Annotated in this window: 40 protein-coding genes (1 of these 40 cut by a window edge); 23 read left to right on the forward strand and 17 right to left on the reverse strand. The window is 44.3% G+C overall.

Translation table 11 applies throughout. The annotated features are described in order from the left end of the window. Positions 1–325 precede the first annotated feature (325 nt). The 3 genes from AV939_RS07240 to AV939_RS07250 all read left to right on the forward strand — a co-directional run bounded on the left by AV939_RS07240 (position 326) and on the right by AV939_RS07250 (position 6,611). Complete coding sequence (locus AV939_RS07240) at positions 326–3,031, forward strand: TonB-dependent receptor (RefSeq protein ID WP_061997424.1); 2,706 nt, start codon at positions 326–328, stop codon at positions 3,029–3,031. A gap of 144 nt (positions 3,032–3,175) precedes the next feature. Then, the gene (locus AV939_RS07245; protein WP_061997425.1) at positions 3,176–4,162 is read left to right on the forward strand and encodes a metallophosphoesterase; all 987 of its coding nucleotides are present in this window, start codon (positions 3,176–3,178) and stop codon (positions 4,160–4,162) included. Continuing rightward, positions 4,155–6,611: a phytase gene (locus AV939_RS07250; protein ID WP_061997426.1), complete on the forward strand. Its 2,457-nt coding sequence runs from the start codon at positions 4,155–4,157 to the stop codon at positions 6,609–6,611. Before AV939_RS07245 ends, AV939_RS07250 begins: the two co-directional genes overlap by 8 nt. A 165-nt stretch (positions 6,612–6,776) precedes the next feature. On the opposite strand, the gene AV939_RS07255 is transcribed toward AV939_RS07250, so the two are convergent. Further along, positions 6,777–7,196, reverse strand: coding sequence for a CBS domain-containing protein (locus AV939_RS07255; RefSeq protein ID WP_057792448.1), 420 nt, complete (start codon positions 7,194–7,196; stop codon positions 6,777–6,779). A 251-nt stretch (positions 7,197–7,447) separates the two neighbouring features. Continuing rightward, the gene (locus AV939_RS07260) at positions 7,448–11,125 is read right to left on the reverse strand and encodes an ATP-binding protein (protein ID WP_061997427.1); all 3,678 of its coding nucleotides are present in this window, start codon (positions 11,123–11,125) and stop codon (positions 7,448–7,450) included. 154 nt (positions 11,126–11,279) lie between these two features. On the opposite strand from AV939_RS07260, the gene sbcB reads away from it, so the two are divergent. Both sbcB and AV939_RS07270 read left to right on the forward strand, forming a co-directional pair. Continuing rightward, on the forward strand, positions 11,280–12,713 hold the full coding sequence (gene sbcB, locus AV939_RS07265; protein WP_061997428.1) for an exodeoxyribonuclease I: 1,434 nt from the start codon (positions 11,280–11,282) through the stop codon (positions 12,711–12,713). A 148-nt stretch (positions 12,714–12,861) separates the two neighbouring features. Beyond that, positions 12,862–14,517, forward strand: a complete 1,656-nt coding sequence (locus AV939_RS07270) for a FapA family protein (RefSeq protein ID WP_061997429.1) — start codon at positions 12,862–12,864, stop codon at positions 14,515–14,517. 107 nt (positions 14,518–14,624) lie between these two features. Here AV939_RS07270 and AV939_RS07275 read toward each other — a convergent pair whose 3' ends face one another. Together AV939_RS07275 and AV939_RS07280 are read right to left on the reverse strand one after the other, a co-directional pair. Further along, positions 14,625–16,085, reverse strand: a complete 1,461-nt coding sequence (locus AV939_RS07275; protein WP_082746039.1) for a diguanylate cyclase — start codon at positions 16,083–16,085, stop codon at positions 14,625–14,627. A gap of 327 nt (positions 16,086–16,412) precedes the next feature. Further along, a complete protein-coding gene (locus AV939_RS07280; protein WP_057792455.1) occupies positions 16,413–17,588 on the reverse strand; it encodes a thiolase family protein in 1,176 nt (391 codons plus the stop codon). Positions 17,589–17,856: 268 nt separating this feature from the next. Between AV939_RS07280 and AV939_RS07285 the strand changes: the two genes are divergently transcribed. From AV939_RS07285 to AV939_RS07315, 7 genes are all read left to right on the forward strand, one after another. Continuing rightward, complete coding sequence (locus tag AV939_RS07285) at positions 17,857–18,264, forward strand: MerR family transcriptional regulator (protein ID WP_057792458.1); 408 nt, start codon at positions 17,857–17,859, stop codon at positions 18,262–18,264. Then, positions 18,261–19,430 (forward strand): isovaleryl-CoA dehydrogenase, encoded by a 1,170-nt coding sequence (locus tag AV939_RS07290; RefSeq protein WP_057792460.1) that lies wholly within the window; start codon positions 18,261–18,263, stop codon positions 19,428–19,430. Before AV939_RS07285 ends, AV939_RS07290 begins: the two co-directional genes overlap by 4 nt. Before the next feature lie 75 nt (positions 19,431–19,505). Next, positions 19,506–21,113: a carboxyl transferase domain-containing protein gene (locus tag AV939_RS07295; protein ID WP_061997430.1), complete on the forward strand. Its 1,608-nt coding sequence runs from the start codon at positions 19,506–19,508 to the stop codon at positions 21,111–21,113. A 16-nt stretch (positions 21,114–21,129) separates the two neighbouring features. Beyond that, complete coding sequence (locus AV939_RS07300; protein ID WP_061997431.1) at positions 21,130–21,924, forward strand: enoyl-CoA hydratase/isomerase family protein; 795 nt, start codon at positions 21,130–21,132, stop codon at positions 21,922–21,924. Then, the gene (locus AV939_RS07305; protein ID WP_061997432.1) at positions 21,921–24,014 is read left to right on the forward strand and encodes an acetyl/propionyl/methylcrotonyl-CoA carboxylase subunit alpha; all 2,094 of its coding nucleotides are present in this window, start codon (positions 21,921–21,923) and stop codon (positions 24,012–24,014) included. Before AV939_RS07300 ends, AV939_RS07305 begins: the two co-directional genes overlap by 4 nt. A 14-nt stretch (positions 24,015–24,028) precedes the next feature. Next, on the forward strand, positions 24,029–24,973 hold the full coding sequence (locus AV939_RS07310; protein ID WP_061998178.1) for a hydroxymethylglutaryl-CoA lyase: 945 nt from the start codon (positions 24,029–24,031) through the stop codon (positions 24,971–24,973). A 277-nt stretch (positions 24,974–25,250) separates the two neighbouring features. Next, on the forward strand, positions 25,251–26,231 hold the full coding sequence (locus tag AV939_RS07315; protein WP_061997433.1) for a hypothetical protein: 981 nt from the start codon (positions 25,251–25,253) through the stop codon (positions 26,229–26,231). 539 nt (positions 26,232–26,770) lie between these two features. Here the strand turns inward: AV939_RS07315 and AV939_RS07320 are convergent. From AV939_RS07320 to AV939_RS07335, 4 genes are all read right to left on the reverse strand, one after another. After that, positions 26,771–29,404, reverse strand: coding sequence for an EAL domain-containing protein (locus tag AV939_RS07320; RefSeq protein WP_061997434.1), 2,634 nt, complete (start codon positions 29,402–29,404; stop codon positions 26,771–26,773). A 115-nt stretch (positions 29,405–29,519) separates the two neighbouring features. Continuing rightward, positions 29,520–30,680, reverse strand: a complete 1,161-nt coding sequence (locus tag AV939_RS07325) for an MFS transporter (protein WP_061997435.1) — start codon at positions 30,678–30,680, stop codon at positions 29,520–29,522. 641 nt (positions 30,681–31,321) lie between these two features. Continuing rightward, complete coding sequence (locus tag AV939_RS07330) at positions 31,322–31,855, reverse strand: SRPBCC family protein (RefSeq protein WP_061997436.1); 534 nt, start codon at positions 31,853–31,855, stop codon at positions 31,322–31,324. A 44-nt stretch (positions 31,856–31,899) separates the two neighbouring features. Then, positions 31,900–32,871, reverse strand: coding sequence for a nucleoside hydrolase (locus tag AV939_RS07335; RefSeq protein WP_061997437.1), 972 nt, complete (start codon positions 32,869–32,871; stop codon positions 31,900–31,902). 220 nt (positions 32,872–33,091) lie between these two features. Between AV939_RS07335 and glgC the strand changes: the two genes are divergently transcribed. Next, a complete protein-coding gene (glgC, locus tag AV939_RS07340) occupies positions 33,092–34,366 on the forward strand; it encodes a glucose-1-phosphate adenylyltransferase (protein ID WP_061997438.1) in 1,275 nt (424 codons plus the stop codon). Here glgC and AV939_RS07345 read toward each other — a convergent pair. Further along, positions 34,363–35,172, reverse strand: a complete 810-nt coding sequence (locus tag AV939_RS07345; RefSeq protein ID WP_061997439.1) for an alpha/beta fold hydrolase — start codon at positions 35,170–35,172, stop codon at positions 34,363–34,365. The two genes, glgC and AV939_RS07345, sit on opposite strands and share 4 nt — an antisense overlap. Before the next feature lie 122 nt (positions 35,173–35,294). Then, a complete protein-coding gene (locus AV939_RS07350; RefSeq protein ID WP_057792480.1) occupies positions 35,295–36,614 on the reverse strand; it encodes a spinster family MFS transporter in 1,320 nt (439 codons plus the stop codon). A gap of 170 nt (positions 36,615–36,784) precedes the next feature. On the opposite strand from AV939_RS07350, the gene AV939_RS07355 reads away from it, so the two are divergent. Further along, positions 36,785–37,600, forward strand: coding sequence for an acyl-CoA thioesterase (locus AV939_RS07355; RefSeq protein WP_061997440.1), 816 nt, complete (start codon positions 36,785–36,787; stop codon positions 37,598–37,600). A gap of 200 nt (positions 37,601–37,800) precedes the next feature. Here AV939_RS07355 and AV939_RS07360 read toward each other — a convergent pair whose 3' ends face one another. Next, positions 37,801–38,646, reverse strand: a complete 846-nt coding sequence (locus AV939_RS07360; protein WP_057792484.1) for an HDOD domain-containing protein — start codon at positions 38,644–38,646, stop codon at positions 37,801–37,803. 350 nt (positions 38,647–38,996) lie between these two features. Here AV939_RS07360 and AV939_RS07365 point away from each other — a divergent pair, with 350 nt between their 5' ends. Next, positions 38,997–40,298, forward strand: coding sequence for a glycosyltransferase (locus tag AV939_RS07365; protein ID WP_061998179.1), 1,302 nt, complete (start codon positions 38,997–38,999; stop codon positions 40,296–40,298). Here AV939_RS07365 and AV939_RS07370 read toward each other — a convergent pair. Both AV939_RS07370 and AV939_RS07375 read right to left on the reverse strand, forming a co-directional pair. Continuing rightward, positions 40,293–40,658: a SufE family protein gene (locus AV939_RS07370; RefSeq protein WP_231751177.1), complete on the reverse strand. Its 366-nt coding sequence runs from the start codon at positions 40,656–40,658 to the stop codon at positions 40,293–40,295. The genes AV939_RS07365 and AV939_RS07370 overlap by 6 nt on opposite strands. 97 nt (positions 40,659–40,755) lie before the next feature. Further along, positions 40,756–41,160: a DUF2750 domain-containing protein gene (locus tag AV939_RS07375; RefSeq protein WP_057792488.1), complete on the reverse strand. Its 405-nt coding sequence runs from the start codon at positions 41,158–41,160 to the stop codon at positions 40,756–40,758. Between the two features lie 267 nt (positions 41,161–41,427). On the opposite strand from AV939_RS07375, the gene AV939_RS07380 reads away from it, so the two are divergent. The 3 genes from AV939_RS07380 to AV939_RS07390 are packed head-to-tail and all read left to right on the forward strand — an operon-like array spanning position 41,428 to position 43,674. Further along, positions 41,428–42,141, forward strand: coding sequence for a hypothetical protein (locus AV939_RS07380; protein ID WP_061997442.1), 714 nt, complete (start codon positions 41,428–41,430; stop codon positions 42,139–42,141). A gap of 49 nt (positions 42,142–42,190) precedes the next feature. Next, a complete protein-coding gene (xthA, locus tag AV939_RS07385; protein ID WP_061997443.1) occupies positions 42,191–43,000 on the forward strand; it encodes an exodeoxyribonuclease III in 810 nt (269 codons plus the stop codon). A 32-nt stretch (positions 43,001–43,032) separates the two neighbouring features. Continuing rightward, entirely contained in the window at positions 43,033–43,674 is a 642-nt protein-coding gene (locus tag AV939_RS07390; protein WP_057792493.1) for an energy-coupling factor ABC transporter permease, read from the forward strand. A 746-nt stretch (positions 43,675–44,420) separates the two neighbouring features. On the opposite strand, the gene AV939_RS07395 is transcribed toward AV939_RS07390, so the two are convergent. After that, positions 44,421–44,987 carry a phosphoribosyltransferase gene (locus tag AV939_RS07395; protein ID WP_057792497.1) on the reverse strand — a complete coding sequence of 189 codons (567 nt, stop codon included), beginning with the start codon at positions 44,985–44,987 and terminating at the stop codon, positions 44,421–44,423. Positions 44,988–45,063: 76 nt separating this feature from the next. Then, entirely contained in the window at positions 45,064–46,278 is a 1,215-nt protein-coding gene (locus AV939_RS07400; protein WP_061997444.1) for a lipoprotein-releasing ABC transporter permease subunit, read from the reverse strand. Positions 46,279–46,385: 107 nt separating this feature from the next. Here AV939_RS07400 and AV939_RS07405 point away from each other — a divergent pair, with 107 nt between their 5' ends. The 4 genes from AV939_RS07405 to AV939_RS07420 all read left to right on the forward strand — a co-directional run bounded on the left by AV939_RS07405 (position 46,386) and on the right by AV939_RS07420 (position 52,737). Next, positions 46,386–46,985 carry a PilZ domain-containing protein gene (locus AV939_RS07405; RefSeq protein ID WP_061997445.1) on the forward strand — a complete coding sequence of 200 codons (600 nt, stop codon included), beginning with the start codon at positions 46,386–46,388 and terminating at the stop codon, positions 46,983–46,985. Positions 46,986–47,066: 81 nt separating this feature from the next. Further along, positions 47,067–50,573: a transcription-repair coupling factor gene (mfd, locus tag AV939_RS07410; RefSeq protein WP_061997446.1), complete on the forward strand. Its 3,507-nt coding sequence runs from the start codon at positions 47,067–47,069 to the stop codon at positions 50,571–50,573. Between the two features lies 1 nt (position 50,574). Next, complete coding sequence (locus tag AV939_RS07415) at positions 50,575–52,125, forward strand: CsiV family protein (RefSeq protein ID WP_061997447.1); 1,551 nt, start codon at positions 50,575–50,577, stop codon at positions 52,123–52,125. Positions 52,126–52,221: 96 nt separating this feature from the next. Beyond that, a complete protein-coding gene (locus AV939_RS07420; protein WP_057792506.1) occupies positions 52,222–52,737 on the forward strand; it encodes a cob(I)yrinic acid a,c-diamide adenosyltransferase in 516 nt (171 codons plus the stop codon). 100 nt (positions 52,738–52,837) lie between these two features. On the opposite strand, the gene AV939_RS07425 is transcribed toward AV939_RS07420, so the two are convergent. Both AV939_RS07425 and nagZ read right to left on the reverse strand, forming a co-directional pair. Next, positions 52,838–54,229, reverse strand: a complete 1,392-nt coding sequence (locus AV939_RS07425; RefSeq protein ID WP_061997448.1) for an SLC13 family permease — start codon at positions 54,227–54,229, stop codon at positions 52,838–52,840. After that, positions 54,216–55,274 carry a beta-N-acetylhexosaminidase gene (gene nagZ, locus AV939_RS07430; RefSeq protein ID WP_061998180.1) on the reverse strand — a complete coding sequence of 353 codons (1,059 nt, stop codon included), beginning with the start codon at positions 55,272–55,274 and terminating at the stop codon, positions 54,216–54,218. Before nagZ ends, AV939_RS07425 begins: the two co-directional genes overlap by 14 nt. A 98-nt stretch (positions 55,275–55,372) precedes the next feature. Here nagZ and AV939_RS07435 point away from each other — a divergent pair, with 98 nt between their 5' ends. Next, positions 55,373–57,671: the 5' portion of a penicillin acylase family protein gene (locus AV939_RS07435; RefSeq protein ID WP_061997449.1), read on the forward strand. 176 nt of this gene lie beyond the right edge of the window; 2,299 of the gene's 2,475 nt are visible here — the first part of the coding sequence; it begins with the start codon at positions 55,373–55,375; its stop codon lies beyond the right edge, outside the window.

The following is a 57,671-nucleotide window of genomic DNA, read 5'->3' on the forward strand; positions in this document are numbered from 1 at the left end:
AGACTCAGGAAATACCCCATTTTTAACCTGATTGTCGAGGGTCAGTTTGGCTCACCAATGTGACAAATTGGTGGCAGTGCGGCTTTGAATTTAAAAATAACAATAAAATAATTAAACTTATTAGTAAGTTACTAGCGGGTCAATTTAGCTCACCTTTCTTTGAATCTGTTCATATTCGCCATTTCTGCCGGCGTTGATAGTGTTCTCGTCATGTAACTGTCATATCCAATTTTTACCTTACATTCTTGCCGTACGTTTTGCCGTATTTTTTACCATTTTTGGGCATCACACATTGTTCACTGCACACACTACTCATGGATTAAGAATGAAAATTAAAACCCGTTATTCTACGTTACGCATTGCCTGCATTGCTGCGCTTGGCCTTTCACTGTCTCATCAAGCTTTAGCCGCTAATGGCGCCATTACGGGTACGCTCAACGACGCCGCTGAAGCGCGCGTATACGTAGGCGCTAAAGTTCGACTGGTAGAGCTGAACCTAATCACTGAATCTCGTCGCGACGGTAGCTTTCGCTTCTCGGGTGTACCAGCAGGCACCTATACCTTAGAGGTTTCTTATTTAGGTGAAGAAACGGTAACGCAGAAAGTCACAGTAAAGGATGATGCCACCGTACGCACTGCAATTGAGGTGGGTGAAGGTGACGAACTTGAAGAATTACTAGTATTAGGGCAACGCAGTAGCCAAGCCAGCGCCATAAACCAACAGCGGGTATCTAATCGCATATCTAATGTGGTCTCTGCCGATGCCATAGGCCAATTTCCCGATCAAAACGCCGCTGAGTCATTGCAACGTTTACCAGGCTTGTCGATAGAGCGAGACCAAGGCGAAGGCCGATTTGTAGGTATTCGCGGTATCGATCCAAACTTAAACAACGTGACGATTAACGGCCTTAACATTCCTTCGCCTGAATCTGGTGTACGCTCGGTGGCTTTAGATGTTATACCTTCCGAACTAATTCAAACTCTTGAAGTATCGAAGTCGGTCACCCCTGACATGGACGGTGATGCTATTGGTGGATCTGTTGAAGTAACCAGTGTTAGCGCCTTCGACAAACAACAAGACACAGCTAGTATTACCGTACAAGGTAGCCAAAACGATTTGCGTGATGAAGTTAGCCCTAAGGTTTCAGGTACCATTACGCAAAAGCTATCACCAGATTGGGGCGTAGCAGCAGCCTTGTCTTACTTTGACCGAGACTTTGGCTCAGATAACGTAGAAAGCAACGGCGATGATGAAGTAGAACAACGCCAATACACCATTACCCGTGAACGTTTAGGGGCAGCGGTTAACCTTGATTACCGCCCAGATTTTAATAACCAGTATTACCTTCGCACGCTTTACAGTGAATTTTCAGACGAAGAATACCGGTTAAGCAACACCTTCACGCTAGACGGTGAAGACTCAAAAATTGAGCGTGGCAGTAAAGACAGAAAAGAAACCCAAAGTATTTTTACGGTTGCCCTTGGCGGTGAACATCAATTACAAACTTGGAAAGCCGACTGGCAATTAGGTTTTGCCAAATCTGACGAAGATGAACCAGACGCGCTCTACTATAACTTTGTGACAGAAAACGACAGTATTGATGCCAACTTAAACACTATTCGCCCTGCCATAACACAAGATGCTGATGCAGTAGATTTATCAACCTATGAGCTTGATGAAATTGCATTTGAAGACAATTACACCAAAGACACTGAAACCAGCTTTAAACTCGATTTCGCTCGCCCAGTCAACTTTGGCAGTTATATAGGTGAGTTAAAATTAGGGACTAAGTACCGTAGCCGTGAAAAAGACAGAGACAGCAGTATCTTCATTTACGATGGTGATTTCGACAACATAGACCCGTCAGATTTTGGTGATAGCTCACCAGACTATTCATTGGGTGATTTTGGCCCAGGGTTGTCTCGTTCAACTATGCGTGATTATTTTGACACCAACCGGACGGCACTAGAATTGGCTGAACTTGATTCGGAAATTGAATCTAACGGTGCCACCTACGTTAACGAAGAAGACATCTTTGCCGCTTATATTATGGGTAGTGTTGATATTGATAAGCTTCATATTGTGGCTGGTGTACGCTACGAGCGCACTGATTTCAGTACCTCAGGTATGCGTGTTGAGCTTATTGAAAATGAAGAAACCGATGTGGAAGATGTGGTAAACACGGTTTGGGAAGCTGAGCGTGATTACGATCATTGGTTACCTAGCATCAATGCGCGCTACGCTTTTTCAGATAAGCTTCAACTTCGCGCCGCTTATACCCAAACTATTTCACGGCCTAAATTTGAAGATGTAGCAGCGTTTCAAATTATCGAAAGCAAAACCGAAGAAGATGACGGCGTTTTTGTTACCGAGCGTGAAGCAGAAGTGGGCAACCCAGAGCTTCAACCTTACGAAGCACAAAACCTTGATGTGTCTTTAGAGTATTACCCTGGTGATATTGGCGTACTGTCAGCCGGTTATTTCTACAAAGATATTGATAACTTTGTAGTGTATGCCGATGTAGCAGGCACCGAAGGTTGGGAAGACTACGATGAAGCTATTCAAGCAATTAACGGTGAGAGCGCCAGCTTACACGGGCTAGAATTGTCGTGGGTTAAAGCATTCAATAACGGCTTTTTAGTGGCAGCAAACGCAACCTTCACAGATTCAGACGCTACCACCATTTTAGATGGTGAAAAGTTTGAAACCCAATTACCAAATCAGTCTGACACCATTGGAAACCTAACCTTTGGTTACGAAGCCAATGACTTTAGTCTGCGTTTAGCCATGACGTATAAAAGTGAAAACTTTGAAGAGATTGACGGTGACATGCTGCGCTTTGAAGATGAACATGCCCAGTTAGACTTTACTGCTAAGTATTTCATTAACGATGATATGCAGGTGTATTTCAACGCTATCAATATTAATAACGAACCATTTTATAATTACTTCGACTCGCGCACTAACAACGCACAATTTGAAGAATATGGCCGCACCTTTGAACTAGGTTTTACATGGCAAATGCGCTAATTAGCGCATTGTTTAATCCGTATTGTAAAACGATGTTCACGTTAAACCATAACGGTTGAACAATAACGTTAAACCCTAAAACGTCATACACCAGCGTTTAAAAAATGGGCGCGCTACAAGCGCGCCCTTATTAGAGATAAATTCATGCGCGTACTACTGCTTCTTTTTGCCTTTTTGTCACTTACATGCGAAGGGCAAACCACATCATACGATTACTACCAACAACACCACATTAATAATCTTGAAGTTCAAGATAATGCGTTTAACTTTTTAGTGGTGGGCGACTGGGGCCGCAACGGCCATTTTTATCAACGAGACGTAGCCAAATGGATGGACATTGCCAGCTACCAGCTTGATGCTGAATTCATCGCCACCACAGGCGATAATTTTTATGATAACGGAGTTGCTTCAGTAGAAGATCCCTATTGGCGAACATCTTATGAAGATATTTACCACCAGCCCCACTTATTCGTTGATTGGCACCCCGTGCTAGGCAACCATGATTATCGCGGCAATTGGCAAGCGCAAATAGACTACAGCAAAGTGAGTCGACGCTGGGAAATGCCAGCGCAGTATTATAGCAAAACCGTAAAGTTAGAAGATGATACTACTGCGCTTATTCTGTTTATTGATACTAACCCGCTTAACCCAGATTACGCTACCGAGGCGAAATACCACCAAGCATTTGCTCAAGGCTCAACAAAGCAATTAGCTTGGATAAACACCATGCTTTCAAACAGTAATGCTAAATGGAACATTGTGATTGGTCATCATCCACTGTACTCAAGTGGAAAGCGTTATGGCACTACCAGTGCTATTAAAAATGTACTAGAGCCCATATTGCACCAGCACGACGTAGACGCCTACATCGCAGGGCACGAACACGATTTGCAGCACAACCAGTTACCTGACGATGCTTTAGTACACATTGTATCTGGCGGAGGCTCAGAAGTGCGCCCCGTAGGAAATTATGCCTTCACCCGTTTTGCAAAGTCCACAGGTGGTTTTGTGGCAGTCAGTTTAACCGGTCGCGAGCTTGGTTTTACCTTTATTGACCATAACGGGGAGGTCATCTATCAACATAATGTACAAAAGCCTAACGCTGTAACAAAAGGAACTGGCAATGAATAAAGTGAAGAACAAACTTACTAAAGTTGCCATAAAAACAAGTCAATTAGGCTTTTGCTTGGCGGTTATGGCAGGCGCTAATGCAATTGCATCAAGCTCAGCTGACCTCACACTAGCAAATACAGGCGCTGGTATTACTACTGAGTCAGAAACGACATACGAACTAAACGGCAGAACAATAAGCGTAACAATTAGTGAAACTAATGGCTTAACAGTATCTGATAGCAAGAATATGCTAGCGTCGCAAAAAGGCCACTTTGTTACAGCTGGAAGTTACCTTGTTTCTAACGAATCAGTAGGTGAATCAAGCGCCGAGGTGGCAAGTACCACTAGTGCCTATATTCAAACCTTAGTGTTTGAAATTAACAGCCAACAAATACGTAGCTACACAATAGGCATTAAAAACGCCCCAAACCACGCCATCAGCATTACCCAAACATCAGCGACTGACGTGAAAGATTCCGAAGCCTTGTGTAGCGCCAAGATAGACGGCAAGTTACAGTTCATCAATATAGATGCGTTGGGTATGCTCACCCAATATTTGGCAATACCGGATAAAAGCGGTAGCGCGCTCACGGTACATCCTTTACGTACATTGGCGATTGGCCCAGGTATAAAAAGCTGTGCGCTTGGGGTGAGCTACCACGCGTCTAATTACACAGCTTCGGACTACACCGCTTTTGACTACAGTGTATCTGTTGAAGGAACTTCTCACGCAAGAACAAAACATGTTAAGCAAACTATTTATTTAGCTGACGAATACGCCGGTGTTTGGGCCATGCCTGCAGATGAAGAAGCTGAGGTCGAGCGCACGCTCATTTTCAACCAGCCTGACACGCCGGTAGAAGGTGTTGCCACCCTTAATGGGTTCGAGGCACACAAGGAGGTTCCCGCCGGCTCAGGTATAAATAGCCCAATTACAAACAGCTCGGCTGCAAATAGCACACCTACAACAATTCTAGGTACACAAGGCACGGTTACCGCTTGGGTAAGCCCAGAACACAGTGGCCTGTGGCTTCACAATACGTGCGCCACGAGCTTCTTTGATTTTGATCAAGACATTGCTCCAGAAGATATCTCGCTGTTGGTAACAGGCGATACGGTTCACGCCAACATCTACGATGACCACTCAGGCAGCACACTCACCACCAACATCACCCACGCCATTGCAACAATAAACAGCTGCCACACAAACCAGGAATCTCTTATCAAGACACCCTCGTCTTTTAACGAAAGGTCTTTTAACGAGACACCCATGTTAAAAGACACAGACCTCACTACAGAGACACCCACCGAAAATGGTGATGTATCCACTAACATCACTAACGAGACACCCATCTTTTCTGCTATAGAACTGCAGCCCATTTATGAAACCGATGTAGTAGAAAATTATGGCGATGCAGCAGATGATCCTGCTATTTGGATAAACAAAAACGACCCAGCTAAAAGCGTGGTGATTGGCACTAACAAAAAAGGCAGCTTAAATACCTATAATTTACAAGGTGAGTTAGTTGCATCCCACAAGGTAGGGCGAGTAAATAATGTGGGCGTGGCATACGATTGGGCGCCACAACACGATATCGCCGTGGCGAGTAACCGAAGCAGTAATAGCATGTCAGTCTTTTTTATCGATAAGAAAACGGGCGAGCTAACCTTTAATACCAACATCCCTACCCCGCTAAACGATATATATGGGTTGTGCGTATTTTCAGTAAATAATCACACCCAAGTATTAGTGAATAGCACAGATGGCCGATACTTACGCTATTTGTTGAACTCGCCAACTGATGTAAATAATAACGCCATCGCGAAAACTAACTCCCATACCAACCCTGTGAGCAGTGCTGAAAAAGCAGATCCTTCTCAGATTTCTGCCACCTTAATTCACGACTTTGAATTACCCTCCCAACCGGAAGGGTGCGTTGTGGACACTACCGCGCAAATAGCCTACTTGGGAGAAGAAGGTGCTGGCATATGGGCGTTGGATGTTTCTGAAATAAAAACAATGCCTTCATCAACGCTCGCTAAAGCTGCAAACAAGCATGCTTCAATCAAGTTAGATAACAAGACACCCATGTTTATTATTCCGATTGAATCACCAGTTACCGCTGATATTGAAGGTTTGTCGTTATTTGATGTAGACGGTGTACGCTATTTAATTGCTTCTAGCCAAGGCAATAATCAATACGCTGTGTATGAAAGCGAGGCACCCTATAAATTGGTGGGTATGATAAGCATTGGTCCAAATTATGATAAAGGCATTGATGGCGTGTCGGAAACTGATGGGCTTGAAACCACGAACGCCAATCTGGGCGGACCATTTAAAAATGGGCTATTAGTGGTGCAAGATGGAAGAAATGTTATGCCTAGCCAAAGGCAGAACTTTAAGTTAGTGACAGGAGATGACTTAGCTGATGCAATTCGCACTCATGTGAGCAATCGTCATCGGTAAGCGCCTGTTCTTGAACATTACAATGTAAACATTTTTCATAGCCAATTGCCTATTACTACATTAGAAAAATGGCATGGAAAGAAGAATTTGAGTTGTAAAAAAAAAAGGGTAAGCGGATTGGCTTACCCTTTTTACTTTTGAAATACTTAAACAACACTTCAAACGCTAGCTAGCGTGCTGATAGCCCGATCGAAGTTGTACGTCTATTGCTCGAAGCACTGCCGTTCGGTTAATACTTCCAACCAATACCCCATCGTCATCAACCACAGGGTAAACGCGAGGCTTATCTTTAATAAGTAATTGTGCCAGTTCTATTACCGACAGATACGGTTTAATAACCACAACCGGTGCTTTCATTATTTCAGCTACACGGCAAATCTGCTCTCGGTAGTAACTTGACGCTATCATTTGAGCAATGCAATCTTGCTCAGACAAAAAACCAATCACCTTACCCTTAATATCAATTACTGGGCCTCCACTTTGCCCGCAAGCCAACAAAGCCTCAACGGCTTCGGCCACTGTCATATCCCCATTTAGTTTCACGGGGTGAGTATTCATATAATCACTGACTAGCAACGATTCCATATTTCTCTCCCAGCCGCGGCGTCTTTTATAGTTTTATACAGCGTGAAGACGAAACGGCACTGCTTGTTATAGTAATGATGTAACGCAATGTTATTTTTTTGTAATCAAATTATTTTGTTACGCTTTAAGCCTAGTAGACTATGGCTATGACAGCTACTTTTTCTATTCGATTTTACTCACTAAAACTGGATTTTAAGCAGCTGTTTAAAGCAAATTGCGCACTTACCACAAATGTCACATAGCACACTGAATTAGGCTGCCTTTAACTCATTCAAAAATACGGCTATCTCGTTAATGGCATCTGGCAATACATTGTCTATTTCTAGCAACTTTTCATCCTTGGCGAGTCGCTCAATATCACTAAAACGACGTTGCACCATCACAGCGCCAATATCACCCGCCATTCCTTTAATGGTATGAGACACCAGTTTAATTTTAGAGACATCTTTGTCGTTTACAGCAGCTTTAATTTCGTCACATTTGCTAGGCACGCTTTCAATAAACATTTCACATATTTTATCGAATAAAACCTGGTTATTCGCCAACCGTGACAAGGCGCGTGACTTTTCCCAAACGGGTGTATCACTTCCTTCTGACGAAGAGGGTGTCATATGTGAGATAGATATCACAGGTGTTGATGGTGTTGATGGTGTTGATGGTGTCGATACTGAGGAAGGCGACGAAGATAAACAAGGTGGAGAAACTGGAGAAGACTCCGTAAAGCCCGATGACGCCGCCAAAGCGGGACGCTCACTTGCATATTCGCCATGCGCTGCTTGTGTATCGCCCAGTACCGATTTACCTAGAAATTGGGGGCTGTACGCAGACTGGATCCAATTGATAATTTTAGGCTCTACCATGCTTGCCACTATAGGTTTGGTGACATAGTCACTCATGCCTGCTGCAATGCACTTTTCCTTTTCCCCTAACATCGCATTGGCTGTCATAGCAATAATAGGAATTTGCTGATGTACCTGCCCTGCGCGGCCATCTCGAATAGCGCTAGTACAACTATATCCATCCATTATGGGCATTTGGCAGTCCATCAAAATACAATGAAGATAGTGCCCTTCTTTTTCGCATTCCCTAACAATATCTAACGCCTGTTCACCGTGGCTGGCAATTTTCACCGAAACGGGCAAATTATCAAGTACCCCTTTCGCCACTTCTATATTGATAGCGTTGTCATCCACTATAAGCACATGAGCCCCAGCAATACTCTCTTTTTCTATATCCGTCGCGTTCGATTCTACGTGATGTGTAGGTTGATTTTCTATTAACTTCGAAGAAGCGCTATCAACGACTTTTAAAAATTCAGATTTCAGCAAGGGTTTTGTTAAAATAGCCGGGGTAAAGTTAGCGTAATACGTGGTTTGCTTTCCAATGCTTTGCAACATACAGATGCGTGGAATGGATATTTGCTTCGCCAAGTTTTCCCAATTTTCGTCTACTACCAACAATATGGGGTTGTTGTAATCGGTGACGATGACATCAATGGTTTCCCAAGGAACCTCTTCGAAAGACACGATGTCGGTATAGGTTTCTACACTGCTACCACCTTCGCTAGTGATTAAGGTATTGATGTTTTGTGCAAGCGGTGGATACTGAGCAAATACAGCTAAACGCAAACCGTCCATTTTATTAGATAACGCCAAGCTTTGCTGACTATCAGCGGAAGTAACATCATCTACTGCAACCCAAAATGAAAAGACACTTCCTTGGCCTTGTGTGGAAGAAAAATCGATATCTCCGCCCAATAAAACACTGAGCTGTTTACATATTGATAAACCCAATCCTGTGCCACCAAATCGTGTAGCAACAGAAGCATCTGCTTGGGTAAACGCTGTGAAAAGCTTTGACTGGTGCTCCTTTGCAATGCCAATACCCGTGTCGGTTATCGACACATGAAGCTGCACTTTGCCCTCGTCACTGCCTTTAAGTGATGCAGTAAGCGCCACATGCCCCCGTTCGGTAAATTTGACGGCATTATTCACCAAGTTACTAATAATTTGAGAAACACGATGTGGATCTGACACCAAGGTTTCAGCTTTTAACCCTGTGGTATCGACAAGAAACTCTAAACCCTTGTTGTGGGCTCGTACCGCCAATGATGAAGATAATGTTTCTATTAATTGCACAGGGTTAAACGCTTGCACGTTTAAATCTAATTTCCCGGCTTCAATTTTCGACATATCTAGTATGTCATTAATTAACACACTCAAATTGTTACAACTCACATCCATCATAGCCGCGAGCTGTTCCGCTTTAGAAGAAAGAGGCTGACGTTTTAACAAATTGAGCGACCCAACTATACCGTTTAAAGGGGTCCGCATTTCATGACTGATGCTTGAGATAAACGCACTTTTTACCTGACTAGCTTGTTGCGCTTCATCCCGTGCTTCTGCTAGTTGCTTAGTACGACTTTGTACCTTTTCTTCAAGTTCTAGATTATTTTTCTCGATGGCCCGTTGGGTATTACGTTCTTCAGTGATGTCTCGTAAAACCACTGCCACGCCTGAGTATTGACCTTGCTCACCCCATATGGGAGACACAGTAACCGCTAAGCAATTCTCAATACCTGATGTTTGTTTATATAAAATTTCATCCTGAAAATAGCCGGTTCGCGCTACCTCAGCATTTAGGTATTTATCCCAAGATATGGGGCGTATCGACGCAAACGCACTGTAATGATGCCCTAATATGGTCGAACTTGGCAGTCTGAACAATCGCTCTGCGGCCATGTTCCAGCTTTTTACTGTGCCTGCAATATCCATACTGACTATAGCGTCACTTGACCCTGCCACAATGGCTGCCGACTCACCGCGAGCTTCTGCCAGTTCATAGCTCTTTTTAGCACTACGATGAAAAAACAGTAATACCGCTGCGAACAAGATAGACATTGCCAACAGAAAACCGTAAACCGCCAATCGCCTTTCGTTCATTAAACTGGCAATAGTTTTTGCAGGAAGCGCAAGATGTACATAGACAAATTGCCGCCCCGGTGAATTGCTGACTATCACCTTACGACTAGCAACGAAAACTTCACTGGTAACACCATCTACACGCATATTTAGGTACCGAGTACCTTCTGAAATTGGCGATGTAAATTGCGTGTCCCATGTTACGTCTGGCGTTAGATCTTTGCTAAAATTAAAGCGCTTTTGCGGATGTATTATGAAGAAACCTTCATCATTGGTAAGGTAAAACTGCTGGGGAGAAGATATGAATTGATTCACCCCTGCCAATGCAGTGGAGATATCTACATTCATTATAATAAAACCATACCTGTGGCCGCTTTCGCTAAAGATAGGCAATGACAAACGTATTACAGGTTTGTAAGGATACTCCACTTTACCGTATTCACGGTTAAGGCTAATGCCTGACATATACAGTTCATTACGAGATAACTGGGCACTTTCTTTGTAATAGTCTCTGGTGCTTTTTTCTTGTAAATCCATATCGGCTAACGCGGATATTTTGCCGCCAGATCGTTCTACACGCAGTATCTCTTTGCCATCATCTATGCTGATAACTCGTAATTGATCAACTTCTTCGTTGTTTTCTATAAAGGCGATAAAAATTGTCTCTAAACGCTTTTTCCACAGCGCAAAGCTGGTATTTTCTTTGGGATCTATGCCACCATTTTCAGTCGCACGGGGAATACCAGATATCGGCGGTGTGGCGTGTAGAAATTTTAAATTATCGGCATATTGGGCGGCTTGGCGTTGGGTAAAGCCCTCTATTTCACTTGTTCGATGATTTAACTCGGATGACACATCATCTAAAACGCTTTGCGAAAGATTACTTTCAAATAAAAGGGCCACAACCATGGTAACTAAAATTGCCCCAATAACAGCGAAGCCCAGCATTTTTTGGGAATACTTTGCTCCCAGTTTCTGTTTTATAACCGCTGCCAAGGTGAAATACATTCCAATTATCTGATATACATTAAAAACTAGTTTCAGATTTACAGATTGGCAAGTTATAGATTAAATTCGTTTTGAATAGCTAGGTTTGGTATTCAAACCCACGCAGTGTACACTGCCAGCATGATGACACTTATTCAAAAATGTAACCTAGAACATGCACGAACCTAGCTTTCTTTGGTACGATTTCGAAACGTTCGGTACCAGTGGTCAAAAAGATTTACCTTGTCAGTTCGCCGCTATTAGAACCGATCTGGATTTTAATATTATTGGTAAGCCCATTAATATCATGAGCGCCATCGCTAACGATTACTTGCCCCACCCTGAAGCCTGTTTGGTTACCGGCATTACGCCTCAACAAACCTTACGTGACGGCTCGAACGAAGCTGATTTTGCCAAACGTATTTATGAAGAAATGTCGACCCCCAACACCTGTAGTTTGGGGTTTAATAGCATACGCTTCGATGATGAAGTCGCTCGTTTCTTGTTTTACCGAAACTTCTATGACCCTTATTCCAGAGAATGGCGAAATGGAAATAGCCGATGGGATATTATAGATTTAGCGCGAGCATGCTATGCACTTCGCCCTGATGGCATAAACTGGCCAGCTCGTGAAGATGGTGCGCCTAGCTTCAAGCTAGAACACTTAACCAAAGAAAACGGCATAAGTCATGAGAACGCTCACGATGCATTAAGTGACGTTCACGCCACTATCGCCTTAGCAAAGCTCATTAAAGAAAAGCAGCCTAGATTATTCGAATACGCTTATTCGCTTCGTAGTAAGCATAATGTGGCTAACCAGTTTGATTTAACTAAGCCTTCCGTTTTGTTGCATATTTCAGCTAAGTTGCCTGCTAGCCAAGGGTGTTGTACGTGGATAATGCCTGTTGCTAAACACCCTACCAACAGTAACGCAATTATTGCCGTAGACTTGTCAAAGCCTATCGATAGCTTACTTAACGATTCTCCTGAAGAGATAAAAGCCAAACTTTACGCGCGCTATGAGCCTGGCAGTGATGCCAATAGTTTGCGCCCTGGGTTGAAGCTCATTCATATTAACCGCTCTCCTTTTGTGACTACTGCAAAAGCAATGACAGAAGATAACGCGCATAGATTAGGGTTAGACAGAGATGCCTGCCTTGAAAATTACCGTATTTTGGCGCAAGAGCGTGACTTAGGCATGAAGTTGTCAAAAGTGTATGAAAACGACGCAGATGATAAAGAGCAAGATATCGATCATGCCCTTTATAGCGGAGGTTTTTTAAGTACTGAAGATCGCCATTGGTGCGATAAAGTACTGGAATCAAGCCCAGAACAACTTGGCGCCTTATCTGAAGACACTCAGCATGTAGGCCTTAGGGCTTTATTGTTTAGATATAGAGCGCGTAATTACCCGTCAACACTTACCTATGATGAAACGCTGAAGTGGCAACGACATCGACAAGAGCGTTTAACCGACTCCACTTCACCAGCATCGATTACGCTTGAGCATTATATGAGCACGTTAGAACGCCTTGCTCATGAACATGTTGATAATCCCGAAAAACAAGCGATATTAAGAGCATTATTTCAATATGCCGAAAACCTTTGACGAGACGCAACGAATCGCATTACATTAAACTTATGTCTAATGCATTATTGTAATCACAATAATGCATAAACACGCTTAAGTCTGCAGCGTTAAGGTCGATATTGACTATAGAAAAGTAAGCAAGACGGCTCAAAGGATGAATGTAGTAATGAACGGCGTAACCATAAGCTTTGATAAAACAAGAACTCATATAAACCTGACGCTAAACCCTTCAGAGTTTTCTAAAGAAATAGATATACGCCAAGTAAAAGCCGAGTTAGCAGCCGGTGAAACTAAACGGTTATACGTTTCAGATGCGGCTTTAAAATCGGCTTGTGATACTGCTAATCATTACTTTAAAACCGGTGATAACACCTTGGTCCAAGAGCGAGTTGGAGAGAGAAGGAACGCTGAAATAGAGTTTCGTATTCCTGAAGACGCAATGACAGCTAACCTTGTGATCACGTCACCTTACGGTGGTAAATCTCCCACGTTAAACACCATCAAGTCTTTAGCCTTTAAAAATAATATCCATCGAGGTCTTGGCACACGAGTTATCGAAGCCATGTTGATGGAAGCGCGAAAATCACCTCCAGGCACTGTTATTGAGCGTACCGTAGCGAAAGGCCTACCTGCTAGAAATGGCCGTTCTTCTCGATTTATTCCTTTAGTGCCTAATGCACTTGAACGTATATTAAAACCGCAAACCAATGAAGGTGAGCGGGTTGATATGCGAAACCTAGGTGAGGTTATCTGCGTCAAAGTAGACACACCCGTACTTCGCAGAACTGAGCCTACCCTAGGCAGAAGTGGCTTCGATGTGCGCGGTAGCAAGCTACCTCCTGTTCCTGGTGAATGGATAGAGTTTCGCAAAGGCACTGGCACCGTTCAGGCCGATGACGATCAAAATTTATTGGTGTCATCCATTGCAGGTATGCCTAAATACCAAGACCAAACCATGAATATCGACGATACCTATATATGTAACGGAGTAAATGTGGGTACAGGTCACGTAAATTATGAAGGCGCAGTGCTGGTCAATGGCGACGTGACGGAAAAAATGCAAATAAAAGCAGAAGGCGACGTTACCATAAACGGTTTTGTAGAGTCTGCTCACATTGAATCTGGTGGCGATATTATTATCACCGAAGGTGCTATGGGGAAAGTAAATGACAGTGCGGGTGAATTCAACTGCCACCTTATAGCGAAAGGCAGTATTCACGTTCAGCATGGTCAAGGTATCGAAATTCAGTGTTCGGGCAACATTACTGTTGGCCGTCAATTAGCTTACAGTAAGCTCCACTGTGGTGGTGCAGTTATTGTGGGTCAAATAGACAAGCCAATGGGTAACTTGTTTGCTTGCGATATCGTAAGCCAAGATAGAATAGAGGCTGGCACCCTTGGTGCGGTATCTGGCAGTATGCTTAAAGTTGATTTTAGCCCAGGCTTTGCACAACTACTTGAACGCAAAGATGCGTTAGATGAGCTTGTTCGCCAACTTCGCGAAAACAACAGCAAGCACAAAGAAAAAATTGATATTTTGAAAAGTAAAAAAGTGCCTAAAGAACTTAAAACAAAAGTGACTGAAGCCCTTGAAATGTTCAATAACGAAAATGCATTGCTTGATTGGATTGAAATGAAAGTGCTAGAAATTAACGATGCGAAAATTCAGTACCAACAAGATATCAAGCTAATTGCCAATAAGAAGCTCTACCCTGGTGTAACAGCCAAATTGAACAATCGTAATTGGCGCTCAGAGCGTGAGTATGAAAGAGCCCACATTCATTATGATTCTCATCAATGGCATTACGAACCTATCATCTAAAACGCTATTATTTCTAAAGCCTAAGACGCTAATACCTAAGACGCTAGGCAAGATGTAAAGAGTATTAGCGTTTATTGAAGCAGGCTGAACGGCGCTTTCATTGCACGTTAGTCTGCTACTGATACCTTTGCGATCCCCAACCTTTTTGAGTGATACAAGGCTTTCGTTGTGCGCTCAAGCCAATCGGTGAAGTTTTCACTTTCTTTTAGTTCAGCTAAGCCCGCACTAACTTGCATTTTCGTATTGTTGTTAAGCACGTCTTGATCGATACATTCCACTAATCGGTCCGCGAGAACCCGCCCCGCATCTAAGGCAGTTTGTGGGCATAAAATGATAAACTGCTCACCGGTGAAGCGTGACACAATGTCTACTTCTCTTACGGTCGCAAGACATTGAGACGCTACCTGCTTTAAAATATTTTCTCTATCGAACTCACTTAATTCACCCCGACAATCACGTTTAACCTCAATCTCCACAACAATTAACGATGCGGTAGTATGAAAACGGTGGAAGCGAGAAATTTCTTCTTCTGCTTTTTGAATCATGTGATTGCGGTTATAAAGCCCAGTCAGCGTATCGTGGGCTGACAAAAATTCTAGGGTTCGATTTCGGTCTAGCAAAGTAGTTTGCAACGATTCTATTTCATCATTCTTCTGCTTCGTTAAACGTTTAAATTGTGAAACGGTTCTATTGCGCCACACTAAGCAAACAATGGCCAGTAGTACGAAACACGTAGTTACTACTAGTTTGAAGTAATTCCGCTCATAACGAACCTGAACGTTGTTCCACTGCTTATAAATATCAACCTTTCGGTTCTCTGGAATGGTTGCAATGGCAGTATTTAAAATAGGAATAATATCGCGAGAAGATTTATTAACGCCGAATGCAAGTGAGTCGAACGGTTCGGCATACCCAACAATACTCACGTTATCTATTTTTTGATTATTGATATGCGTGTTCACACTTAATAATGAGCCCACCATAACGTCGATGTCCCCCCTTGCCAGTTCAGCAAGCCCTTCACTTTCCGTCTGCACTAGCTTGAGTCTTAACTCTGGATAATGCCTAGATATGTATTCTACTTGCCTGTACCCCTTCACGACCCCAACGGTTCTGTGGCCAATGCCTGCGTAACCTTGCAAAATAGGCGTGCCTGAGCGGGCAACTAAAATATTAGGTGCTTCAAAGTATGGCGCAGAGAAATCGAGAAACTGTTTTCTAAAGTCAGAAACATTCAGCATAGAGATGACCTGGCAGGTACCTTGCTGTACGTACGCCAAACTTTGTTCCCATGATTGAGTTGGCACAAGCTTGAAGGTTAAGCCAGAAAGCTCAGAAATAGTCTGAATGTAGTCGGCAGAAATACCAACATGATTATTATTTCGTATAGCTTCGTAAGGTGCCCAGTCGGGATCAACACAATACGTCACCTCACGAGGAGCCGTGTTATTCATCGATTGTGGTTGAGAAATGTTCTGTTGAAGCGCTTGTGCTGCTAATTCCACTGAGTAAGGAAGCGTAAGCAAAATTGCTAAGAAGACAAGGCGTAAACACCTGAAAGAAATCAAAAAGACCACCTAAATACAAATACGTAAAATGCGAAAAATCGCATACCAGAGTATCTAACTTAGCGCCTGCAAATGCAACATCGGTCTAAACTAAAAAATCACGATACCAGCACATTCAGCCAAAATTTAGGCAATGTACCTGCCATTTCGCTTCATAGTTACTAAATGCCAAGATAACAGATTAAAATTTCGACATTTTTAAATAAGAAAATGAACCTATTAGCGATACAGAGTGAACGCTTCTAGAATAATTAGAACACAAATGGCACCGGTTTGCGGTGCCATTTGCTAATAAGTCATGCTTTTTTTGATGTCAATCAAGCTTGCTTATAGCATTTCAACAGCAAGTGCTACGCCTTCCCCACCACCAATACATAAAGAGGCGATGCCTTTTTTCGCTTTCTTTTGGTTAAGCGCGTGCAGCAAGGTAACTAGAATTCGCGCACCCGACGCACCAATGGGGTGGCCAAGTGCACATGCGCCACCTTTCACATTCACTCTTCGCTCGTCTAATCCCAGTTTTTGAACAGCCAGCATTGTTACCATGGCAAAGGCTTCGTTAATTTCGAACAGGTCGACCTCGTCTTTAGACCAACCTGCTTTTGAGAGCACATTTTCCATCGCACCAACCGGTGCTACCGTGAAATTTTCTGGCTCTATAGAATGCGTAGCATGCGCCACCACTTTTGCAAGCGGCGTTAATCCCAGCGCTTGCGCTTTAGATTCGCTCATCACTAATAAAGCCGCTGCGCCATCTGATATAGAGCTAGAATTTGCTGCGGTGACTGTACCATCTTTTTTAAACGCAGGGCGCAAAGAAGGAATTTTTTCAGGTCGCGCAGACCCTGGGCCTTCATCAGTATCAACGACCACATCGCCTTTACGACCAGAAATAGTCACGTTTACGATTTCGTCTTTGAAACTGCCGCTGTTAATCGCTTCATTGGCTTTTGAAAGCGAGTTCAGAGCAAATTCATCCATTTGAGTACGCGTAATATTTTCAGCATCGGCAGTATCTTGGGCAAAACATCCCATCGCCTTTCCGTCGTAGGCATTTTCAAGGCCATCTAGCATCATATGGTCTAGTACTTGTCCGTGCCCCATGCGATAGCCTGTTCTTGCCTTTGGCAACATATAAGGCGCATTGCTCATGCTTTCGAACCCACCAGCGACAACCACTTCAGCACTACCCGCCTTAATTAGATCGTGAGCCAGCATTACCGCTTTCAAACCAGAACCACAAACTTTATTAATGGTTGTTACGCCTGCGCTAAGAGGAAGACCTGCGCCTAACGATGCCTGACGAGCTGGAGCTTGACCTAAGCCAGCAGGCAGAACACACCCCATAATAACTTCATCAACTTGGTTTACATCGAATGTGTCGCACACCGACTTAATGGCAGTGGCACCTAGTTCGGTGGCTGCTACCCCAGACAGACTACCATTGAAGCCTCCCATTGGTGTGCGCTTCGCTGCTACTATCACTACTGTTTCACTACTCATCACTTGAACTCCTAACCACTTGTAATTTATGGAATAATATTCAACTAACTTTACTTTCGTATAAAAATGTAGACACCCATGTTTAGATAAGCGAACTATCTCACATATGAAAAATTGACGTTAGCAAAATGTTACTTTACCTTAACGTAAAAGGTAATTAACGTTAACGTAAACCTCAATATATTTAGTGTCAAGAAACCCCTTCCATTCAGGGAAAGTCTTTTTGTAAAGAGCATAAGACATAGACATAAGACCAAAGGTACGTGTTATGAATAACAACGAGAAAGAGTCGGTATTCGCTATAGGTGAACTGGCAAGGGAGTTCGATATAACTCACCGATCCATTCGCTTTTATGAAGAGCAAGGGTTACTTAGCCCCAAGCGTACCGGGCAAAACCGTGTGTATGACAACAAAGATAGAGTGAGATTAATGCTCATTCTTAGAGGGAAGCGATTGGGGTTTTCCCTAGCAGAAGTTAAAACCTTATTTGAGATGTACGACACCAACGCCAATTCCGCCGTTCAGCTAGGCACTATGTTAGAAATGACCGCACAAAAACGGGCTGTACTTCATCAGCAACTTGAAGATATTCAAAGCCTGATGCAAGAACTCGATGAAGTAGAAGCACGATGCCGTGAAGAGCTAGCGGAATTAGAACAAGGAAAAATTGCATGAATACCTCTTACCCTACACTGAACTTTGATCTTGGCGAAGATATTGATTTATTGCGCGACCAAGTCTTTCAATTTGCACAAAATGAAATTGCACCCTTAGCGGAAGAAGCCGACGCTAATAATCAATTCCCCAATGCATTATGGCCCAAGCTGGGTGAAATGGGTTTATTGGGTGTTACGGTATCAGAGCAATATGGCGGCGCCGATATGGGTTATTTAGCCCATACCATAGCAATGGAAGAAGTGAGCCGAGCATCCGCGGGAATTGGCCTGAGCTATGGTGCTCATTCTAATTTATGTGTAAACCAGATTTTTAGAAACGGAAACGACGAACAACGAGAGAAATACCTGCCCAAGTTAGTGTCTGGTGAGCACATTGGTGCGTTAGCCATGAGTGAGCCAAATGCGGGTTCAGATGTAGTGAGTATGAAATTACGTGCTGAAAAGCGCGGTGATAAATACATCTTAAACGGCAACAAAATGTGGATCACCAATGGTCCAGATGCCCATACCTTTGTCATTTACGCAAAAACAGACCCACAGGCTGGGCCTAAGGGCATTACGGCATTTATTGTAGAACGTGATTTTCCTGGCTTTACCCGCGCACAAAAGCTCGACAAATTAGGCATGCGTTCTTCAAACACCTGTGAACTTGTTTTTCAAGACTGTGAAGTACCTGCTACAAATATTCTAGGTAAGGAAGGCGAAGGCGTACGGGTATTAATGAGTGGGCTAGATTACGAGCGCTTAGTATTGTCAGGCGGCCCTTTGGGCATTATGCAGGCCTGCATGGACGTGGTTGTACCCTATATTCATGACCGAGAACAATTCGGCCAGTCTATTGGTCAATTTCAACTTGTTCAGGGCAAAGTAGCTGATATGTATACGCAAATGAACGCCGCTAGAGCGTATGTGTACACCGTTGCAAAATCTTGCGACCGCGGTGATACCACCCGAAAAGATGCCGCAGGCGCCATTTTATATTCTGCAGAATTAGCCACCAAGATGGCCTTAGACGCTATTCAGCTTTTAGGTGGCAACGGTTATATCAACGAGTACTCCACCGGCAGATTATTAAGAGATGCCAAGTTATATGAAATTGGCGCAGGAACCTCAGAAATTCGCAGAATGCTTATTGGCCGCGAGCTGTTTAACGAATCAAAATAAACACGCGCTCACATTTAACGACAGACTGCGCAGTCTTAGTCATTTTTAAGCTGCGCTGAACAATCAGGAGGGGGTATGCCCGTTCTACGTTCAAAGATAAATACTAAATCAGACACCTTTGTTGCCAACGCGCAGCATATGCAAGCACAAGTAAACGACTTGGTTGCAAAAATAGAACAAGTTTCAATGGGTGGCGGTGCACAAGCTGCCCAGCGCCATCAAGCGCGTGGAAAATTACTTCCCCGAGATCGCATTAACGCCTTAATTGACGACAACACACCTTTTTTAGAAATAGGCCAATTGGCGGCATGGGAAGTGTACGATGATTATGTACCTTGCGCAGGTGTAGTAGCCGGTATTGGTTGCGTGTCGGGCATTGAATGCATGATAGTGGCTAATGATGCCACGGTAAAAGGCGGCAGTTACTACCCGCTTACCGTGAAAAAACACTTACGGGCACAAACTATTGCAGAAGAAAACAACCTTCCCTGTATTTACTTGGTAGATTCAGGTGGTGCCAACCTACCCTATCAAGATGAAGTGTTTCCTGACAAAGAACACTTTGGCCGCATTTTCTTTAACCAAGCCAATATGTCGGCAAAGAATATTCCGCAAATTGCGGTGGTGATGGGGTCATGCACAGCTGGCGGTGCATACGTACCCGCCATGGCGGACGAAAGCATCATTGTAAAAGAACAAGCCACCATCTTTTTAGGTGGACCGCCCCTAGTGAAGGCCGCGACAGGTGAAGTGGTAAGCGCCGAAGAGCTTGGCGGTGGTGATGTGCATACCCGTATTTCAGGGGTGGCAGACCAATTAGCTAATAACGATCATCACGCGCTATCTTTTGCTAGAAATGCGATATCTAGGCTTAACCGTACTAAAAATGTCGCGTTAGATGTGGCAGAGCCAAAGCCTCCACGTTTCGATGCCAAAGAGATTTACGGTATTGTGCCTGCCGATTCAAAGCAGACTTACGACGTAAGAGAAATTATCGCTCGGGTAGTCGATGATTCAGACTTTGATGAATTCAAGCCTTTATATGGCACTACATTAGTATGTGGTTTTGCGCGCATCTTCGGCTATCCAGTAGGCATCATCGGCAATAACGGCATCTTATTCGGCGAAAGCGCGCTTAAAGGTGCACACTTTGTTGAATTGTGTGCAATGCGTAAGATACCCCTTGTATTTTTACAAAATATCACCGGTTTTATGGTGGGAAAACAGTACGAACATGGCGGGATAGCAAAACACGGAGCCAAAATGGTGACCGCCGTTGCGTGTGCCCAAGTACCAAAAATTACCATTTTGATTGGCGGTAGTTTTGGTGCAGGAAACTACGGCATGTGTGGCCGTGGGTACGACCCCAGGTTCTTATTCATGTGGCCTAATGCCCGCATATCAGTAATGGGCGGCGAGCAAGCCGCTGGGGTATTGGCGCAAGTAAAACGCGATCAAAAAGAACGTGCCGGCGAAACCTGGACCGATGAACAAGAACACGCCATCAAACAACCGGTTATCGATACCTACGAGAAACAAGGACATCCATATTATGCCTCGGCCAGATTATGGGACGACGGCGTGATTGACCCTGCTGACACCCGCACGGTGTTAGGTCTATCGTTATCTGCGGCATTAAATCAACCTATACCAGACACCCGCTTCGGTGTCTTTCGTATGTAGTTTGAGGGATATTATTATGGAACAAGCAGTTACTTATCACGTAGACGAAAGAAATGTTGCCCTTATTACGCTAAACCGTGCTAACAAACACAATGCATTTAACGATGACATGATTGCCACTTTAACCGAGCTATATACGCGCGCTGGTAACGACAGCAGTGTTCGCGCCGTTGTTTTACAAGGTGAAGGCAAGAGCTTTAGTGCAGGTGCCGATCTAGAGTGGATGAAGCGCATGGCTGGATACGATGAAGCCAAAAATCACGCCGACGCTATGGCGCTGGCTACCATGCTGCACACCTTGTACACCTTACCAAAGCCTACGATTGCTCGCGTGCAAGGGGCAGCTTTTGGCGGCGCGGTAGGCCTTATCGCCTGCTGCGACATTGCCATTGGTAGCAAATTAAGTAAGTTTTGTTTAAGCGAAGTAAAGATAGGCCTTATTCCCGCTACTATCAGCCCTTACGTAATAGAAGCCATGGGCGCACGCGTGTGTAGACGCTATTTTCAAACTGCAGAAGTCTTTTCAGCACGGCGAGCGCGGAGGCTAGGACTGCTTAGCGAATCGGTAACCGAAGATGAACTTGATAGCACAATAGACGATATTATCACCCAAATTTTGAAAAATGGACCGATAGCGGTATCGCATGCAAAAGCGTTAGTGCAAGAGGTTGCCGGTGCGCCTATTAATGCTGAATTGCTTGATGATACAAGCAAACAAATTGCCAAAATAAGAACCTCGAAAGAAGGACAAGAAGGCTTGGGGGCTTTTATTGAAAAACGCACTCCCGCGTGGCAGGAGAAACTAGCATGATTAAAAAGTTACTGATTGCCAATCGCGGCGAAATTGCATGCCGAGTGATGCGTACAGCTAAAGCCATGGGTATACAAACGGTGGCGGTTTATTCAGACGCCGACGCAAAAGCCTTGCATGTTTTACAAGCCGATGAAGCGGTTTATTTAGGCCCTGCTCCCTCTAAAGATAGCTATTTGCGCGGTACTGCAATTATTGAATATGCCAAGAAGCTTGGTGTAGATGCCATTCATCCGGGCTATGGCTTTTTATCTGAAAATGCCGAATTTGCTAAAGCGTGTGCCGCGCACGATATTATATTCGTAGGCCCACCGGCGTCTGCCATAGAAGCTATGGGGTCTAAATCGGCAGCAAAGAAAATTATGGAAAGTGCAGGCGTGCCTTTGGTGCCAGGTTATCACGGCGATGACCAAGACGAAGCTACCTTGAAGCAAGCTAGCGATGCCATGGGCTACCCAGTGTTGCTTAAAGCTGCTGCGGGCGGCGGTGGTAAAGGTATGCGCCAAGTGTGGAAAGAAAGTGAGTTTTCGGCCGCGCTAAGTGCAGCTAAAAGAGAGTCGATGGCCAGCTTTGGCGACGAGCATATGCTGGTTGAAAAGTACCTCACTCGCCCTCGCCATGTTGAGATACAAGTTTTCTGTGACACCCACGGTAATGGTGTTTACCTGTTTGAACGTGATTGTTCAGTGCAGCGCCGTCACCAAAAGGTAATAGAAGAAGCACCAGCGCCTAATTTTCCTGCCAATATTCGCCAGCAAATGGGCGAAGCCGCCCTTCAAGCAGCCAAAGCGATTAATTATGTAGGTGCGGGAACCGTTGAGTTCTTGTATGACGAAGACGGCTCGTTCTATTTCATGGAAATGAATACTCGATTGCAAGTAGAGCACCCTGTGACGGAAATGATTACCGGTGAAGACTTGGTTCGTTGGCAGCTTGATGTAGCAGAAGGTAAAGCGCTACCTAAGTCTCAGTCAGAATTAACATTAACGGGACACGCATTCGAAGCACGCATTTACGCCGAAGATCCCAACAATGATTTTCTGCCCGCCAGCGGTACGCTCTCGCTTATCAAGACACCCACGCTATCAACCTCGACTTCCTATCAAAATAGCCAGTCGCTTAACGAGACACCCACGTTATCTAGCCAAAGTTCAGCGAGTAAAGTACGGATTGATACCGGCGTGCAGCAAGGTGACGACATCAGTGTTTATTACGACCCAATGATATCTAAGCTTGTCGTTTGGGGTGAAAACAGAGATGCGGCTTTAAAACAGTTAGTTAGTGCGCTTAAGCAGTATCACATTGACGGAGTAACCACGAATATAGATTTTCTTATCGACGTGGCTTCAAGTGCGCCTTTCAGTAACGCTGAACTAACCACAACTTTCATTGATAAACACGCTGACACTTTGTTCAACAACCAGAGCCAATCCGTAGATGCCGAGCTTCCTGCCATTGCACTTTTGTCTGTACTTTCACGCAATCAAGGTAAAGCGAAGATTGGTTCACTGCCCTCCCCCTGGGGAACTATAGGCTCATGGCGCCCCAACATGGGATATCAAGAATCCCTGTCCGTTATGGTGAATGATGAAGTTCACTCACTCACAATAAGACATATTGCCGAGTCAGATAATACTCTGAATCAAAAGGCCATTTCTCTTAAGGTGAGCAAAGATAGCGAAAGCATTGAGGTAACGGGTCATATTGTTGGTGATAAGTTAATTGCTTCTGTAGAGGGTGTAAGGCGTACATATCATTTTTCGAACAATGAAGGGCAATTTGGCTTGTTTGGTCAAGATTCGCCCTGTCACTTCAAGGTCTTAGCGCCTGATATGGGAGATGATGATGACAACCATAATGGTGCAAGCTTAGATGCACCAATGAATGGTACCGTAGTGGCTCATTTGGTTGAGATTGGTGATAGCGTTAAAAAAGATGCCCCCTTACTTATTATGGAAGCCATGAAAATGGAGCATAGTATTACTGCCCCTTGCGACGGTGTGGTGCGCGGCTACTTTTATCAACCTGGTGAGTTGGTCGATGGCGGCTCAGTGCTGATTGATTTCGATTCTGACTCAAAAGGTGAATGAGCGTGGAAAAGTCTATGAAGACACCCATCGTAAATTCGGTCACTAACCCTACGACTCACTTTCCTTCGAAAGTGAGCATCGTGGAAGTTGGTGCCCGTGATGGGCTGCAAAATGAAAAGGCGATTCTTAGCGCTAAAGACAAAATACACCTCGTCAATTTACTTAATGCAAGTGGTTTGAAACGTATTGAAGCTGGCAGCTTTGTGTCTCCCAAGTGGGTTCCCCAAATGGGAGATTCTGACGAAGTATTCAAAGGAATTAGCCGGGAAAAAGAGGTTATCTATTCAGCCTTAACCCCAAATCTAAAAGGGTTTGAAGCTGCGTTGGCTGTTGGCGTCGATGAAGTTGCTATTTTTGGCGCTGCGTCTGAGTCTTTTTCCCAAAAGAATATAAACTGCTCAATCAGTGAAAGCTTGAAAAGATTCGAGCCTGTCATTGCAGCTGCAAACACGCATAAAATTCCAGTTAGAGGCTACGTGTCTTGCGTGATGGGCTGCCCTTATGAAGGAGAAATCCCCAGCGAGTCGGTAGCACTAGTTTCAAAGACGTTACATGATATGGGTTGCTACGAAATTTCACTTGGCGACACCATTGGAACCGGCACTGCGGCATCTACAGCTCGTTTACTCGAGCACGTTTGCCAGCATGTACCAGTTGCAGACTTAGCCGTTCATTTTCACGACACCTATGGCCAAGCACTAGTCAATATCTACACCGCATTGCAATACGGTATATCGAATATAGACAGCGCGGTTGCAGGGCTTGGGGGCTGCCCATATGCTAAAGGTGCCAGCGGAAACGTAGCGACGGAAGACGTACTGTATATGCTCAATGGACTTGGAATTGAAACTGGCGTGAGTATGGATAAGCTGCTTATAGCTACTGAATTTATCTCTTCTGTGTTGGATAGGAAGCCAGTGTCTAAAGTAGCTAATGCATTGCTTGCCAAGAAAAATTAATTTCAGGTTCTCTAGGGCTAAATGCCAACAAAGTGCCAGCAAAATGCTAACGAGACACCCACCTCTACACTAAGGGCGCTAACAAGAGCGCCCTATCAAAGTTCTAGCAATAAGTACCATCAATAAGAACTATCAAGACACCCATAGTAAAAGTCCACTAACCAGACACCCACAATAAAATAGAGAGTTAATTCGATTAATTCACGCCTAAAATACAGGTTCAATAATGGTTATTGATTGCTAGCATGGTTCTATATGAAATTACTGGATGTTTTCCGTGCCGCAATCAAGACGCAGCCAAATTAGCCTTGCTGATACACCCTATTATCACTGCGTTTCACGCTGCGTCAGACAATGCTACCTATGCGGTGTTGATCAACTCTCAGGAAAAAGCTTCGAACATCGAAGAGGCTGGGTCGAGTGTCGCTTACTAGAGTTAGCTTCGGTGTACTCTATTGATATTTGTGCCTATGCGGTAATGAGCAATCACGTTCATGTGGTACTACACGTTGATATAAAAAGTGCCAGTTCCTGGAGCTTAGAACAAGTACTAACCCAATGGCACCGTATCCATAAAGGCACCCTGCTTACCCAAAGGTATCTCAAGGGCGAGCGCCTTTCGGGTGCAGAAATAAAAGCAGTAACCGATACCGCTGAAGTTTACCGCCGGCGCCTGTATGACATTAGTTGGTTTATGCGAAACCTCAATGAGTTCATTGCTAGGGCAGCTAATACAGAGGACGAGTGCACAGGGCGATTTTGGGAAGGTAGATTTAAATCTCAAGCTTTATTGAATGAAAGCGCCCTACTTTCCTGTATGGCCTATGTAGACTTAAACCCCGTTAGAGCCAATATAGCGACAACCCCCGAAAACTCTAGGTACACCAGTATTTACTCACGTTTACAGGCATTGAAAGGCAATTCGAAGATTTCTGCATTACTACCCTTTTCAGGGGAACGCAATCAACGCAATATCAAAGAAATACCTATTAGACTGACTGATTACCTTGAACTCGTTGATACAACGGGAAGAATCATTCGTGATGACAAACCTGGTTATATTCACAGCAATTACGCCCCAATATTATCTCGGTTGGGGATAAGTCAGGTTCACTGGCAGGCACTTACTTCCCACTTTGAAAAGCTGTTTAGTTATGCGGCAGGTTGTGAAACTACAATGAGGGGATTTAAGCAAAATACCAACAGGCAGCGCGCAAGGGGGATGAAAAACGCAAAATTACTTTCCTGCGCCTGTTAATACCCATCTTCTATTCTCAGATATAAATTAGGTGGCAAAAAAACCTTATTGAACTATCTGAATTTATCTTAAAAAGCTAATACCTAACCCTTTCTTAGCCATAATGCTGCCGCTTTATAAGCCACTTTTCAGACCATCTAAGTAGCCTTGTCATATGCAAATATATTTACTGAGCAAAGTACTTGGTGAATTTCTAGTTCTGCACGGCTAACAGAATTATAATGACACCCACTGTATCTTTGTGCGGAGTTATGGAGTTATCGAGACACCCACCGTATCTACTCGAGTAAGAATGGGACTCAAACCTATATTAGGGTGGGTGTCCCTCGAATCTTGTTATTACTCTTTTTGTTTCTCTTACTACTTCTGTTTAAATTTAAACATGGGTGTCTTGATAAAATTAGGTAGCCTTATAAATTAAAATCACCCTAATCGCGTTCTTATGATGGATGTCCTGTTAATACGCGTGTTAATGCCATGGATGTCCTGTTAATGCCTTCTTATGATGGGTGTCTTGAAAACTAGTAATAACTCTCTGCTCAAGCAAGTTCCCGATTACCGCTCAACGCCAACCATGCCTCGTTAGCTTCCCAAGTAGTTAGCCATTGAGAGACTTTAATGGCCGGCATAGGCTTGGCTATGCCATAGCCTTGCGCTAACTCACAACCCAAGCGGACAAGGGCAACGCCGTGCTCAACCGACTCTACGCCTTCCGCAATTACTTCTCGTTTAAATGTCTTTGCCAACCCAACCACACCTTCAACAATCGCTAAGTCATCAGTGTCATCTAGCATATCTCGCACAAAGCTTTGATCAATTTTGATCAAGTAAGCTGGCAAACGCTTCAGATAAGTAAGTGATGAGTAACCAGTACCAAAATCATCTAAAGCAAAGCTCACCCCTAAATCGTGACACGCATTCATTGTTGAAGATACTTGGAAAGTATCTTGCAGCGCACTGGTTTCCAGAATCTCTAGCTCTAAATAGCCAGGGTCTACATCAGGGTGAGCCGCTAACAGTGCTTCTAGCCGAGAGGTAAAGTTGTCCTGCTGCAATTGATGTGCGCTAATATTCACACTTACGGGTAATGAAATACCGCTTTTCTGCCAGCACGCAATTTGTGTCAAAGCCGCATCAATAACCCATTCTCCCACTTGCAAGCTGACACCGTGACCTTCAATAACAGGCAAGAAATCTAGCGGAGGAATTAGACCACTTTCGGGATGCTCCCAGCGGATCAAAGCTTCTACGCCAATGACTTCACCAGAACTCATATTCACCTTGGGCTGGTAATGTAAGACAAATTCATTTCGTTCCAGGGCAACGCGCACATTATCAATGCTTTTATTATAAGTATTAATCGCGTTATCTTGTTCTAAGTCGAACTGGTGATATCGGTTCTTACCTCCTTGCTTTGCAACGTACATGGCTTGGTCCGCATGCCGTATTAACTGATCAGCATCTACGTTATCTTGAGGAAAGACAGTGACTCCAATACTCGCTGATACTTGCATAACCGCATCGGCAACATTGACTGGTGCAGAGGCAGATTTAAGAAGTCGATTTAAAACATGCTCACAGTCACTGAACTCATTCAGGTTAACCATGATTATAATAAATTCGTCTCCGCCAATACGTGCAATTGTATCTCCCGCTCTCAAGCTAGCTTTTAAGCCACTAGAGACCTCAACCAAAAACTGGTCACCTATGTTATGTCCGTAGTTATCGTTAATCGCTTTAAAACCATCTAAATCCATGAATGCGACAGCCAATGAATTTTGTTGTAACTGACTGTGTTTAATGGCTTGATTAAGGCGCTTAGCAAGCAAAACTCTGTTAGGTAAATTGGTCAGCAAGTCATAATGTGCTATCCGTTCTAACTTGCCTTCATTGAGCTTAATTTCTGATATATCGGTTGAAAGCGAAACATAGTGTTGAACCTGACCCTCCTCGTTTTTAACTGCACTGATTGTGACCATTTCAGGGTAAATTTCACCGTCCTTACGACGATTCCAAATCTCCCCTCTCCAGTTTCCATCAGTGTTAAGCGTATTCCACATGTTTTCATAAAACTGTGCAGCGTGACGACCCGATTGAAGAATTTTAGGGTTTTTCCCCAGTACTTCCGATTTGCTGTAGCCGGTGATACGGCACAGCGTATCATTCACTTCAACAATCGTGGCTGAGGCGTCGGTAATAATTATGCCTTCGTTCGCATGAGTGAAAACGCTGGCAGCTCGCTTTAATGTTTCTTCAAAACGATTTTTTTCGATAGCGATACTCGCTAAACTGGCAGTCTGCTCAATTAGCGCAAGATCAGCATCACAGGGGTAATTGATACTAGCGTGATAAATGGCAAAAGTACCAAGCACTGCACCTTGTGTAGAACGAATGGGTTCAGACCAGCAGGCACCTAAATTAGCGCGCTCAGCTAACGCTTTAAAATTTTTCCAGTAAGGGTGTGTTTGAATATCTGCAACGATGACACGTTCGTTAATAAACGCTGCTGTGCCGCATGAACCTACGCCACTACCTATTTCAACGCCATCGATAGCATCGACATAAAACTTTGGAAGACTTGCTCCAGTTCCACTACGTAAATGAATCCCAGACTCATCGAGAAGTAAGATACTGCACATCATTTCCGGATTGTTAAGCTCAACCACACTGACAATCGCGTTCAAGACCACTTTTAGAGGCTCTCCGTTGGTGATGAGCTCTAACACTTCACTACGAGTGGTTTCTCTTAACTCATTCTGCCTGCGTTTGGTCACATCACGAATTACACCAACAATAAAACGCCTGTTGTTGCGGTCGATAAATCGGCTTATTTTAGCAACTACTACAATTGCTTTATTGTCTTTTCCCTTCAGGGTTTGCTCTACGACTTTATCTTCCCCAGTATCTAACACTTGCTTGTCGCTCTGCGCTAGCTTCACAAATTCTTGTGGGTAGATTTTATCGGAGAAAGTTGTTCCGATTAGTTTTTCTCGAGAAACGTTCACAAGCTCACAAAAAGCATTGTTCGCAACTAAAAGCTTACCCTCACCGTCTCTGATAAATACGGGGTCAACTGAAATATCTAAAAACGCGTCAAGATAACCCTCTAATTCCTCGGGATCTTTAACTGGCAAGCCTGCAGATTCATTTTGTGGTTGGTGCTTATAAGACATACTTGAAACCAAACTTGATTACTAAAGCCACGTTCGCCCAATATCGACTGAGAAATAAACTGGGCTCCAGAAATGCAATCACAGTAATTCGCACGGCGCTTAACCTCCTCTTCTCTTATTTTTCTTTTGGTAACATAAGCGTAGTACAAATCGCCACGGTCAGCATTGCTGCCATAATATACACCACTGAAAAGTCGATGAATGACGATACAATCGCGTACAACCCACCAAACCCAAGCAAAATAAGACCTATAGCTGTGTTTGAAAAACCAACTAACTCAGTCCTGTCTTGCCCTTCTTTAATATCCAAGCTATAAGTTTTTCGCCCTGTTCGCACGCCAGCATGGGCAATTGAGAGAATAAAAAACAAACCTGCAGACAGCCACACACTTTCAGGCTCCATAGCAAGTAAGCCAACACAGGCGATTAAAGCCAAAACTCCTGACAATTGAAGGGTGAATCGAGCACTCTTATCTGCAATCTTTCCCCATAGAAACGAAGAAAGCATTGACGCTAGGGCTTGTGCAGCAAGATAAAAAGGAAGCAACGATTTCGCGTTTTGCGAACTTTCTAACATGAAATATGGCGCGACTAGCGCAGAGTGAACAAACAACCCCCGAACAAAAACGAATCGATACACTGTGTTGTCAAAACGCCAGTTAAACAACGACTTATTTTGAGACTCTTCTATTTCAACATGGGTTTTTATCGAAAACATTAAAATTAGCGTGATACAAAATGCAAGTGCTGATGAGGCTAATAAAATAAAGATTGAATAACCTTGAAGCTCTTTTTCAAAATACACGAGAGGAACTGCTGCGCATAATGTCATCACACCGGACGCCGTAGATGCTAAACCAACTAACTTACCTCGTTCACCTTTTTGACTAATGTCTGCTTCCATATCTTTTACGGTAAGTGAGCTTGCAGAGCGGCCTAAACTTAGAAACACCAGTGATGCGAGTATAATTAACCCCGCCACAAAACCTTCAGTGACAACTGCGGCAGCTAACATTGTACATATAGCCGAGATTTGTATGGCCATACCTAGCCGCCAAACATGGTGCCTAGCGCTTTTTTTGCGTAAATACACACCAATTAACGCTTGGGGCAACAATGCGCCAGATTCGCGAATTGGCACCAACCACATCACCATCCAGCTAGGAGCCCCCAGGGAGATTAGTAGAGCAGGCAATGTGGTTTTTGCAGATGCTAATAAGTCGGCTAATTTATTAAAAGCTAGACCCACTATTAGGCGGCGTTTATTTCCCAACATGTTTTTTCCCAACATGAATTAACACAATTACGATTGTTGCTGTATAACAAACCAACCGCCGATTACTCTAGCGTTACTTAACAGACTTTGTACGAAAAAAGCTCAAAACTTGATCACGCGGTTTTAAGGCGCAACATATTTTATTAACACACTGAATAACCTAAACAATTAGGCCAATTTTAAATATCAATTTAATCGAGACACCCACCTTAAACAGCCTTAGCGAGACACCCACCTTAAACTAACTCTCCCACAACTCACTCAACTACAATCATCAGGGTTTCATTAGAACTTCGCTTTACATGCTTTACGCTAGCATGGGTGTCTCTGTAAAACATTATAGAGTGAACGATAACGTGGGTGTCCCAGTAACATGCAAAATCATGGGTGTCTTGATAACGCGGTACGCTAGCGTGGGTGTCTCGTTAACTATTCTGGGGCAACTTCGTAATCATGGGTGTCTTGATAACACCTTGATAACACCATCTAGCTTCACTTTATATTTCATTCATTTGAACTCCTATCGCCCAAAATGAAAAAAGCCAAGTACGCTTTGGAAAATATCCATATAAGCTAACTTGGCTTGGTCTGTAGTGAAAAATATTGGCGCTTTTGTACCAAGCAAAAGCTTACCTAGGTTACTAGCCTTTGTTTTCCACAACGGTTTTTAAATTTTCTAATCCCATCTCGAAATCTGGGCCTATCATGCCGTCCATCATCAGTACAAAGTAGCGACTGATGATGTTGTTACCCACGTCACCTGAGTCAACCCACGTCACTTTAGTAGCCTCACCAGCAGGCGATATTACTAATGATCCTGTCGAACCCATTTCCCATTCTGGGAAAGCCAATGAGTAAACCACCTTTTTATTGTGTTCTAAGTCGGTAATTTTCATTTCCCCATTACCTTCCGTCACGCTTTTCCAAGATGACATCATTCCAATAGCTCTATCTGGCCCAGAGTAATCGATTTCCATACTAGGGTCCCGTTGAAACCAAACGCCCCAGTTTTGCCATGCCCGCAAATCGACGACATCGGGATAAATTTCTTCAGGTTGTGCATTAATCAAAATACTTCTTTCAACTTTGTATTGCTGTGGAAGGAACAGCCCAACCACAACTACCAAAGCGACCAGTACGCCCACACCTAAAACTATCTTCTTTAAAGCTGCCATCTAAAACTCCATGATAATCACATAGGATTAGAAATATATAACAATTATTTAACAAATGGCACTGGTGATTGACAAAACTCTCCGCTTAAATAGTGAATTACCATTTCGCGGACATAATCAGCATCAACGCTTGCCACCCAAGAAATTGAACTCCCCGTTTCGTCACAGGGGTAGGTATGGCCTGCATTCGGCGTTGTTGTACTAACCGCAACCTGACCGGTTTCAATACGCAGCTTGGTATCTGGTAAGGCTAATACACAGGTTGAAAGAATATCCCATAAAAAATACGTAAACTCATAAGAGGGAATAGACGTCACCGTTGACGCCCAAAATTGCCCAGACAGGTCTGAAACCGGCGTATTTTTTACAGCAAGTTGCTGCAAAAAATCCCAACTAACAGGCAAATCGTTGGTGGCATCTAAAGGCACTAGCAGCAGATTTACGCCACTATCTACCAATACTTTAGTGGCCTTAGGATCCCAATAGGCATTCCATTCCGCTGAACCGTCATGATCATGCATAGCCACATTACCTTTGACCTTTACGGCACCTCCCATCCACACCACTTTTTGTACCTTATCTACAAGGTTTGGGCTTTGCGTTAACGCGGCGGCTAAGTTGGTAGCCGGGCCTGTCATTAAAACAGTAACAGGCTCAGCAGCATGAGTTAATGCACTATGCATCCATTCATGCGCGGCCTTGCTTTCAACCTTCACTTCATCGTGAGATGTACGCAGCATGGTGGGGGTAGCATGGCACATTTTAGGTTGAGCGCGCCATTCAGGCGGAAATGGATTGGGTCCTGTTAACTGCCCTACACTTACAGGAATATGGGAATTGCCCGTTAATGAAAGGATTTTGCGAGTACTCAGCAAAGCATCATCTGGGTAACAGTCGGCCGGCGTAATGGTTACACCCACTACATTTATATTAGGTAAACGCAGCAAAAGTATTAGCGATAATAAATCGTCAATGCCACCATCGTGGTCAAAAATAACTGGGGTAGTAGAAGACATAAAATATCCCTTAAGAAAAAATAACGTTTTTTTTACATAGTTCAGCAAAACGCCGTGGCATTATATTTATTCTTGTGTAATATGAAGTTAGGTTATCATAAAACCTAATTTCCAGGGCAATATTCTACTTACTACGCCCTAGTGCAATCGGTATGAATTACGGTTTTTACACATTCATCGACACCGCAAGATTGTGTCTCAAAAAATGGAGAACGAGGACATGGCAGATCAGAGTTCACGCTATATTAGTAATCTGACTCGCGATACCTACGCACTAATATTAGCTGGAGGAAGGGGCTCACGTTTACATGAATTAACAACGTGGCGCGCAAAACCTGCACTCTATTTTGGCGGTAAGTTTAGAATTATCGATTTTCCGCTATCTAATTGTATTAACTCAGGCATTAGACGTGTTGGCGTAGTAACCCAGTACAAGTCTCATTCATTAATAAGACATTTAGTACGCGGCTGGGGACACTTCAAGAAGGAACTCGGTGAGTCAGTAGAAATACTACCTGCTTCTCAGCGATTCTCTGATAGCTGGTATGAAGGTACCGCCGATGCAGTATTCCAAAATATCGACATTATTCGAGACGAACTGCCCAAGTACGTAATGATTTTATCTGGCGACCATATCTATCGCATGGATTACGGTACTATGTTAGCGCGTCATGTCGAAAGTGGCGCAAAAATGACCGTGTCATGTATGTCGGTTCCAATCGAAGAAGCTGCTGGTTCATTTGGTGTGATGTCGGTCGATGAAAATTATCGTATTAATGGTTTTGCAGAAAAACCTGAACATCCGGCTCCCCTACCAGGCGATGACAGTCGCTGCCTAGCATCAATGGGCAACTATGTTTTCGATACTGAGTTTTTATTCGAACAATTACGAAGAGACGCTGCAACTTCTGGCTCACAGCGTGATTTTGGTAAAGACATTATCCCATCAATTATCAAAGATCACCCCGTGTATGCGTTTGAATTTGAAAGCACTGGTGGTGGCGATGCCTATTGGCGTGATGTAGGTACCATTGATTCATTTTGGGAAGCCAATATGGAGATGGTTGCACCGGTTCCACAGCTTAATTTGTACGATCAAAAATGGCCCATCTGGACCTACCAAGAACAATTGCCACCTGCAAAATTTGTGTGGGAAGATCACGACAGGCGCGGGGAAGCGATTAATTCGGTTGTGTCTGGCGGCTGTATTATTTCTGGTTCAACCCTACGCGGCACAATTTGCTTCTCGAACGTAAGGGTACACTCGTACGGCCTTATAGAAGATGCGGTAATTTTGCCTGATGTGGAAATTATGCGTCATTGTAAGCTAAGAAAAGTACTGCTTGATAGAGGTTGTGTTATTCCAGAAGGTACCGTTATTGGTTACAACCACGATGATGATAGAGCACGAGGATTCCGCGTTTCTGAAAAAGGCGTGGTGTTAGTTACAAGAGAAATGCTAGGCCAACCTGTTGGCGGTCTATCTCCTACCTAAAGCGAGTTATTCCATTTTGAAATGGTGGTTGAAATAAGTTCAGCCACTGCTTCAGGATGTTCTAACGGGAACATATGCCCACCTTTAAATTCAGTATGATCAATGTTGTTATGCTGAATTAACCTATCATACATAGCCGGTCTACACACCGCACCATCTTTAGCCGTTACCAGCAATGCTGGGCACTTCAACTTGCCTTTATACTTACCTAAATTATGCGGCACATTGCGAAATAATGACGCTTCTACCTCGGCCTTGAATGTTAACGATGTCAGCTCGCCTTTGGTGTGTGTCACATGCTTAACATAATCACGAATACATCGCTTATCCATATTACGAAACAGCGCTTTTCCTTGAAAGTACGCTTCCATATCAGTATGAGATGGCCATTGTGTATTTCGCGTTTCAGCTAACTTCGCAGGGGTTAATTTGTTGATTAAAGGTGTCTTTTTCGCAAACCGAAAAAAGTAACTCATGGGGCCCATCACTAACGGAGGGTCAAGCATGATAAGTCCTCGAAACAAGCTGGGCTCTTCGCAGGCTGCCATATAAGAAATTACCGCACCAAAGGAGTGCCCTACCGCATAAACACCTCTACTGTCAGTGTTTTCGACTTTTACGTGTTTTATAAGCTCATTAACTTGATTGCGCCAATTAGCATTCACTGGCAATTGAGGATCGTGGCCAAACCGGTCGACATGAAGACGGTGAAAGTGCTCAGGTAATGAAGAAAAAAGCGCGTTGTAACTACCAGCAGGAAATCCATTTGCATGGGCAAAGTGAAAACTAATATCGGTTTTCGACAATGAAATACTCCTTCACGAAAAGCGGTGTCAAAGCTATACATAACGATAGCAAAGCGGGAAAAGTAAGGGCTGGTAAACCAGCCCTTAATCAAAACAACATGTTATTTATGAATAAGATAGTACTACAGCCCTCTCGACTCTGCCATCTCCCAATCTTTAACAATTTTAGTACTGGTCCATAAGAACACGATAATCGAAAGCGCATAGGGCACAATCAAATACAGTAAAGATTGACGCAGAGCTTCAACTTCACCCAATGAAGGCACTAACGCTTGGCTAATGATGCCGGTTATTGTTGGTCCGCCGCCCAGTGCAATAATATTCAATACAAAGAAAAATAATGCCGTAGACATAGCACGAACATTGATAGGTGCAAGGGTTTGCGCCATGGCAAAACTGGGACCTAAATACGAACCACTGGTAAACAGTAAGAAGGTCATTAACCCTACCGACAACCATAAGTCGTTAACTTGAAGCGAGAAATACAACGCTGGTACACCAATAATGAGCGCAATAGCAGGTAGCAAGGCATATGCTTTCTTGTTTTGTTTGCCCCATCTATCGGCGATATAACCGCCAAGCCACACGCCTAATGCATAAGCAGAACCATTAATAATACCAAACGCAATTAGCAACTGCGTAATATCTAGCCCAGCAAAGGCACGTACATAATAATCGATGATCCAAGTCGAAATGGCATAGTTACCGAACGAGCCAAAGGAAATACCTAAGGCCATTCCCCACCACGTAGGTATTTTCAACAAGGTTTTAAGCGACGCTGAAACACTCGGTTTTTCAGCGTCTTCAGTTTGTACTGACTCGGTACGTTTTGGCTCTTTTACCGTAAATTTCAGCAATAGTGCTAATAACACGCCCGGTAATCCCACACTTATCATTACTGTACGCCAATCAGCTGATCCGCCTTGCAAGAAAAACGCAGAAGCAAAGAATGCCAACATCACGCCAAACGGAATACCTAAAGAGTAAACCGCTAGTGCGCCTGCGCGTTTTTCTTTAGGAAATAGGTCGGAAATAATACTGTGTGAAGGTGGGCTACCCCCTGCTTCACCAATACCCACCCCAATTCTGGCAAGGGCCAGTTGCGTGTAGTTCATGGCAAGCCCCGAAGCTGCGGTAAAGCCGCTCCATAGGGTGAGCGAGATAGCAATAATATTTACGCGACTATAGCGATCAGCAAGCCACGCAATAGGAATGCCCACCACGGTATAAAGGATAGCGAAATAAACGCCCTTTAATAAGCCTAACTGCGCATCATCTAAACCCAAATCAGCTTTAATGAATGGAGAAAGGATACCTATGATCTGTCTATCAATAAAATTAAATGCATAAACCAGCGTTAGTATCACTAACACGTAATTTCTGTAGGCGCGGGAAGTATCCGCTTTCTCTACTGGTGCCGTTTGAACCTGACTGTGGGCCATATCATTCCCTTTAAATTCAATGAAAACTCAGTCTACGCGGCAGGTTAAAAGATTGACAACTTATTGTTACTTATTTGTAAATATAAAAAGGAATGTTAGCCTAGGCTTTCTGTTAGCTTGAGCTTAAGGTAGGATATCAACACCCTCACTCATCAGACCAGACAAACAGCATGACGGTAGACGAGCTTTTAACTCTTTCTCCTTTAGAGGCACTTTCTGACAATGAATGGAAAGTAGATAACCTCATTATTCCCAGCATTTGGGCTCAAGGGCGTACAGCATTCGGCGGTATTTCAGCAGGTATGGCGTACAGCGCTATTCGTCAAAAAGTCAGTGAGGAACGCGTGCTGCGTTCATTTACAACTAACTTTGTTGGCCCGCTCTCGCCAGACATCCCATTTTCCATTGAAGTGACCTTATTGCGTGAGGGCAAAAACGTATCTCAATATACCGCCCATGCAAAGCAAAATGGTAAAAGCTGTGTATTTGTTCAAGCCTGTTTTGGTATTGGCAGAAAATCAGGTATTAAGGTAGAAAATAAAGACACCCATGAAATGCCGGTGCCCACCAAAGGCAAATTCATACCGCAAATTCCAAAAGTTACGCCTAAGTTTTTACGTCATTTCGATTTGGCCATCGATAAAGGGGGTATTCCCTTCACCCGTAAAAAAACCAGCGTTTACCACGGACACATGCGCTTTAAAAAGCCACCAGCGAAAATCACCGACGCACATATCATTACCATGATTGATGCTTGGCCGCCTACGCTTTTACAAATGATGAAATTGCCTGCTCCAGCAAGTACTGTTAGTTGGAATCTGGAGTTTATACACCCGCATAAGCAGGTAGACCCTACCGACTGGTTTGCTTACCAAGCACATACCCGTCAGGCGGAGGATGGCTACGGCCACACAGAAGCCACTATTTGGGATAAAGACAATGAAGTCGTTGCGATAAGTCGCCAAACCGTGGCAATTTTCGATTAATCGAACCGTGATTATTGAACGGGTTATTGGCTAGAAAACCTTTAGCTAGTCGAAGCTTAATGAGAAGTCTTTAGTCAGAAAGTGGTTATCCAAAAGGTACTTATTAAGAAAGTATTTAGTAAGAAAAGGTTTGGCTACAAAGGCACCAAGAATTAGATATCAAATAAGGGCGTACTGCAAAAATAGTACGCCCTTTTTCATTAATAAAGCATAAAGGCATTCGGATTGAATAAGGAGATAACAGAAATACACTGCAGGTTAGTAATATCTAAAGCATCTTCTAAGTCGTCACGATTAAGCGACAGGCTTTCATGCAATTCAGGTTTTAAGTTATTGTAGCTGGGATAAATTTCTGAATTTACGTTGTCTAGCGCCAAAACGTATGACAACTGAAGTATTTGCTCTTCATATTCTGAAGTATTGCTACTATCACCGTGTATTTTCGCAATAGGCTTGTATATGGTTTCAGGGATACCCCACTCTTTGATGATCCCCGCCGACACATTCGTAAAAGTATAACCCAACACGCCAGCTTGCAGTTCAGCTGGGCTTACTCTTGCGTTAAACGCCTGACAACGTTTTGCGCTATCTGGCAACGTGGCAACAACTACTAATTCACCAATATTATGCAGTAAACCTGCAACAAATAAGCGTTCCGGCTCTCTAATATTTCGCATTTCAGCAAAGTACTTTGCTAGAAGACCGCAAGAAACACTTTGCTCCCAAAATTTATCTAAGTCGATAACTTGGCCATCGACCTCTTTGAATGCTTGGCTAACGCCAAATGCAAGAGCGAGGTCGTAGGTTGAGCGCGTACCCACTACTTGTAGCGCTTTAGTAATCGTGTCTATTTTATTCGGAAAGCGGTACAACGCCGAATTCGCCACCCTTAAAAGCTGCGTGGCTAACGAAGGATCAAAAGAGATGATGTCGGCAATATCGTCAATATTAGATGCCCCATCATCCATGCAAGCTTTTAAACGCGTTACCGAGTCGGGCAGCACAAACAATGTGCTCGCGTTACTAATGATATCTTGTAAGGTCATTTAGGTATACGCTCCTGATATAACCTACTCTATTTAGAAGGGTGACGTGTAACAATCACGCCAAGAAATAAAAACTGTAACTATCAAACAATATTAGCTTTTTCACTGATAGCTACATTATAGCGCGATTATTTAGCCTAGCTAATCGGAATTCATTATCTTTCGTATAGTATGCAATAAATTAACATACATTTAATGCAACCCTGATAGGGGTAACCGCCAATAATCAGGTAATTTCGAGAATCTCTATCGATGATAGAGTTTCATTTTCTTTATTTCCTGCTGTGCTACTATTTCGCGCTTTACACATTCAAGCACAGGTATTTATGTTAGAGGGAATGTCACAGGGCATAATGCAGGTTGTAGTCGTTGGCTATGTGTGGCCTGAACCCAACTCCTCCGCCGCAGGCCAAAATATGCTGGCTCTGATTAATCAGTTTCTAAGCCACGGCCATAATGTAACTTTCATGACCGCTGCCGCTGACAGTATCCACAAAGCTGACCTAGATAACATAGGCGTTAGTAGTGAAGCGGTTGCACTTAATTGCAGCAGTTTTAATGAACGCATAGCGAAGCTGTGCCCTGATGTGGTTATTTTTGACCGGTATATGACCGAAGAACAGTTTTCTTGGCGAGTAAAAGACGCCTGCCCTTCTGCAATTCGTGTACTAAACACAGAAGACTTGCACAGCTTGCGACAAGCTAGGCACGATGCCGTTAAAGCACAAGATAATGCACTGCGAGCATCCAAAGAAACTGCAACCTCTCCTGATATAACGCCAATTGCCGGCGCAGCGAAAGAGGCTGATTACAATACGCCTTTAGCTCAGCGAGAAATTGCCGCTATTTTACGTTGCGATCTTACGTTGGTCATTTCTCGCAAAGAATACACACTACTTACCAAGCATTACCAGGTTCCTGCAAAACAGCTTTATTACCATCCGCTCAATGTAGCGACAGTAGATGGCAACGCTCCAGATTTTGAAAAACGCACCGACATTGTCACTATTGGCAATTTTCGTCATGCGCCAAATTGGGATGCAGTATTACAGCTAAAGCAAACCGTTTGGCCAGCTATTAAAAAGGTACTTCCTCAAGCAAATTTACATATTTATGGTGCTTACCCGCCTAAAAAAGCAACGCAGTTGCATAACCCAAAGAGTGGGTTTTACTTAGATGGCTGGGCTGAAAATGCACAAGATGTGATTGCTAACGCTCGGCTGCTCATAGCGCCGCTGCGCTTTGGTGCGGGTATTAAAGGCAAAATACTCGAAGCTATGCGATGTGGAACCCCTACCCTCACTACCTGGGTTGGCGCTGAAGGTATTGCAGAAGAAACAGAGAATAGTGCTACGCAGCCTACATGGGCTGGCGCCATTTGCGATACGGCAGAAGATTTCGCGAATCACGCCATTAAGCTTTATAACAGCGAAGAGGATTGGTCGTCAGCAAGTCAGTTAGGGCTAGTGTTGTTAAGCACTTTTGAAAATGACAAAGAAAGCGAGAGCTTAGCCGAACGGATTGCCAGTATAGCTAAAGATGTAGATGCCCATCGCAAGACCTTGTTTTTACAGGGGCTGCTGTGGCATCAAACCTTGAATGCAAGTAAATATATGTCGCAGTGGATTGAAGCTAAAAACCAAATTTTATAGCGTATTTAAGCGTCGTAAAACACTCAATATACCATTGCCTCTAGACTGACTTAAATGACGCTGCAAATTACACGCGTTCATATATTGCTCAAAGTCATAAGCCTTTCTTTGTTCATCGGAAAGGCTATTCGCTTTTTCTAACAGTACCGCCAGTACGCCGCGAATAATCTTGCTGGGCGAATAAGCCGCAATAACAAGTTCGCTAGTGTCTGGTGAATACAAACACGCTACCCACACTTTACTTTCACAACCCGGTACTAATGCATCTTCAGTGCGCGCAGACTCTGGTAAAGCAACCAGCTTCTTGCCCGCCAGCATAATGGCTCGGGTGGCACCATCCCAGCCTTTAGCTGTAGCCACGGATTGCCCCAAGGGCAACAGGTGCGTAGATTCAGTCATTACTTAAGTTACAGCGGTGGATGTCACAATCAGTCATTCGGAAAACTGAGTCCAACAGTTAAGCGCTTGCATCTGCGCTGAATTCTGCACTTAGCTCTTCTGCTGTCATGACCAAGTTTTCGGCATCGGCAGAGGTAGGAAACATAACCAACTCCACGCCATTTTTAGTTAAACCAGGTAGCCAAGTTTCGGTAAATTCATCGAATGGCACTGCCACACAAGTACCTGTAATTTGATTCTCGTCCAACCACGCTTGCGCTAAGTTATTGTGAGGAAAAACGGGCAGTCGGGTAATGTCGTTGTCTTCCAGCATGACAAAGCCTTCTGTACCTTGGATTAGCCAAATTTCTTTCGCTTTGGGTACGTAGCTGATCACTAGCATTTGTCGGTCTTCAGCAGACAAGCTTTTAGCCTGCGCTAGCACAGTGTCGTTCAGGGTGGCGGTTACAGTATCTGGAAACACAAAAAATCACCTTATATTTAAGAGGCGCCAAGTATACCCTTTGCAAGCTGCTCCGCCAAATACCATTCTTATAATTCAGGGAACATTCAAGTTGAAAACATTCCCCGCGACTAATACTATTGCGGGCTATATTATGTAACCTGATCTTCTGTTTTTAGATTAGGTCGAAAAACGCACTCCACATGCTTCTTGTCCGTTAGCAATCTGCATTTCTTGGTAGTACATTACATCCGCCTTCTATTAATAAAACGCAAAGCTTAAAACTTCATGCAAAACTTATTTAGCGATTTAAAAACAAAAACTCATAACAAACATGAAGCGCTAGAGCACAGTGCGCCCTTTGCACTTTTTCATAATATGATGGGTGATAATGGCAATGAAAATCATGAAGCTCATCGTAAAAATTACTATAACGTACTTTGCGTTATGCGAGAATTCCACCAGCGTTGCAAGTCAGTCATTAACCATGCGACCGAGAAATACCCTTCGCTTCAAGCTTTAGCAAATCAGTTTGAAGCTCAAGCAGTGATAACTGCGCTTGATAATGACTTAGCAGAGTTAAATTCAGTTAATGCCAAGGGTATGGCTGAATTGCAAAGCGTAGACTTACCTAGTTTCGAAACAGCGCTTTCTGCTGCCATTTCCGCGATGTATGTGTGGTTAGGATCGTCTATGGGCGCCAATATTATTAGCCGCAGGCTCAATAAAACTGATTACGGCTTTCCGACACATTACTATCAATCTATGGCCAAACAAGCCAAAGCTTGGCCCGAATTTAAGCAAGAAGTAGCACGTTTATTGCCTGAACTGATTGAGGCTAGTTATGTTGAAAATGAGTTAGAGAGCCTGGTCGAAAAAGAGTTAGAGAACCACAACGGCGAAACGTTAAGCGTTGCAATTATCAATGATGCAAATCTTTGGTTTGAGCATCTAATTTTGCTAGGAAAAAGTACAAGTTTGCCACCACAAACATTAAGTTAAACTCAGCATTCTGTTAGTATTCACCAATTCCGTTTTTTAAGAAGCTCTTATGAAAGTAATCTCATTTAATATCAATGGCATTCGCGCCCGTCTTCATCAACTTCAAGCATTAATAGATGCACATCAGCCTGACATTATTGGCCTGCAGGAAATAAAAGTTCACAACGAACAGTTTCCTGTCGAAGCAGTTGAAGCGATGGGGTATCACGTTTATTTTCATGGTCAGAAGAGTCACTACGGTGTGGCCTTTTTAGCGAAAAAAGAGCCTGAGTCAGTGCTTATGGGCTTTCCTACCGATGAAGAAGATGCACAGCGTCGCATGATCATATTGAAAACCACTGACAGCGACGGCCAGCCCGTTACCGTATTAAATGGCTACTTCCCGCAAGGCGAAAACGAAAAGCACGAAACCAAATATCCAGCAAAACGTAAGTTTTATAAAGATCTGATGACTTACCTAGACACCCACCATACGCCAGATGAAAATGTCATTGTAATGGGCGATGTGAACATCTCCCATACCGATTCAGATATTGGAATTGGCGAAGAAAATAAAAAGCGCTGGTTGCGCACCGGCAAATGTAGCTTTTTACCCGAAGAAAGAGTGTGGTTGAACACACTGATGGATTGGGGTTTTGAAGACAGCTTTAGAACATTGAACCCTGATACAACCGACAGATACTCGTGGTTCGATTATCGCTCAAAAGGTTTTAATGATAATCGTGGGCTTCGTATTGATCTTATTTTAGCTACCCCATCTATGCATAACAGATTGAGTGATGCCGGAATAGATTATGAACTTCGCGGCATTGAGAAACCATCTGATCATGCGCCTATTTGGGCTACTTACAGTAAATAATAAATGTTCCGTAATTATCAATCGGAGTGTATGTGACAACGCTACAGTGGCTTGGCCTTATTTTATATTGCTTAACCCTTGTTGGGGTAATTAAACAAATTTCTGTTGTAGGCCTAATGGGTGATAAACACCAACAGCACCTGCTATTTGGTAGTGCCGCTGCGTTGTTCGCGTTTTGGATCTTCAAAGTAGGTATTTTTGAAGGGCTAGATGTTCACTTTGTTGGTTTAAGTGTGGTTACGCTTATGCTCGGGTTTCGTTACGCAATTCTAGCTGGAACCCTTGCCCTGTTGGGAGCTACTGCCGCTGGTTTTGCACAATGGCAAACATTAGGAATCAATGGTGTATTGGGAGTAATGCTGCCTGTCGCGGTCACCTACTTTGTATATCTAGTTTCATTTCACCACCTGCCCCGCCAACTGTTCGTTTATATTTTTGTGTGCGCTTTCTTTCCAGGCGCACTTAGCATCGCCCTTAAAACAGGCACACTAGCGGGCTACTATTTTGTTGAAGGCATTTACACGTGGGACGTCATTTTCGACAACTTCGTACTGCTTATTCCACTTTTGGTATTTCCAGAAGCCCTGCTTAACGGTATGGCCATCACCCTACTCGTCATCTATCAACCCACTTGGGTTTACACATTCCACGACAAGTTTTATCTCGACAACTAAGCGAGAGCCTTAATAATAACCTTAAACAAGACACCCACGTTTATTTCAGCTTCAATGATATAGAGACACCCACCTTTGTGGCTCAAGTAGTTTACGTAGGATTTACGTGGACACCCACCATAAAACTATAGCAAGACACTCATCACATTGACGAGACACCCACCATAAAACTATAGCAAGACACTCATCACATTAACGAGACACCCATCATCTCACGTCAATTAAATTACCTAGATTACATGGACACCCACGCTAATTAACGTGCAGTTAATATGAGCATTTCCAGTATTTCCCCGCAACTTACCAATCCCGTCTTAATGAGACACCCATGTTTTTTTCACATCATAGTTACGACAAAGTTATGAAGACACCCACGTTTATAGGCCTAAAAATAAGAATAAATAAGAAGGACACCCACCCTATATTGATGAGTATAAAGGTGGGTGACCGATTAACTCTGGTGTCGGATAGACATGAGTGTCCTGATAGAAGAATACTGAAATAACATGGGTGTCTTGATAGAAGAATACCGAAATAGCATGGGTGTCCTGATAGAAGAATACTGAAATAGCATGGGTGTCTTGATAAGAGAATACCGAATTAACATGGGTGTCTTGATAAGAGAATACCGAATTAATGTGGGTGTCTTGATAATTAACATGGGTGTCTCGTTAATTGCAGGCACAAAAAAACCGCCTGGTTGGGCGGTTTTTTATGGGTGTTTTTGTAACAGCTAGCGCGTGCGCTTACTTTTTGTCGAACAAGATATCCATTACATCGGCTAATTCGCCTTTGCCTTCGCGGATTTCTTCTTCGCTCAAACCAGCGATTTCATGTGGGAATACTAACCACTCATCACTTTCGTTCACAAAGTAATCAGGCACTATGTCAGTAGTGTTGTTCTGAGGCTTGTACCAAGGGCATGCAATACGAATGTCTTTTGGCATATTCAAACGCATCAGTTTGCGAATTTGCTGAATAAGCGCATCAACACTACGGCCTGAATCGAAAACATCATCAACAATAAGTAGCTTGTGTTCTGCATCAGCGTTTTCCACTAAGTAGTGTAAACCGTGAACACGAATTTCTTTAGATTGCTTATTAATGCCATAGTAAGAAGAAGTACGTACCGCAATGTGGTCGGTAGAATAGTCTTTAAACTCAAAATATTCTTGTACCGCTATGCCGATAGGTGCACCACCGCGCCAAATACCAATGATGAAATCGGGGCGAAACCCGTCATCATACACCTTTGCTGCTAAACGAAAGGAATCCTGAAGCAACGCTTGCGAGGTGATAAAATTCTTGTTCATGACGTCTCACTGGCCGAAATTTAAAGTCCGCGATTATAGTGAATTTCGCCGCGATTTGCACGGCAATTTAACTATCTTATTCGTTTTGAAGTGCTTGCGAAGGTTGCGTTTTCATGGCACGCCTAGCAGGGTAAATACTCGCCACAATACAAAGTAACAATGAAAATAGCGTTACAGAAACTATTTGTAGCCAGTGCATATCAATAGGTAGCCCCTGCCCGTCTGACGACAACGCAATAGGCACATTAAGCAAACTCATGACAGGGTTTAACAGTAAAGTAATAGCCACACCTGCAACTAATCCAATACCTGCGCCCTTTACGCCATTAAACAGCCCGTTCAATACAAATACCGTCATAATGGTGCTTGGCAGCATGCCTTGGGTTTGCAATACCGCAATATCGCCCTGCTTTTCGGACACCACCATCACCAAAGACGAAACCAAATTAAACGCTGCCACAGCAATAATTAACAGCAGCATTAAGAACATCATGTTCTTTTCCATTTTTACTGCATCGAACAAGGGCCCTTGGCGCTCGCGCCAGGTACGTACAGGTAAATCCGCGTCAACAATAGGTTTGAGCGTGTCTTGATACAAAAAGGCATCGTCTAAGAATAATCTGGTAGCCGTGTTCTTGCCCGATACATCTCGTAATAACCGGTTCACATCATCAAGCTGCATATAAATAACTTTGTCATCCATTTGCGAGCCCATGTCGAACACACCTGAAATAGTGACCAACCGCTGGCTTGGCATACGGCCAAATGGGGTGTACACGCTGGCACCAGCCACCATTACCCGAAGTTTGTCGCCGGCCCGCACATTTAATTGCATAGAAAGGGCACGGCCAATAATAGCGTTGTAACTACCTGCCGTTAGGCTATCAAAACTACCCTGCTGCATTTCGTGGGCTACCATAGTGTGCTGCGTCATGCTATCCGCTCGCACGCCATGTAACTGCACACCACGTAAGTCTGAGCGAGACTGCACTACCGCTTCGGCTTCTCGAAAAGGCATGCTTGCCACCACATTGGGCAAGCCCATTACAAAGCTTTCTTCAACAGGCGCATTAATTTCAATATGAGGCACTATGCCCAAAATGCGCTGCTTTAACTGGGCTTCAAAGCCATTCATTACCGAAAGCACAATAATAAGTGCAGTAAGGCCAAGGGCAATACCAGCAACAGAAAAACGATTGATAAAGGAAACAAAGCTATTTTGGCTAGACGACTGCGCCGGGCCAGATTTCGCATACCGATAAGCAATAAAAGCGGGAAGAGGGAAATACATAATGCGCGCTTAGTCCAAAGGTGTGATGACGGGGCAATCTCAAAATAGTAAAGTGCGTATACTACGTGTAAGCTACTGGCCGTACAAGATAAGTGGCGGGAGATATGATGGAAAACCTAAGCCTAGAAGAAAAAAAAGCCCAGTTCGATGAGTATTTCTCTATTCAGCACAGCGTTAATATTAACGTGAAACCACTCGCTGAAGGTGAATCCGTGCCTTCTGAAACGGGTTTAGAGCAAGCCATGCCCTACGCGTTTCGTGTAGCCAGCGAAATGGCTAGCATTGAAGCTCAAGCACTTCGCCCGTTGCGCCATTTAAGCGACCATGCTGAATCGTTGGCTGAATATCTAAATCACCAAGCCCGCAAAATAGATTTGATGATGTCATTTATTTTGCATCAGCAAGATGAACCAGATCATCGTTTTAGCACAATAAAGCTCGGTGGCGGGGGCGTAATTATTAAAAGCCCAACCGCTATGAACATCGGCAGCCAAGCTGAACTTAAGTTATTTCTTGATACAGAAGCGGCCGCCATATTTTGCTATGGGGAAGTTATTACTTGCGAGAACGTCGAGGATAGCTACCATATAGCTTTTGTTTTCAATAGCATCCGCGAGCAAGATCAAGAATTGCTTGTTCGAGCCAGCTTGCATTTGCAAACGCAGCAACTTAAAAAGCGCGCGCAAGATAAGGCTTCCGGAGCCTAGTACTCAAAAAGCCATACAACAAAAGTCAGAAAACAGAAGCAAGCAACACACTTAAACCGAATAAGTAGTTTATAGGACGACATGACAGCAACTCTTTTATCTTTGCCTTTGCCGACCCAGAAAAAATCCGCCTCTGTGCAAGACCACAAGCAATGGGGTCAGTTACAAGGCAGCAGCGCCGCACTGTGCATCACTCAAGCACAAGCCCAATACAACGGCCCTATTGTGCTAGTAACAGCCGACACACCTTCGGCGTTAAAACTAGAAAAAGAGTTGGCGTTTTTTATGCCCAGCAATAAAGCTGAGCAACCAAATGTACCTATTACGGTATTTCCCGATTGGGAAACCCTGCCCTACGATTCGTTTTCTCCACACCAAGATATTGTCTCGCAGCGCTTAGAAACTTTATTTCGCTTTACCCAGCAGGTAAATGGTATTTTCATTGTGCCGGTAAACACCTTGATGCAACGTTTGGCACCTACCGACTACCTCGCAAAATATTTGTTGATGCTGAATAAGGGAGACACCCTTGATAGAGACCAATTCAGACGCAACTTAGAACAAGCGGGCTACTTACACGTAAGCCAGGTAATGAGCCACAGTGAATTTTCGGTGCGCGGTAGCATTATCGATTTATTCCCCATGGGTAGCGACAAGCCGTTTCGTATTGATTTGTTCGACGACGAAGTAGACTCTATTCGCTTTTTCGATACCGAAACCCAACGGTCTGGCGATGCGGTTGAAAAAATAAAGCTGTTACCCGCACGGGAATTCCCTACCGACAAAGAATCTATTACCCTTTTCCGTCAGCGCTTTTTAGAAAAGTTCGATGCGAACAACGCCTCAGAATCGGTGTTTTCTCAAGTCACAAAAGGCACCATGCCAAGCGGCGTTGAATATTACTTGCCGCTGTTTTTTGATAAAACCGCTACTTTGTTTGATTACCTGCACCCTAAAAGTGTGCTGTTGTTACACGGCGAAGTACAAGATGCCAGCGAGTTTTTCTGGGCAGACATTCAAGAGCGTTACGAACAACACAGATACAACCCAGCAAGGCCTTTACTGCCACCTGAAGATTTATTTTTACCTATAAATACCTTGTTCGGCGAAATTAAACAGTGGCCGCGTGTATCCCTGTCAAAAGAAATCATTGAAGAAAAGCCGGGCAGTTTCAACTTAGGCTGCGATAAGCTTGACGATATTGCTATTAACACCCAAAAGAAAGTACCGGCTGAACAATTAATTGCCACGGTGAATAATGCCAAAAAGCGCGGTGCTAAAGTGCTATTTTGCGCAGAAACCCAAGGCCGCCGTGAAGGGCTGCTTACCGTATTACAAAAGGCGGGCATTAAGCCTAAAGCGGCTGAATCGTTCAACTCGTTTGTGAGTGCCAGCGACAACATTGGTATTACCGTAGGCATGGTTGAAAATAGCTTTAACTGGCGAAGTGATAGCGGCGAATTGCTGTTTATCACCGAAACCGAGCTATTAGGCCATAAAGTAAGCCAGCGTAGGCTTCGCGATAAGCGTACGGCTACCGACGAAAGTGCCATTATTCGTAATTTAGCCGAGCTTACTACCGGTCAGCCCGTTGTGCATTTAGATCATGGTGTGGGCCGTTACATTGGCATGCAAACCCTAGATGCAGGCGGCGTTACCACTGAATACTTGTGCATTGAATACGCCAAACAAGCCAAGCTGTATGTGCCTGTTGCGTCGCTTCACCTAATATCTCGTTATACCGGCGGCGATGCCGATCACGCACCGCTAAATTCACTTGGTACTGATGCATGGAGCAAAGCAAAACAAAAAGCGGCTGAAAAAGTACGCGATGTGGCCGCTGAATTACTTGATGTATACGCACGACGTGCCGCAAAGCCAGGCTTTGCTTACAATATTGATTGGGACGACTACCAAAAATTCTCCGACAGCTTCCCGTTTGAAGAAACGCCGGATCAGGCACAAGCTATTGCGGCGGTTATTCATGACATGGGTAGCCCACAAGCCATGGACAGATTGGTATGTGGTGACGTAGGTTTCGGTAAAACCGAAGTCGCCATGCGTGCGGCATTCTTAGCCGCGAACCAAGGCAAACAAGTGGCTATTTTGGTGCCCACTACCCTACTTGCCCAACAGCATCACGAGAACTTTAAAGATAGATTCGCCGCATGGCCGTTTGAAATTGAAGTCATGAGCCGATTCGTTAGCGCTAAAGGCCAAAAAGAAACCATGCAGCGCCTTGCCGATGGCAAGGTAGATATTGTAGTAGGTACGCATAAGTTGCTGTCGAACGATATTAAATTCAGCGACTTAGGCTTAGTGATCATTGATGAAGAGCATCGCTTCGGGGTGCGTCAAAAAGAGAAGCTAAAATCCCTTCGCGCCGATGTAGATATTCTTACCCTTACCGCTACGCCTATTCCTAGAACCCTGAATATGGCTATGTCGGGAATGCGAGACTTATCGATTATTGCTACCGCGCCAGCAAGACGTTTATCAATTAAAACCTTTGTACAACAACGCAATAAAGCCATCATTCGTGAAGCTATAATGCGTGAAATTTTACGTGGTGGGCAGGTGTACTTCCTTCACAACGAAGTAGATACCATAGCCAGAACTGCCGAAGAAATTGCCGAAATTGTACCTGAAGCGCGTATTGCCATGGGCCACGGCCAAATGCGCGAACGCGAACTTGAAAATGTAATGAGCGACTTTTACCACCAGCGCTACAACGTGTTGGTGTGTACCACCATTATTGAAACCGGTATTGATGTGCCCAGTGCTAATACCATCATCATGGACAGAGCCGATCACTTAGGCCTAGCCCAATTGCACCAATTGCGTGGCCGTGTGGGGCGTTCACACCACCAAGCCTACGCTTATTTACTTACGCCGCATCCTAAGCGTATGACCAAAGACGCAGCTAAGCGACTAGACGCTATTTCTAAACTTGAAGATTTAGGGGCAGGTTTTGCGCTAGCCACCCACGACCTTGAAATTCGTGGCGCAGGTGAACTATTGGGCGATGACCAATCTGGCCAAATTGCCAGTATCGGCTTTAGCCTTTACATGGATATGCTAGATAGAGCAGTAACATCACTGAAAGAAGGCAAAGAGCCTTCGCTAGACGATGCCATGGCAGGCCACACAGAAGTTGAACTTCGTATTCCTGCCCTACTGCCTGATGACTATATTGCCGACGTAAACACTAGGTTATCGCTATATAAACGCTTAGCCAGCTGTAAAAACCAAGACGATATAGACGAATTCCAAGTAGAATGTATCGACCGCTTCGGTTTATTGCCTGAACCCGCTAAAAACTTAGTAGAAGTGGCGGAAATAAAAATAAAAGCAGAAGCTATAGGCGTGCTTAAAGTAGACTTGTCAGCACAAGGCGGTACCATAGAGTTTACAGATACCACCAAGGTTGACCCTGGCTATATTATTCAGCTTGTGCAAACCAAGCCAAATACTTTCAAATTTGAAGGCAGCCAGAAACTACGATTAGTAAAACAGACTGATACCGCAAAAGCGCGCATTGCGTTTATTAGCGATATCATTGCCGACCTTGCAAAGGAGTCGCGATAACATGAGGTTTTTTCGTTGGAGCCCACTACTTGCTGTATTGGCTTCTACCCCGTTGTTGGCAGATGACGACTGGTGGTTTGATGTTGAAGTTATTGTTTTTGAAAGAAAGGTGGCAATGTCTGCTCTTGAAGAGCAGTTCGATTTAGCCGACTCTTTAGCAGTTCCTGCCACAGACGCCGATGTAATAGGTGCGGTTATAACCCCTGATATCAGCATGCTTAAACAAGGCATTGCAGTTTGTGGTGAAACCAACACCCTTGAATGGCCTGAATTCGATTACTTTGCTAATGTTTCTGGTGAAATGAATAGGCCATCTGGCTCGCTGGCCGCAGGCCAAATAGCCGGGCAAGCCTCGAACACAAAGTCTGGTGCGGCCTACTCAAATCAAACTCAATCTACTCGAACTAACTTCGCCGATGAACTGAGCTCTCAGGCATTAAACGATGACTTATCAAATGATGGCTTATCTCCAGAAGAAATAGCCGCTCATTGGGTTGCGTTTTTAGGGTTAGATGAAATTGAAACCATTAGGGTACCGAACCAGCCGTATTGTGTGGTGCATAAGCCTTGGTTGAGTTATTACGATAGTAAATGGCATATTCATCGCCCAGACAACCGCTTACCAGCCCCTAAAGAGCTACCTATCACTCCTGAAGGTAACGATTGGCCATACGCTAGCCACGCCCATTTATTAACGAAGAATGCTCAAGAAATGTCGTCGTTGTCGCGACAAATTAGACAAAACCGTGACCTCACTCGCTTGTTACATGTTACTTGGCGTCAGCCTGTAAAATTCGGTAAAGACAAAGCCTTTAACGTTCGCCTTTTTGCCGGTAATAACTTTTCAGATGAGTTTGACCAAGACGGTGTTCAGCGCCCACCGCAGCCACCTTTGCGCTTTGGCAGTGCTACGTCGTTAACGGTAAATCAAAGCTCAAGCGACCTTGACGAAAACAGCTTCGATGAAAACAGCTATCAGAATTTGGAAAACAAAATCCAGCGCCTTGATGCCAGCTCTGCCGGCGGATTGAACGAAAGCCAGGATTACACCCAGCAGCTTTCATCAAACACAGACAGCACCGAAACCATGACAAGCGACTTCTTTTACGATTTAGATGCACGGCTTGCTAGCCCTGTGCCCATATTGTTTAAAGATTTACTAGCGTTAGACAACGCAGATGTTATCGACGATGCCGATGAAAGCAATATAAGTGCGGCATTTCGTGCGCCTATTTGGAAAGTAGACGGCAACATGAAGGTATTTTTAAAATACATAAACCGTGTGCCTTATTTGCATATCGACAGCGAGCTTTTCTATCGCCAGCCTATTCCTGTTGAAGGCCAAACGGCAACAAACTCGACAAGCGCTATTAGTAGCCTAAACAGCAGCAATGTTTCCGCCAACGCTACGCCGGAATATCAGTTAGTGTCGTTACCCTTTAGTGAACAGCGCCGTGTAATAAGTAACCAGCTTCATTACTTTGATCACCCCCTGTTTGGCATGGTGGTGCAAATTCGCCGTTACAAACGCCCTAGCGCGCCCGAAGAATAAGTTTTTGTAGACAACGCTTTTGTAGACGACGCTTTTGTAGACCAAGCTTGTGAAACGAGCTTGTGAAAAGTAAAAACCCAAGGACTAAATACCAGCATGAAAATTTATACCCGTTCCGGTGACAAAGGCAGTACGCAGATATATGCCGATAAGCCAGTAAGAGTAGAAAAAGACGATGCGGTAGTACAAAGCTACGGTGATATTGATGAACTAAACAGTCACTTGGGTTTGTTGGCCGCTATGGTAGCCGTGCATCTAAAAGAAGACATTTATACTATTCAGCGCAACCTGTTTCAGGCAGGTTTTGCTATTTCAGCTAGCTCTACCTTAACGCAAGACGATGTTGTTAAGCTTGAAAGTGATATTGATAAAATGACAGCCACACTGGGCCCGCAAACTACCTTTGTACTACCTGGCGGCAGTAAAGCGGCTGCCCAAAGCCATGTATGCCGTGCCGTTTGTCGGCGCGCAGAGCGTGCGGTTATAGTGCTTACCAAGCACTACGATGTACCTGCCGTAGTGCCTGCTTACTTAAACCGGTTGTCTGACTACTTGTTTACCTTCGCCCGCTTCTTAAATGCCGAAGCCGGTTTTGATGAAGTGGCCGTATAAGCACGGCTAACGCCTCACGGCATTCAGGTAAGTGAAATTTACGCTAACTAAACGCTAATAAATAGTCGCTAACTAACGCTTACCTGTACAGATAAGAAAACTAGGTGCGCGTTAATAGCACACCAGCGGTAACCACAAATGCCACTATAATATTCAGCACTACGCCCTCGCGTACCATGGTTTTCACCGTAAGCTCACCGCTGCTATACACAATAGCGTTTACCGGTGTTGCCACTGGCATCATAAACGCGCAACTGGCACTAATAGCTGCTGGCATCATAAGAATAAGCGGGTCTACATCTATGGCCACAGCGGCACTGGCCAAAATGGGCATCAATAACGTGGCCGTGGCTGTATTCGATGTAATTTCGGTTACAAAACTTACCGATAAGCACAGCACTAGTACCAACAAGAACAACGGCAACACCGCTAAGCCGGTTAAACCCTGCCCTAGCAATTCACTTAAGCCCGACGCCGTGAAGGCTTGCGCCAAACAAATACCTCCAGCAAACACCAACAACATTCCCCAAGGAATTTGCTGAGCGGTGTTCCAGTCAAGCAAGTAGCCTTGTTTGCTGCCCGTAGCAGTAGGTTCGCGCTCACCATTAGGAATAACACACATTAGCACAACTCCCGCCAATGCGATGGTGCTGTCACCCACAAAGTCCATTCCGAACCATGCGGTCCAATAAGGCCTGAACACCCACGCCATGGCCACAAAAGTAAACACACCCAGCACACGTGCCTCTGCACTTCGCCAAGGGCCAACATCGGGTAACCCACCGGTTTTCTCGCCTTTTAAATGCCGAGTTAGCCATAATGCCATTAGCGGCAATGCCACTAACACAATAGGCACACCGGTTTTCATCCAGTTAATAAAGCTAATTTCTGTGCCCGTAGTTTGCTGATACACGCTCATGAAAATAATATTGGGCGGCGTACCAATAGGCGTACCTACACCGCCCACGCTAGCGGCGTAAGCAATACCCAGTAACACGGCTACACCTAGTTTAGGCGAATTCGAAGCATGAATAATGGCAAGCGCAATGGGCAGTAACATTAGCGTGGTGGCGGTGTTAGAAATCCACATACTTAAAATAGCTGAGGTGAACATAAAGCCAAATACCAGCCTGCGGGCACTGTTCGCACCGGTTAGCCGAATAAGGTACACCGCTAAACGTTGATGAACGCCAGATTTTTCTAGCGATTTAGACAACATAAAAGCGCCCATTAGCAACAAGATAACGTGGTTACCTAATGCCGATGCTGCGTCTTGATAGCTAATAACCCCCGCCATAGGAAAGGCGAAGAAAGGAATGAGTGCGGGCAGCGCAATGTGTAGCGCTTCGGTAACCCACAACATGGCCACCAGCACGGTAATAGCCGCGCTAATGGCCATAATATGTGACAGGCCTACAAACAACAGCACTCCATACAGAGCAACTGCGCTAACGAAGGATATTATTATTAGTTTCGGTTTAACCGATTCCATAGCGCGACAACACCTTTAATGCGTTTTTATAAGCTGCACTGGCATGCACAGCTGGTTTGCGCCCGTAAAGTGAGGTTAAAGCCTCGAAAGAGTCTGTTGAATGGGGCAGCGCATCTAAAATAGATTCCGCCCCTTTCGGGTTATTACATGCCAATACCATATGGCAACCTGCTGATAATGCCGCTTGGGCACGATCGACATAATTTCCGGCAACACTGGCACCGTGCATAGACAGGTCATCAGAGAACACTGCACCGTTAAAGCCCAAGTCTTGCTTTAATATTTTTTGTAACCAGTGTTCGGAAAAACCGGCTGGCTTGCTATCAACTTGAGAATAAATAACGTGCGCAGGCATTACTCCATCTAGCAACTGTTTAGAAATTAATCTTTCAAAAACAACCATATCAGTTTGTTTAATTTCTTCAAGGGGTCTTTCGTCTATAGGCAATGCCACATGAGAATCCGGGGCCACACTGCCATGCCCCGGAAAATGTTTTCCAATAGCTGGCATGTTTGCAACTTGCAAGCCTTCTATTAGCGCACTGGCAAGTGGTATAACCTTTTCAGCGGTTTCAGCAAATGCCCTGTCGCCAATCACTTGCGATACACCGTTAATATCAAGCACAGGGGCAAAACTAAAATCGATATCTATCTGTTTTAGCTCATGGGCCATAATGGTGCCGCACGCTTTAGCTAACTCTAGTGTGGCTTGGTTGACTACAGTCTCTTCTACGTCCAGTTCTTCTTCGGGTAACTCGGTCCAGTGAATATCTTTACCCGCAGCTTGCGCCTGTACCAACCCCGTTAACTTGCCCATAGCGGGTAATTTGGTAAACCCTTCACGAAAGCGTTGAACCCTGCCTCCTTCGTGATCTACCGCTATTAACAAAGGCTTATTTGCACTTTCTCGAATTTCTTTTACTAACTGAGTAAGTTGTTCGCCATCGTAATAATTACGGCTAAAAAGTATGACGCCGCCCACCACAGGATGTGCTAGTTTTTCTTTCTCTTCAGGCAATAAACGCTCTGCCTGACAATCAAGCATTAACGGGCCCATAGTGTTTCTCGCAAACGTGTCATAAAACATCACTTCAAATTTGTAGATAGTGTGGTTAGGATAGAGAAAAAAATGGAGTAATACACGTGTTAAATTGGATTAAGTGGTTGGTTTTAGGTGCAATTGCATTAGTCGTTTTAGCACTAGGTGGCGTTTATATGGCGTTGCAGCTTAGTTTACCCACATTAGACGGTAACCACGCCACGTCTCGCATTACCGCGCCCGCTACCCTTGCCCGCGACAATATGGGCCACGCCGTAATTAACGCGCAAGACAAATTCGATGCCGCATATGCCCTAGGCTTTGCCCACGGCCAAGACCGCTTCTTTCAAATGGACTTACAACGCAGAAGTGCATCGGGCCGGTTGGCTGAATGGGTAGGCGATGTTGCGCTAGAGATTGATAAAAACGCCCGCTTCCACCAGTTCTCAAAACGCGCTGTAAAAGTTTTCGACAGCCTACCATTAACCCAAAAGCAACTGCTGGTAAGTTACTCTCATGGCGTAAATGCCGCGCTAGACGAATACACCGTGCCGCCCTTCGAATATATTGCAGCAGGGTTAACACTATCACCTTGGCAACCCACCGACAGTATTTTGGTGGCCTACAGCATGTATTTAGATTTACAAGGCGGGCAAATTGAAATCGACTTGGCGCGCACAGCACTAAAAGAAACTTACGGTACGCCGCTATATAACTTCATCACCCAGCCTAGCCGTTATCAAGCCGCCTTAGATGGCAGTGAGCTGGCGCTTTATCATGCCGACGTACCGCCTTACCCCATATTGCCAGAGCCTACTTCATCGGAGTCTACTCCGTCTGAACCTGTTTCCCCCGAGCCTAGTTCAACTGATTCAGTATCAGGTGGCGATAATATTCATTCTGTGGCACCTATTACGACAGAAATATCACTACAAACCTACAACGCTGAAGAACTGCCTGATATAGGCAGTAACAATTGGGCAGTAACCGGTAACCTTACAGCCACAGGAAGCGGTTTACTGGCTAACGACATGCACCTAGGCTTGCGCGTTCCTATTATTTGGTACCGTACTCAGCTTAACTACAAAGACGCCCCCCGCGCTACAATAAGCGAAGCGTATCAAAGCCCTGACGTGTCGGGCGTAAGTTCATCGGTTACGAGCGTGTCGGTAACGGGGGTTTCACTCCCCGGCTTGCCTGGCGTAATTGTTGGCACTAACAACAAAGTGGCTTGGGGCTTCACGAATGCCAACCTAGACAACCTTGATTGGATAGCCCTTGCCGACGACACACCTACTCAAATGGTAGATGAAGTCATAGTAAGTAAAGAGGTATCGCATACTTACACGTTAGAGCTTAGCGAGTACGGCCCCGTTAAACACGTTAACGGTAAACGTTACGCATTAAATTGGGTGGCACATCATCCTTTTGCGGTTAACCTTGCCATTGTTAATTTAGGTACCGCCAATACTGTTGACGACGCCATAGAAGTAGGCAAAGACATTGCTATACCTACGCAAAACATGGTGATAGTAGATAATTCTGGCAGCGCAGCATGGTTACCCGGCGGCGCAGTAATGAACAGAGAACAAGCTTCATTTACTGCCATAGACGAAAACACCGTTACCCCAACCGCCCCTACTCGCACTACTAACCTACCAGTAGTGAAAAACCCAAGCAGCAACAGAATATGGACAGCCAATGCGCGGGTAATTTCCGCCGATGACGTGGCAAGATTAGGGGATGGTGGCTATGCCCTTGGTGCTAGAGGCCAGCAAATAAGAGATCGCCTTTTTGAAAAAGACACATTCAACGAAAACGATTTTTACGCTATTCAGTTAGACAATCACGCGCAATTTTTGATTCCGTGGCAGCAGCTATTATCGGGCTTGTTATTAAACGATAATATCGAATTTAAGGCCGACCTAGCCTACTTACGTAAATGGGGGGAATGCGCGTGCGAAGACTCTGTAGGTTACACCCTAGTAAAGCATTTTCGCAAAGAAGTGGTAAGCCAATTGTTTGGTAAGATACTCACTAACATCGATAATCAAGGCGTACAAAGCCGTTCGTTACTTCGCGGCATCGAGCCTGCCGTTTGGCAACTTATTCACACCCAGCCCGATAGCTGGCTACCTGAAGGTACTGAATCTTTTGATGATTTACTTGTAGATGCCTACCGACGCGCAAAGCATACGCTATTAGATGAATACTCGCCGATTGAAGCCAATATGGAAGACTTACGTTGGGGCAGTGTTAATGCACTTACCGTGAAGCATCCGTTCTCAAAACAAATTCCCTTTGTGGGGCACAAGCTTAATATGGATACCGTAGAAGGGTTTGGCGATACCTACATGCCAGCAGTACAGTCTGCTACTTTTGGGGCTTCTGAACGCTTTTTTG

Origin of the sequence: Alteromonas sp. Mac1 (assembly GCF_001562125.1) — a bacterium.
GTDB lineage: Bacteria > Pseudomonadota > Gammaproteobacteria > Enterobacterales > Alteromonadaceae > Alteromonas > Alteromonas stellipolaris.

Excerpts from the sequence above, each read along its gene's own strand:
- sbcB (WP_061997428.1), top strand. The coding sequence starts at position 11,280 with ATGCACGAACCTAGCTTTCTTTGGTACGATTTCGAAACGTTCGGTACC.
- AV939_RS07280 (WP_057792455.1), bottom strand. The coding sequence starts at position 17,588 with ATGAGTAGTGAAACAGTAGTGATAGTAGCAGCGAAGCGCACACCAATG.
- AV939_RS07405 (WP_061997445.1), top strand. The coding sequence starts at position 46,386 with ATGGAAAACCTAAGCCTAGAAGAAAAAAAAGCCCAGTTCGATGAGTAT.
- AV939_RS07255 (WP_057792448.1), bottom strand. The coding sequence starts at position 7,196 with ATGGAATCGTTGCTAGTCAGTGATTATATGAATACTCACCCCGTGAAA.
- AV939_RS07300 (WP_061997431.1), top strand. The coding sequence starts at position 21,130 with ATGGAACAAGCAGTTACTTATCACGTAGACGAAAGAAATGTTGCCCTT.
- AV939_RS07250 (WP_061997426.1), top strand. The coding sequence starts at position 4,155 with ATGAATAAAGTGAAGAACAAACTTACTAAAGTTGCCATAAAAACAAGT.
- nagZ (WP_061998180.1), bottom strand. The coding sequence starts at position 55,274 with ATGCTTGATTGTCAGGCAGAGCGTTTATTGCCTGAAGAGAAAGAAAAA.
- glgC (WP_061997438.1), top strand. The coding sequence starts at position 33,092 with ATGGCAGATCAGAGTTCACGCTATATTAGTAATCTGACTCGCGATACC.
- AV939_RS07295 (WP_061997430.1), top strand. The coding sequence starts at position 19,506 with ATGCCCGTTCTACGTTCAAAGATAAATACTAAATCAGACACCTTTGTT.
- AV939_RS07355 (WP_061997440.1), top strand. The coding sequence starts at position 36,785 with ATGACGGTAGACGAGCTTTTAACTCTTTCTCCTTTAGAGGCACTTTCT.
- mfd (WP_061997446.1), top strand. The coding sequence starts at position 47,067 with ATGACAGCAACTCTTTTATCTTTGCCTTTGCCGACCCAGAAAAAATCC.
- AV939_RS07360 (WP_057792484.1), bottom strand. The coding sequence starts at position 38,646 with ATGACCTTACAAGATATCATTAGTAACGCGAGCACATTGTTTGTGCTG.
- AV939_RS07260 (WP_061997427.1), bottom strand. The coding sequence starts at position 11,125 with ATGTATTTCACCTTGGCAGCGGTTATAAAACAGAAACTGGGAGCAAAG.
- AV939_RS07325 (WP_061997435.1), bottom strand. The coding sequence starts at position 30,680 with ATGTTGGGAAATAAACGCCGCCTAATAGTGGGTCTAGCTTTTAATAAA.
- AV939_RS07320 (WP_061997434.1), bottom strand. The coding sequence starts at position 29,404 with ATGTCTTATAAGCACCAACCACAAAATGAATCTGCAGGCTTGCCAGTT.
- AV939_RS07310 (WP_061998178.1), top strand. The coding sequence starts at position 24,029 with ATGAAGACACCCATCGTAAATTCGGTCACTAACCCTACGACTCACTTT.
- AV939_RS07270 (WP_061997429.1), top strand. The coding sequence starts at position 12,862 with ATGAACGGCGTAACCATAAGCTTTGATAAAACAAGAACTCATATAAAC.
- AV939_RS07240 (WP_061997424.1), top strand. The coding sequence starts at position 326 with ATGAAAATTAAAACCCGTTATTCTACGTTACGCATTGCCTGCATTGCT.
- AV939_RS07335 (WP_061997437.1), bottom strand. The coding sequence starts at position 32,871 with ATGTCTTCTACTACCCCAGTTATTTTTGACCACGATGGTGGCATTGAC.
- AV939_RS07285 (WP_057792458.1), top strand. The coding sequence starts at position 17,857 with ATGAATAACAACGAGAAAGAGTCGGTATTCGCTATAGGTGAACTGGCA.
- AV939_RS07420 (WP_057792506.1), top strand. The coding sequence starts at position 52,222 with ATGAAAATTTATACCCGTTCCGGTGACAAAGGCAGTACGCAGATATAT.
- AV939_RS07305 (WP_061997432.1), top strand. The coding sequence starts at position 21,921 with ATGATTAAAAAGTTACTGATTGCCAATCGCGGCGAAATTGCATGCCGA.
- AV939_RS07290 (WP_057792460.1), top strand. The coding sequence starts at position 18,261 with ATGAATACCTCTTACCCTACACTGAACTTTGATCTTGGCGAAGATATT.
- AV939_RS07380 (WP_061997442.1), top strand. The coding sequence starts at position 41,428 with ATGCAAAACTTATTTAGCGATTTAAAAACAAAAACTCATAACAAACAT.
- AV939_RS07415 (WP_061997447.1), top strand. The coding sequence starts at position 50,575 with ATGAGGTTTTTTCGTTGGAGCCCACTACTTGCTGTATTGGCTTCTACC.
- AV939_RS07425 (WP_061997448.1), bottom strand. The coding sequence starts at position 54,229 with ATGGAATCGGTTAAACCGAAACTAATAATAATATCCTTCGTTAGCGCA.
- xthA (WP_061997443.1), top strand. The coding sequence starts at position 42,191 with ATGAAAGTAATCTCATTTAATATCAATGGCATTCGCGCCCGTCTTCAT.
- AV939_RS07395 (WP_057792497.1), bottom strand. The coding sequence starts at position 44,987 with ATGAACAAGAATTTTATCACCTCGCAAGCGTTGCTTCAGGATTCCTTT.
- AV939_RS07330 (WP_061997436.1), bottom strand. The coding sequence starts at position 31,855 with ATGGCAGCTTTAAAGAAGATAGTTTTAGGTGTGGGCGTACTGGTCGCT.
- AV939_RS07245 (WP_061997425.1), top strand. The coding sequence starts at position 3,176 with ATGCGCGTACTACTGCTTCTTTTTGCCTTTTTGTCACTTACATGCGAA.
- AV939_RS07400 (WP_061997444.1), bottom strand. The coding sequence starts at position 46,278 with ATGTATTTCCCTCTTCCCGCTTTTATTGCTTATCGGTATGCGAAATCT.
- AV939_RS07350 (WP_057792480.1), bottom strand. The coding sequence starts at position 36,614 with ATGGCCCACAGTCAGGTTCAAACGGCACCAGTAGAGAAAGCGGATACT.